Raw genomic sequence first — 41,111 nt, 5'->3', positions numbered from 1 at the left:
GTCCCGGTCGAGGCCACCGTGCCGCTGTTGGTGACGTTCACCGACCACGACGCGGTCGAACCCGGCGAAAAGACGGCACTGTTCGCCTGAATAGTTGGAACGAGAGCGACTGGGTTGCACAGTCCGGTAGCCAGAGTCGCCGCGTTCGGGGTTCCAAGACCTGTGGCCATATCGTAACCAGCGCGGGCCTTGAATAGGCCGCCGTGACTCGAGGTCTCGTCATTGTTGCCGGTCGTTACGTCGTGGAAGTATTTGCCCTGGCTACTTCCTGCAAGAGTGTATAGAGCCGGATTAGCGAACCCCAGAGTATTCTGACTGCAACCCGGGGTCGTGTCCGCTATCGAAACAAGCGCGGCCCACAGCGGGGCGCTCGCGCTCGTTCCTCCGTTCTTGATCCATTTGCCCTTATAGTATTCGGCATAGCCGTTTACGGGATCGGCGTCTGCCGCTACGTCCGGCACCTCGCGGCAGTCATTGTTGCCCGAGCCGTTCGCGCATCCAGAGGCTGCGTCTGAACCGATCACGTGCAGCCCATTCGGCGCGGCAGATTGATAGCTGGGCATCCGCCAATAACTAGAATTCCCGCCACCCGAGGCGTCGTGTCCCGTCCCTCCGGTATTCCAGACTTTCTCAGTGGGCGGGCTCGCGACCTTGGTCAATGTCGTCCCGCCTACTCCGGTCACGAACGGTTGGCTGGCCGGGTCTCCTGGGCTGAGAGCGGTGCTATTGTCATGAGACAAACATCCTTCGGATCCGTTGTCGTCAGACGCAGCAATAACCGTGATTCCAAGCATTGCGGCCTCTGAGAACAAATTCATCTCACTCTTGAGGAACCCGGGGTCTGCGGCCCGCAAGTCTTTCTCGCAGCTTCCCCAGCTGCTGCTGATCACGTTGATCTGACCAAAGTCGCCTCCGATCATCTCCCCGTAGTCGTCGAGCTCTCCGGTCAGACTGTTAGGTGCTTCGGCGACGACGATTGGCGCTTTCGGCGCGAGACCTTCGACAACCTCGATGTCGAGTGCTGCTTCACCGGAGCCGGGACCAGTGCCGGCTCCGCCGTCTACCTGTTCTGGGTCAGCGTTGTGGCCGACTTTATAGCAGTCGGCGTAGGCGTCAGCGTCACTCTGGTTGTAGCTTTCGAGTTCTAACAAGCCTATTGGGCTTCCTTGCCCGAAGCTCCCTGCCTTATAAAGGCTATTGAATTGATACGAGTTCGCCATCTGGTCGGCAGTCAAAGTGTGATTGCTCGCGGACCAGGTCGAGAGCGAGGAGCATGATTGTGGACCGCCAGTAGCAACATGCGGAACAGTGGCATGCGCCTTAGCGGCACCTTGTCGAGCAGTACCAGTGCGCGACACGGCGACTAAATTGTTTAGTCCGACGATCGCAGTTACGGCACCGCGCAGTGATGCCGGAAGAGTTATCGATTTCGTATTGGAATAGACCCGTCTTCCGGATGGCAGGCGGTAGTTGTCTAGACGCGTGGCGAGCGAACGTTCGATCTGAGCCACAGGAGCAGTGACGTGCAGGATAAGCCGGTCGGTGGACAGTCGAATGTCGGTGATGCCGTTGCTTCTTAGCCAGGCCTCAGTCGAGGCCACGGCCCGCGGTGCCGCGCCATAGGTCTTGGAGAATTCCGCTTCATTAATATGTCTGCGGTACGCAGGGCTGGTCGGATCAGAAACTGCCCGTGCCGAGGTTGCGAGCTGAACGCCATTTTGGGGCGTCAGAATTACGTCGAAGTTGATCCTCTGGGTGACCGGCTTCCCGCCAAGGTCGAAAGCTCCCGGCGGCACGACTGGTGCGGCGTCGAGCGTCACCGACTGAGGTGTATTGCTGGCGCGAGCGGGGGATTCGGGTGCCGCCAAGCCGCCCAACATCACCGCAACGGAAAGTGTGACCAACGTGCGATGGCGAGCCATTTCTCTCTCCCCCCAAGAGTGGCGTTCGGCGAGAGCATAGCCAACGTTTACCGATCGGTGGGCGGCCCCGGCGAGCATGGCGCCATACCGAAGAACGCCGCCATCACTCGTGCCTGTCTGGAAATCGCGTCAGCGCATCCCGGTAGATCATCTTTATGCTGATTGACGTGATTTGACCGACGTGCGTCGAGTAGAGGGCCGGTCGAGGTGTTGTTGCCGCGCAACCTTTGCGCGTCGTGGCCCTCCGTGGGGTGATCACCGGATGTTGGTGAACGGGGTGCGGACACGGGGTTGGCACTCCGTAACGTGATGTGCCACCGGCCTCACCGGGGCGGCATCGAAATGCACGAATCGGCGAGCGTAGGTCACAGATCCACCCGGACCGGACACGGCACCGGGCGGGGCGTGACGGAGGACACCGCGCCAGCGATAACACTCTGACGCGGCAGCGGATCCCGGCGCGGGCTGGACTTGTGGACCGGCAGTTTTGTGGATCGAGAGTCGCTGGCTCGCTCTCGCTGCCGGTTCAGCACCGAGATCAAATCGCAAGTACGCGATAGGCCCGCGGTGCGATTGGCGTGCTCACGGCTTGCTGCGCCACTCGCCCATGCCGAGCACGATCAGCCGAAGCTGGCGTTGGGCGCGGTCGAGTACGAACTCGGCGTCCTCGGGATGCCGGTCGTCCACCTCGAGCAGCTCCATCACCGTGCCGAGCATCGCCGCGACCATCAGCCCGGCGGCCATCTCCAGATCGTCCGACGTCCAGTCCAGCCCGACGGTCAGCCGGGACAGGTCGACGGTGAGGTCGCTGGTGAAGAGCCGGAGCTCGGTGGCGATGCCGCGTCGCACCCCGGCCACTCCGCCGTACCGCTCGCGGGTGAGGAAGCGGAACTGGTTCGGGTGCGCGCGGACCTGCCGGGCCAGGATCGCGACGGTGTCGACGATGATGTCGCCGTGCGCGGCCTGCCCGCGCCGCGCCTCGCGGATCATCTGCCGCAGCGGCCGCATCGCCTCGTCCACCAGCTCGACGCCGAGCTCGTCGATCGAGGCGAAGTGCCGGTAGAACGCGGTCGGGACGATGCCGGCTTCGCGGGCGACCTCGCGCAGGCTCAGGCTCGCAAGGCTGCGTTGCTCGATCAGCTTCAACGTCACGGCCAGCAGGCGGCGACGCGTCTGCTCCTTGCGTTCGGCGCGCGACCCGGCCTCGGACACCGAGCCGGCGTCGTCGGCGTCGTGCACAGACGTGCGCTCAGCCCGCCCTCGCCCGGTGGCCATCGGCTCAGATTACGCCCGAGCGCGTTCCTAACCAGATTGCGACGTGGGTGGCATCACGGTGGCCCTGCGTTGACATGGCTACGGGTCCGTAACAAGACTGGTCAGTGAACAAGCGTGCACTGAAGTAGCCGAGGCGCGCGCCGACCGGTCAGGAGGAACGCCATGGTTTCGTTGACACCGCTGCGACACACACCGTTGCGGCACGCGCCGCTGGCGAGCATCCGCCGCCGCGCGCGGTCGCCGCTCGCCGTCCTGGAGGCGCTGGCCACGCCGCACGGCCTCGATCGGTACCTCGAACTCGTCAACCCCATGCTCACCGTGCGCGAGCTGCGCGCTGAGGTCACCGGCGTGCGCCGGACGGCGGGCCCCTCCGTCACCCTCACCCTGCGTCCGACCCGCCAGTGGCGCGGCTTCGCGGCAGGCCAGTTCGTGACGATCGCCGTCGACATCGACGGCGTGCGCCGCAGCCGCTGCTACTCGCCGGCCTGCTCAGAGCACCGCGCCGACGGCCAGCTCGAGCTGACGGTCAAGGCGCACCCGGACGGCGTCGTCTCGAACTGGCTCTACGCCAACGCGACACCCGGCCTGGTCGTCGGGCTGTCGCAGGCCGACGGCGTGTTCGCGCTGCCGACCCCGCGCCCGGAGCGCGTGCTGCTGATCAGCGGCGGCAGCGGCGTCACCCCGGTGATGTCGATGCTGCGCACGCTCGTCGACGAAGGCCACGCCGGCGAGATCGTGTTCCTGCACTACGGCAACACCGAGGCCGACGTCGCTTATCTGCCCGAGCTGCGGGCGATCGCCGCGGCCCACGCCAACGTGCGGCTGGTGCTCGGCTACACCGCGCAGGCCGCCGGCGGCGACCTGCACGGGCTGTTCGACGAGACGCACCTCGCCGACGCGGCGCCGTGGTACGCCGAGGCGCCCGCCTATCTGTGCGGGCCGCCGCCCCTGATGGCCGCCGTGCGCGACCAGTACGCCGCCAAAGGCATCGAGGACCTCCTGCACACCGAGGAGTTCCTCGCCGCGCCGCTCGCCGTCCCGGACGCCGACGCCACCGGCGCGGTGCGGTTCGGCGACACCCTTGTGGAGAACAACGGCGCGACGCTGCTCGAGCAGGCCGAGGACGCGGGCCTGTCGCCCGCCTACGGCTGCCGCATGGGCATCTGCTTTTCCTGCACCCAGGTCAAGAAGAGCGGATGCACCAAGAACGTGCTCACCGGAGACGTCCACACCGACCCCGACACCGAGATCCAACTGTGCATCTCCGTCCCGGTCGGCGACGTCGACATCGACCTGTAAGAGAGGACATCAGACATGAGCAAGACCGTCACCCTGACCGACCAGCAGGTCGACCAGCTCGGCCGCGAGCTGGACGCGATCAAGCAGCGCGTCGTCGACGACCTGGGCGCGACCGACCGCGACTACATCTACGACGTCGTCAAGTGGCAGCGCGGCTTCGAGGTCGCCGGCCGGGCGTCGCTGTTCCTCGGCTTCCTGCCGCCGTTCTGGCTCGGCGGCGTGGCCGCCCTCTCGCTGTCGAAGATCCTCGACAATATGGAGATCGGCCACAACGTCATGCACGGCCAGTACGACTGGATGCGCGACCCGGCGATGAACTCGAAGATGTTCGAGTGGGACACCGTGTGCCCCGCCGAGCAGTGGAAGCACTCGCACAACTACATGCACCACACGTACACGAACATCCTCGGCAAGGACCGGGACATCGGGTACGGCATCCTGCGCATGGAAGAGGCGCAGAAGTGGAACCCCTACTACCTCGGCAACCCGGTCTGGGCGTTCCTGCTGATGACGCTGTTCCAGTGGGGTGTGATGGCGCACGACCTCGAGATCGAGCGGATCGTCACCGGCGAGAAGGACATCCGCGAGCTCAAGCCCCTGGTGCTGCAGCAGTGGCGCAAGGCCGGCCGCCAGGTGCTGAAGGACTATGTGCTGTTCCCGGCGCTGTCCGGCCCGCTGTTCCTGCCGACGCTGGCGGCCAACGCGACGGCGAACCTCGTCCGCAACATCTGGTCGTTCTCGATCATCTTCTGCGGCCACTTCCCGACCGGCGTGGCGACGTTCACCGAGGAGGAGACGGCGAACGAGACGCGCGGCCAGTGGTACCTGCGCCAGATGATGGGCTCGGCGAACATCACCGGCGGCCCGCTGTTTCACATCATGTCCGGCAACCTGTCGCACCAGATCGAGCACCACCTGTTCCCGGACATCCCGGCCCGGCGCTACCCACAGATCGCGCCCGAGGTGCAGGCGCTGTGCGAGAAGTACGGCCTGCCCTACAACAGCGGCGGTTTGACGAAGCAGCTGGGCTCCGTCTGGGGAAAGATTTTCCGGCTCGCGGTGCCGTTCGGCTCGCGCGGCGTCTCCGCGCCGGCCGCTAAAGTCGCGCAGATCAAGGTCCCCGTCGCGGCGTGAGTCCCCGACCCGAGTCGTGGTCTGAGCCGGCGGGCGCGAGCCGAGGAGAGACGATGGTGAGCAGGGTCGAAATCGGCAAGGACACCGTCCAGGTGCTCGCCGAGTCGGCGGCGACGCACGTCGGCCGGATCGCCACGATCGTCACCGGCGCGGTGCGCGGCGTGACCCACGAGCTGGGGGAGTGGGCCGCGGACGTGTTCGAGATGCGCGAGGCGGCCGGCAAGGCCCGGGCCGACGGCTCGGACTGACCGTTTCGCTGTCGCCGTCAGAACAACGTCAGAACAGCGTCAGAACAGCCGGCGCAGGATCGTCTCCTTGACCCGGTTGTACGGCGGGTAGGCGATCGGCATGTCCAGCCAGGTCGGCTTGCGCAGCACGGCCTTGCGGTGGCTGAACGCGTCGAAGCCCCACTTGCCGTGGTACGCGCCGGTGCCGCTCGTGCCGACCCCGCCGAACGGCAGCTCGGGCACCAACAGGTGGAACACGCTGTGGTTGATCACCGTGCCACCGTTGCTGATCTCGGCGAGCACGCGTTCCTCGTTGGAGCGGCCCTCGCTGAACAGGTAGACGGCGAGCGGCTTGGTGCCCTGCTGCACGTGCGCGATCGCGTCGTCGAGTGAGACGACGCTGACCACCGGCAGCACGGGACCGAAGATCTCCTCGCGCATGAGTGCGGAGTCCGCGTCTGGGTCGACGATCACAGTGAACTCGGCGCGCTTCGCCTCGGCCCGCACCGTGCCGCCGCGGGCGATCGCGCCACCGGACTTCTCGACGAGCCCGGCGAGCCGGCCCGCCTGCCGGGAGTTGACGATCGGCATGTCGCGCTCGTCGGTGAACGCGTCCAACGCCTTCGTCAGCTCCGCGACGAACCGGTCGCGGACCGTGCGGTCGACGAGGATGTAGTCCGGGGCGACGCAGGTCTGGCCGGAGTTCAGCAGCTTGCCGAGCGCGATGCGCTTGGCGGCGACCTTGAGGTTCGCGTCGTCGGTGACGATCGCCGGGCTCTTGCCGCCTAGTTCGAGGGTGACCGGCGTCAGGTGCTTGGCCGCCGCTGCCATGACGGCCTTCCCGATCTCCGGTCCGCCGGTGAAGAAGCAATGGTCGAGCGCCTGGTCGATGAGCTCCTGTGTGGCGTCGGCGGCGCCCTCGATGACGGCGACCGCCTCCGGGTCGAGGTACTGCGGCACCAGCTCGGCGAGCAGCGCCGAGCATGCCGGGGTGTGCTCGGACGGCTTGAGCACGGCGCAGTTGCCGGCGGCGAGCGCGGCGACCAGCGGGGCGAGCACGAGGTGGATCGGGTAATTCCACGGGCCGATGATCAGCACGACGCCGAGCGGCTCGGGCTGGTGCCACGCCTTGCCCGGCTGCAACGCCAACGGCACCGGGACCCGGGTGGGCCGCACCCAGGAGCGCAACTTCTTGCGCGCGTGCCTGGCCTCGCCGGTCACCGGCGCGAGGTCGGCCATCCACGCGTCCACCCGTGGGCGGCCCAGATCCTTCTCCAGCGCCGCGGCGAAGTCGGCCTCCCGCTCGGTGAGCAGTCGCTCGATGCCGGCGAGCTGCTCGAGCCGCCATTCGACCGGCCGGGTGTGGCCGGAGCGGAACGTCGCGCGCAGCTGGGCGACGGTGTCCGGGATGCTGCGGGCCCCGGCGGCGTTCCGGCTGGCTGAGACGGTCATCGAGCGGCTCCCTTGCTGCGGCGGACGCTCCTCACGTTACCCGCGACGGGGTGTCGCAGGCCCATCGGCGCAGGTAGCCGCGGTGCAGCCAGCCGTCCACCCACGAGCGGTCCGGCTGGTCCGGCACCCCCGCCGCGCCCACTTGCGCGCCGAGTAGATGATCACGTCGAAGTCCCCGGGGCCAGACCGGTTCGCGAGGCCGCCTGGGCGATCCCACGCGGTGTGCCGCTCGTACTGGTCGAACGGGATCGTCGCGGCTGTCACGCCAGTGCCGCGCGGCACCCGGGCCAGTCCGGTGACGAACTCGGGCGGCTCGAAGCAGATGCCCATCTCGTCGCGGTCGTCCTGTCCGTCGACGGAGGTGCCGTGGACGCCGGAACCGACCTGGACGCGCAGCGCCATGCCGTCCTCGGCGATGCGACGGGCTTCCTCGGAGGCGTGCGGGTGACTAAAGCCCGGCGGTAGCCGGCGTCCATCGCTCGTGCTCAAGTGCTGGCCGGCCGCGCGCTAACCCGCCCGGAACTCGTCTTCCAGCCGATCGCGGATGTCGCACAGCGCGATCAGTCCCGCGCGCAGGCCGGCCAGTTCGCTGGGCGAGATCAACGTCGCCAGCTCGTCGTCGACCGCCGTCACCGACTCGCGCACGACGGCGGCGGCCGCGCGGCCGCGGTCGGTGGGGTGCACGGTGATCCGACGCCGGTCGTCGGCGTTGACTGCTCGCTCGAGGTAGCCGCGCAGCACGAGCGTGTCGATGAGCTGGCTGGCCGCCTGCTTGCTCACGCCGAGCTGTCGCACGAGGTCGGCCGCTTGGCCGCCGTGATTGACCATTCCGCCAAGCACGTAGGGGCCGTTGCGCGGCACGTCGTCGAATCCGGCCGCCGCGAGACGCGTCGAGATCGCCCGCCCGTACGCCCCGCGCGACGCGCGCAGCAGCGCCGGCAGAACGATCTCGTCAGCAGCGGTCGTCATGACGCCAAGCTATGCCGGGACGATGGGATTGGTCAATGAGATTGACTAGTTGGTGTGCGGACCACGCTGGTCGGTCTGTTGTGCTGCGCCGCGTCAGCGACCAGGTCGGCACGCCGCCCGTCATGCGCCGGACGACGTGCCGACTTACGCTATTCGGCGAATCTCGGCGCTCCGGTTTGGTCTGGCGTGCGTCGTTGGCGCCACCGCTCGCGGAGGGATCGCAATCTCATACAAAGCCGCGCAGAAGTCGACTTCGGGAGGGGGACAGCTGAGCCTCAGCCGGGGCCTGACGGCTCGAGCGGCTTCGCGAGCTGCGCTGGTCGCAATTTCGGTCTCGTTGGTCGCCACAGGATGCGTGTCGGGCACTATCGACGACGCGTCGATTTCGACGCCGAGGCAATCGTCGCGATCACTGTCAACGGACCTGATCACTCCACCCGCCCCCACAGTCGCCGCTACCAGCTCGACGGACCACAGCGCGAAGGCCGAGCAGACCTCCGCCGGGGACGGTTCGTTTCGGATGCCGAACGAGGTCGGCAAGGTCCTGCAGACCGCTCAGGATGACATCCAGCGCGTCTCTGGCGATCCGCTCTTCTCCCATTCCCACGACGAGATCGCCACCCGCTTTCAGGTCGTCGACGACGACTGGCGGGTGTGCGACCAGAACGTGCGGCCGGGCGCTCGAGTCGGCGCGGTCGGACACATCGACTTCGGTGTCGTGAAGCTGGACGAGCAGTGCCCCTGAGCTCGGCGATACGTGCTCGACCGCTTGGCGCCCGCCCTAGACCAGACACCCCTCCGCAACACACTCCACGACCGACCCTGAACCGTTCCGCACGCCGCCCGTCAGCGCCCCCGGCAGGGCTCGAACCTGCGACCATCCGCTTAGAAGGCGGGCGCTCTATCCACTGAGCTACGGGGGCCAATCCGCGTTCGCAGATTACCGGCTGTGCTAGCGCTGGTCGGCGGAAACGTCGCGGTCAGCGTTCTGCGGCGCTCCGCAGGTCGCGCGGGCTCGCGGCTGCGGCGTCTTCGGTCGATTTCGCTCGCTCGCGCCAGACCGAGCGGGCGGGCGGGCGGGGACCATAGCAGCTGGCTCTGACGAACTGCGGCCCGTCTGTCCACAAGCTCGCCCGCAGTCCACAGATCTACGGAGTTCATCGCGGTGTCGACGCCGCAAGGGTTGTCTGATCCCACGCCCGCAGCGGGCGCCGGAACGAACCGGATCGAGACAAGGGAGCAGGACATGAATGACACGATCATGACCATCGTGGGGAACGTGGTCGACCAGCCGCGCACGCGCAAGACGAAGAGCGGCCACGCGGTGAGCAATTTCCGCGTGGCGTCGACGTCGCGGCGCTTCGACCGCGAGCAGCAGCGCTACGTCGACAACGCGACGTTGTTCGTCAACGTCACGTGCTGGCGGGCAATGGGCGAGAACGTCGACCAGTCCGTGCGCAAGGGCCACCCAGTGGTCGTCTACGGCCGGTTCTACACGCGTGACTACGTGGTCAACGAGCAGGTGCGCACCAGCTACGAGCTGGAGGCGATGGCCGTCGGCCACGACTTGTCCCGCGGGGTAAGCAAGTTCGATCGGGTATACCGGCCCGCGCCGACAGTCACGGTGACGAGAGACGAAGACGGCATCCCAGTCGACGACAGCGATCACTGGCTCGACCTCGCCGACCCGTCAGCCGACGATGCGGCGCCCAGTGTCGGTGACGACGACATCCAGTCGGCGCACGACGAGCCGCAACGGCCTGACCGCGTGCTCGCGTCCGCGTCCTGATCCGCGACGCCGCTTCCGGTCGGCTCGCTCGATCGGGAGCGGCGCCGCCGGGCTGCGATCAGGCTGGTTCCCAGACAGCGGCGTCGTGCGCGAAGACGACGCGACGAGGATCGAAGGCCAACAGCCGCGTCATCCATGCCGGCGCCACCGGCAACGGCGGCGTATGGCCGAGCGATGGCGCGGCCGCCGCGAGCGCGTCGGCACTCCACGCAGAAGCGGTGTCGTGGGACTGCCCGGCCAGCACGACAGAGCCGTCGTCGCATTCGACGACCAGCGACTGATGCCCGGCTACGTGGCCTGGCGTCGGAACGACGTGCACGCCGGGACGGATGTCGGCCTCGCCGTCGAGCAGCTCGTAAGCGCTGCCCGCGAAGTCGATCAGATGGTCCATGGTGTAGTCCCCGCCGAGCGCAGCATCCAGCTCGGTTCGCTGGCAGACGATCGGCCGGCCGGCGAACCGCGGATTCTCGCCACAGTGGTCGAAGTGGAGATGGCAGTTCACCACGATCGTGATCTCGTCGAGGCGCGCGCCGACCGTCGCCAGCGCGTCTGCCAGCTGGACGCGCCGCGGTCGGTACCAGGCCTCGGTGTCCTCCGCGCCGATGCCGAGCCCGGTGTCGAGCAGGATCGGGCCGTCGGGGTGTCGGACGAGGTAGCCGTAGACGGCTTCAACCCTCGGCCAGCCGTCGGCGGTCTCTTCCGGAGGCCGCACGAACGTGCCGAGCGTCAGCCGCGAGATGTCGTCGACGCGCATACCAAGACGCTAACGAAAAGCGCCTGCGCGCCGACCGCCGTCCGCTCAGAGCGGACCCGCAAGACCGATCATGCCGTCGAGACACCTTGTGCGGCCCGGCCGTCCTCGGCCGGCCCGCACATGGCTCGGATTCTCGTTCAGGGGAGGGTCAGGTGCTGGCCGACGCGAAGCACGTTTGGGCTGGACAGGTGTTTGCGATTTGCCCGGTACAGAGCGTGCCACCCGCCGTGCACGTGATGACTTCGGGCGATCGCCGAAAGCGTGTCGCCCGACCTCACCAGGTAGGTGCCGTGGTTGGCGTGCCGCGTCTTGTGGTGCTTGGTCTTGTGGTGGTGCTTCTTCTTGTGGTGCTTCTTCGCGCTGTGATGCGCCGGCTTGTCCGGCGAGCCGGCCTTGGCGGGCAAGCGCGTGGACGTCGCCTTGCCGTTCGACCGCGTCAACCCGGCCTGTGGGCCGCAGACGGGCCATGCGCCGGAACCCTGCGACTTCAGCACGCGGCGGGCGACCTCGATCTGCTCCGGCCGCGTGGCCCTGCTCGCCTGGTGGGCGTATTTGTGACCGCCGTAGGCGCGCCATGTGCCCGCCGAGAATTGCAGGCCGCCGTAGAAGCCGTTGCCGGTGTTGATGTGCCAGTTGTTGCCGCTTTCGCACTTGGCGACGCGGTCCCACACAGTGTGGTGCGCGGCCGCGTTGGCGGGCGATGCAAGGGCCGTGCTGACGGCCGCGGCGGTGCCGACGGTGGTGGCCAGCACGGCCGCGGTCCGCCCGGCGGGACGGCGTTTCTCGGGCGAGGCAGCGTGTTTGGGCGTGTGGGAGCGCGAAGCCATGTGGTGCCTTTCTCGGCGACGTCGTGGCCGCCTCGGTTCGGTCCCCGGTGCGCGACGAAGGCGGCACTGCGCGGGCTCGAGGGGTCGAGCGAAGCCGCTTTGGGGATCTCGGGTGGCCCGGTCCGCGCCGCCGTTCTGCGGCGGCGTGGCGTAGCGCACCTTCCCTGCCCGGTGCGGCGCTCGAGTGGTGGGTTCGGCGAGCGCGGCCGCGGACACGGTAAACACGCGACCCGGCGACCATCCAAATTCGATGTGCGATTCAGTGCCGAAGGACACAGCCCGCAGACTGCGCGCGGTCGCCGGGTTCCGGTCCGTTTTCGCGCTTGACGCGCGGGCTGGAAGACTGGTCCACGGCCCGGTCGCCCCGGCCCGCGCCGCCCTGGTTGCCCGCGTCCGCCAGACGTGCGCCGACGACGCCCATGTGCATCAAGCGAGCAAGGACGAGACAGTGGCTCAGTTCATCTACACCATGCAGCGGGTGCGCAAGGCGCACGGCGACAAGGTGATCCTCGACGACGTCACGCTCTCCTTCCTGCCCGGCGCGAAGATCGGCGTCGTCGGCCCCAACGGCGCCGGCAAATCGAGCGTGCTGAAGATCATGGCCGGCCTGGACCAGGCCTCGAACGGCGACGCCCGGCTGTCGCCTGGCGCGTCGGTCGGCCTGCTCCAGCAGGAGCCTTCGCTGGATGAGACCAAGACAGTGCGCGGCAACGTCGAAGACGCCGTCGCGGACCTGCGCGCCACCTTGGCCCGCTTCGAGGCCGTGTCCGCCGCCATGGGCGAGCCGGACGCCGACTTCGACAAGCTGCTCGCCGAGCAAGGCGACCTGATGACCGTCATCGAAGACAACGAGGGCTGGGAGCTTGACAGCCGCATCGAGCAGGCGATGGACGCCCTGCGCTGCCCGCCCGGCGACGAGCCGGTCACGCATCTGTCCGGCGGCGAGCGACGGCGTGTCGCGCTGTGCAAGCTGCTGCTCGAACAGCCTGACCTGCTGCTCCTCGACGAGCCGACGAACCACCTCGACGCCGAGAGCGTGCAATGGCTCGAGCAGCACCTCGCGAAGTACCCCGGCACCATCCTGGCCGTCACGCACGACCGGTACTTCCTCGACAATGTCGCCGAGTGGATCCTCGAGCTCGACCGCGGCCGCGCCTATCCCTACGAGGGCAACTACTCGACCTACCTGGAGAAGAAGGCCGAGCGACTCGCGGTCACCGGCCGCAAGGACCAGAAACTCGAGCGGCGGCTGCGCGAAGAGCTCGACTGGGTCCGGCAAAACGCCAAGGGGCGCCAAGCCAAGAGCAAGGCCCGGCTGCAGCGCTACGAGGAGATGGCCGCCGAGGCCGAGAAGACCCGCAAGCTCGACTTCGAGGAGATCCAGATCCCGCCGGGCCCCCGCCTCGGCAACATCGTCGTCGAGGCGACGAGCCTGACGAAGGCCTTTGGCGACAACCTGCTGTGGGAGGGCATGTCGTTCTCGCTTCCCCGGGGCGGCATCGTCGGCGTCATCGGCCCGAACGGCGTCGGCAAGACCACGCTGTTCAAGATGATCATCGGCGAGGAGAAGCCCGATTCCGGCGACCTCGTCGTCGGCGAGACGGTCAAGCTCGGCTACGTCGACCAGAACCGCGCGGGCATCGACCCGACGAAAAACGTCTGGCAGGTCGTGTCGGACGAGCTGGACTACATCCACGTCGGCCAGGTCGAGATGCCCTCACGCGCCTATGTGTCCGCGTTCGGCTTCAAGGGCCCGGACCAGCAAAAACCGTCCGGTGTCTTGTCCGGCGGCGAGCGCAATCGCCTCAACCTGGCCCTGACCTTGAAAGCCGGCGGCAACGTCCTGCTGCTCGACGAGCCGACGAACGACCTCGACGTCGAGACCCTCGGCTCGCTGGAGAACGCGTTGCTCGACTTCCCGGGCTGCGCGGTGATCACCAGCCACGACCGGTGGTTCCTCGACCGCATCGCCACGCACATCCTGGCCTGGGAGGGAACCGGGGACCGCCCCGGCAACTGGTTCTGGTTCGAGGGCAACTTCGAGTCCTACGAGAAGAACAAGATCGAACGCCTCGGCGCGGACGCGGCGCGGCCGCACGCTGTCACTCACCGCAAGCTGACCCGCGACTGACCCGACGGCGCCCATGTCGCGTTTCACGCACGAGGTCCACATGCGCTGGTCGGACATGGACGCCTACCGGCACATCAACAACTCCGCCTACCTCGCCTACCTTGAGCAGGCGAGGGTGGCGATGTTCTTCTATCGGCACGAGAACTTCTCGAGCGGCACGGTGATCGCCCGGCACGAGATCGACTACCTGCTCCCGGTCGTGTACGACCCGCAACCGCTGCAGGTGCAGATGTGGATCGATGGTGTACGAGGCGCGCGGTTCACGGTGCACTACGAGGTGTTCGACCACGGCCGGCTCGTCGCGCGGGCCGCGACCCAATGCGTCACCTTCGACTTCACCGTCGACCGGCCGCGCCGGCTCAGCGCTGAGGAGGTCGAGGTCTTGCGGGGCTTCGCCGACGACGCCGCATGAGAACCCCGCGAAATCGTTGCGCACAGAACGCTCCACGATTCCGCAGGGACCCCGCATGAGAACCCCGCGAAATCGTTGCGCACAGAACGCTCCACGATTCCGCAGGGACCCCGCATGACGACACGGGCGGGAGCTGCCCTGAGCGCCGCGCACCGCGACGCGGCGCAGGAGCTGCTGCCGCTGCTGCGGCGCGCGGCAGAGCTCGATCCGCGTTGCGTCGCCCGGCTGCAGTTCCGGGCCGGCGCCGCAACGGCGTTCCTCCGCTTGCCGTTCGGGGTGCTTGTGTCGCGCTCGGTGGCGACCAGCGGCCCAACGGGCTCCGTGGACAAGGACGCGGGCGTAGGCGCTGGCGAAACGGCAGGCGGGGCGGTGGGCCAACCGGTTGTCGAGGCGGTCGCCGCGGCGCGTGAGCTCGTCGACTGGTTGGCCGCCGCCGCGAATCTGCCTCAGCCGCGCGACGCCGACTGGCACGCCAGTGTTCCGCCCCGCGTCGGCTGGCGAAGGCTCGAGACGGTGCCCGATGACGTCATCCGCGGCCTCGTCCGCAAGGGCGCGCTCGCGCTCAAGGATGCGGCGGCCCGCGAAGGCGTCCCGGGCGCCCAACTGCGCGCGGAGGTAGCCGCCGCGTTGCTCGACACCGTGGTGCTCACCGTGACTGACGACGCCGTCTCCTCGACCGCGACGACTCCGAAATCCGGCACCGCCGAGGTGACGCTGCGCGCGCTGAGCGCGCTCACCCGGATGGGGTTCTTGCCGCGCGGCGGGGCTGCGCACATCGACGTTGCCGGTCGCTGGATCCGCGTCGCCGCCGGCTACGGCACCGTCTACCTCGAGAAGCCCGGCGCGGGGCTGGCTTTGCTCCGTTGAGCGAAGCCGCGTCCCACCCCGTCGTGGTCGATTTTGAGACTCGACCCCTCGGTATGGGAAGGCGCCGCAGAAGCGGGAGCGAGCAGGTTCAGCGCAGCCAGGCCGCGGTGTCTGGCGGCAGGCCGTCGCCAACCGGCCCGGAGGCGAGCAGGATCTCGCCCGACGGCAACGGCGCCGTCGCCTCGCCGGCGTTCAGCGTCACCGTGATGGCGCCACGGCGATAGGCCAGGCAGCCGGGCGGCGCCTCGACCATCGCGAAGTCTGCCGTCTGCAGCTCGGGCAGCGAGCGCCGCAACCGCAGCGTCTCCCGGTACAGCGCGAGAGTCGAGCCGGGATCGGTCCGCTGGGCGGCGACCGTGCGATCGCGCCATGACGCCGGCATGGGCAGCCACGTCGTCGTCGCGGTGCTGAAGCCGAACGGCGGCTCGTCGCCGGCCCACGGCATCGGCACCCGCTCGCCGTCCCGGCCGCGGACAGTGCGCCCGGACCGCTCCCACGTCGGGTCCTGCAGCGCGTCATCCGGCAGCTCGACATTTTCCAGCCCCAGCTCGTCGCCGTTGTACAGATACGCCGCCCCCGGCAGCGACAGCTGCACCAGTGCCGCGGCCCGCGCCCGAGCCACGCCGCGCGGACCGCCGCCGTAGCGGGACGCCACCCGCGTCACGTCGTGGTTCGACAACACCCAGGTGGACGCCGCGCCGACCCGCGCCATCGCCGCGAGCGAGCGCTCGATGGCCGAACGCAGCTCGTCGGCGCCCCATGTGGCCATGACCAGCTCGAAGTTGAAGGCGAGGTTGAGTTCGTCCGGGCGGACGTATCGCGCCAGCCGGTCCGGGTCGGCCACCCACGCCTCGCCCACCGCCATCCGATCGCCGGGGTAGCTGTCGAGCAGCCGGCGCGTCGCCCGGTGGTGGTCGTGCACCGCGTCGCGGTCCCAGCGGAGGTCGTCGACAGGCGGCATCGTCCCGCCATCGGCGAGCGCCCTCAGCACTGAGAGGTCCATGTCCGGCAGCCCCGGCTCCTTCGCCATCGAATTCGCGACGTCGATCCGGAAGCCGTCCACGCCGCGATCGAGCCAGAACCGCTCGATCCGCTCGAACTCCGCCGGCACATCGGGGTTCGTCCAGTCGAGGTCGGGCTGCTCGGGCGCGAACAGGTGCAGGTACCAGTCGCCGTCGGGCAATCGCGTCCACGCCGGGCCGCCGAACGCGGACGGCCAATTGTTCGGCGGCTCGTCGCCGTCCGGCCCGCGTCCCGGCCGGATGATGAAGCGGGCGCGCTCCGGGGTGTGCCGGCCGCCGGCGAGGACGGCCTGGAACCACGGATGCTCGATGGAGAAGTGATTCGGGACGATGTCGACGGTGACCTTGAGGTCGCGCTCATGGGCGGCGGCCAGCAGCGCGTCGAAATCCGCGAGCGTGCCGAACAGCGGGTCGACGTCGCACGGGTCGGCCACGTCGTAGCCGCCGTCGGCCATCGGAGAGCGGTAGAACGGCGAGAGCCAGACCGCGTCGACGCCGAGTTCGACGAGGTGGTCCAGCCGCTCCAGCACGCCGATGAGGTCGCCGGCGCCGTCGCCGTTGCCGTCGGCGAAGCTGCGCGGGTAGACCTGGTAGACGACCGCGGTCGCCCACCACGGCAGGCCGAAAGCGTTTTGAGTCACGGCCGCCATTGTGCCGGACCGCCAGTAGGGTCGACCTCGTCTCGGCTCGGCACCGGTCGGCTCAGCCCGGGGTGTTGCGCAGCGAGTCCGCCGCGGACACGAGGTAGTCCCAGAGCACCTGCTCGGCGGCGGGCGCGAGGTCGAGGGCGTCGAGCGCGGCGCGCATGTTCGCCAGCCAGGCGTCGCGAGCTGCGCTGTCGATCTGGAACGGCGCATGCCGCAGCCGCAACCGGGGGTGGCCGCGCTGCTCGGAGTACGTGCGCGGGCCGCCCCAGTACTGGATCAGGAACATCCGCAGCCGCTCGGCCGCCGCGGCGAGCTCGTCGTCCGGGTACAGCGGACGCAGCACCGGATCGACCTCGACGCGAGCGTAAAACTCCTGTACCAGCCTGGTGAAGGTCGCGTCGCCGCCCACGGCCGCGTAGAACGTGTCGGCCCGGCCGTCGCCGTCCGGCGCGTCGGCAGCGTTGCCGTCGGGAGAGCCAGTCACCGGGCCATTGTGGCCGACGGCGCTACCGTCGCAGCCATGGACTATGACGTGATCGTGTTGGGGCTCGGGCCGGGCGGCGAAGAGGTGGCCGGCTCGCTCGCGGCGGCCGGCCAGTCCGTGCTCGGCGTGGACGAGCGGCTGGTCGGCGGCGAGTGCCCGTACTTCGGCTGCATCCCGTCCAAGATGGTGCTGCGCGGCGCCGAGGTGCTCGCCGAATCCCGGCGCGTCCCGCTGTTGTCCGGCCAGTCCTCTGACGAACCGGACTTCGGCCAGGTGGCCAAGCGGATCAGCGACGAGGCCACCGACGACTGGAACGACCAGGTCGCCGTCGACCGCATGGTGGGCAAGGGCGTGACGTTCGCCCGCACGAGCGGCCGCCTCGCTGGGCGTGCCGACGACGGCCGGCTGCGGGTCGAGGTCGGCGGCGACACGCACACGGCGGCGCGCGTCGTGGTGGCTACCGGCACCGCGCCGGCGCTGCCGCCCATCGACGGGCTGGCCGATCTGCCGCGCGGCGTCGAAAACCTCGTCTGGACGAACCGGGAGATCCTGCGGGCCAAGGTCGCGCCGGCGTCGGTGGTCGTCATCGGCGGCGGCGCGATCGGCTGCGAACTGGCGCAGGGCATGTCGCGGTTCGGCGTCGCGGTCACCGTGATCGAGTCGGCGCCGCACCTGCTGATGCCGGAGGAGCCGGAGGCCGGCGCGGTCATCGCCGAGGTGTTTGAGCGCGACGGCATCACGGTGCGGCAGGGCGTCGGCGTGCAGCGGGTCGCCGCGGGCGGCGAAGGGGTCATCGTCACGCTCGCCGACGGCAGCACCGCGACGGGGGAGAAGCTGCTCGTCGCGGCCGGCCGCAAGCCGAACCTGGACGCGATCGGCCTGGACACCGTCGGCCTCGACCCGTCGGCGAAGCATCTCGACGTGGACGAGCACATGCGGGTGCTGCGCGACGACGCGCCGGTCAAGGGCGTCTACGCAGTCGGCGACATCACCGGCCGCGGCGCCTTCACCCACGTCGCCGTCTGGCAGGCGCGGGTCCTCGAGGCGCACTTGCAAGGCAAGGCCGAGCCCTACGGCGGCTACCACGGCCTGGCGTGGGCGACGTTCACCGAGCCCGAGGTCGGCCGGGTCGGGCTGACCGAGGCGCAGGCGCGGGACAAGGGCCTGAGCGTGCGGGTCGGCGTCCAGCAGATCTCGTCGAACAGCCGCGGCTGGATTCACGGGCCGGGCAACGACGGGTTCCTCAAGGTCGTCGAGGACGCCGACCGCGGCGTCCTGGTCGGCGCCACGGCCGCCAGCCCGTATGGCGGCGAGCTGCTCGGCATGCTGACGCTGGCGGTGCACGCCGAGGTGCCGGTCGCGACGATGCTGACCATGCACTACGCCTTCCCGACGTTGCACCGCGGCGTGCTCGAGGCGCTCCAAGCGCTCGCCTGAGCGGCCACGCCACCACCCGCGAGTTGTCCTCGCTGTGTCGGCCTCCGCGCCGTTGTAGCGAGGACAACTTCGCGATCCTTTGCAAGTTGTCCTCGCTGTGTCGGCCTCCGCGCCGCTGTAGCGAGGACAAGTCGCGAGGTCAGGCAGGCGGCGGCCCGGTTTGCGGTGCGTCGTTCGACCGCGGCGGGGTCTGCGGCACGTCGTCCGCCGGTGCGGGACCGGCCTGTGCGGGACCGGCCGGTGCGGGATCGGCGTCTGGTTGGTCGGGGGTGTCGATGTCGAGCCGGTCGAGCCGCTCACGGATGCGCCGGCGCAGCTCGCGGGCCGTCCGCCACTGCTCGAGCGGGCGCACCTTCGCCACCAGCCGGATCACCGTCTCCTCGCGGGTCATCGACTCGACGCCCTGCACCTCTGGCGCGCTGAGGAACACCGGCTCCCAATCTTCCTCCGCAGCCATCGCCAGCGCGGTCTCGCGCATCGCCGCGGCCGCCCGGTCGACTTCGGCGGAGGCGTCGATCGGGATGTCGAGCACGACCTGGGCGAACCCCTGGCTCTTGTTGCCGACCCGCACCACTTCGCCGTTGCGCACGTACCAGACCGTGCCGTTGACGTCGCGCAACCGGGTCGAGCGCAACCCGACGGCCTCGACCGTGCCGCTTGCCTTCTCGAAGTCGATGACGTCGCCGACCCCGTACTGGTCCTCGAGCAGCATGAACATGCCGGACAGGAAGTCCTTGACGATGTTCTGGGCGCCGAAGCCGAGCGCGACGCCGACGATCGAGGTGCCGGCGATGAAGGGCGCGAGGTCGATCTGCAGCTCGCTGAGAACGAGCAGGAACGCGACGACGAAGATCGTGATCGACGTGGCGGACTTCAGCACCGAGCCGAGCGTCGCGGCGCGCTGCTTGCGACGTTCGGACAGCAGGCCGGCGGATTCCAGGAACGAGCTGCCCTCGAGGCGCTCCTTGAACGGCCGGAGCAGGCGCGGGGTGTCGTGGTCGCTGGTCGCCGGGCGCACCAGCCGGCCGATCATCCGCCGCAACACGGCACGCAGGATGAGCGCGACAAGAATGATCACCACGATCCGGATCGGGATCTCGATCAGGACCCTGCGGTGGTCGTGCAGGAACTTGGGCAGGACGGTCGGCCGCAGCGCCGCGGGCATTGCCAGCGCTGGGGGCAGTGCGATGTCCATTCGGCCGAGCTTGCCACGGCCGGCGTGAGTCGGACGACGACCGGCCCCGCGAGCTGTGGCGTCGCGCGCGAAGTTGCGTGCGGGAACCGGCCGGGTCCGGTTGACTGTAGCCAGAACGGAGGACGCGATGGGCGCTGCGCTGGTGCTCAACGCGACGTACGAGCCGCTGTGCGTCGTGCCGCTGAGGCGTGCCGTCGTTCTCGTGCTGGCCGAGAAGGCGGTGGTCGTCGAGGCCGCCGACGGGACCCTGCGTTCGGAGCGGATGGTGATCGCCGCGCCCAGCGTGGTGCGTTTGAGCCGATACGTCCGGGTTCCCTACCGGGCCAGGGTGCCGATGTCGCGGCGCGGCGTGCTGAACCGCGACGGCGGCAGATGCGCCTACTGCGAGGGCAGGGCCGACACCATCGACCACGTTGTGCCGCGCAGCCGGGGCGGCCTGCACGCGTGGGACAACGTCGTCGCCGCCTGCGCCCGGTGCAACCACCGCAAAGCCGACCGGATGCTCGCCGAGCTCGGCTGGTCGCTGTCTTTCCGGCCGAGCCAGCCGGTCGTCAGCGGCAGTTTCGCCGCCGGCTACGCCGCCCGGCAGCCCGCGTGGGAGCCGTACCTGAACGCGTGGACGCCGGCGGAAGAAGCGTCCTGAGCGCGCGCAACCCACAGTGGTCAGTTACGAGGCTCAGTGGTCGGCCACGGGCGACCACTGTGCGTGTAAGTGACCACTGTCAGCGGGTTAGCGTGGGAAACAGCGTCCCCCTGCGAGGCTGACGGCATGGCCGAGCTGCACGACCTGTCCGCGCTCGAGGCTGCCGCCGCGGTCCGCCGCCGCGAGGTCAGCCCGAGCGAACTGGTCGAGCACGCCCTCGACCGGATCGCCCGGCTGGACGAGCGGGTCGGGTCGTTCGTCACGGTCACCGCCGACGCCGCCCGCGCGCAGGCCCGGGCGGCCGACCAAGCTGTCCTCGCCGCGCCCGACGCCGCGCAGCTGCCGCCGCTGCTCGGCGTCCCGACGGCGATCAAGGACCTGAACATGGTCGCCGGGGTGCCTACCAAGCTGGGCTCGGCCGCGTTCGCCGACTTCGTGCCCGACTACGACGACGCCGTGGTCGAGTCGTTGCGCGCCGCCGGCACGATCAGCGTCGGCAAGACCGCGACGCCGGAGCTCGGTCTGCCCTGCTACACCGAGACCGACATCGGGCCGCCGGCTCGCACCCCGTGGGATCTCGGCCGGCTGGCCGGCGGATCGAGCGGTGGGGCCGGCGCGGCCGTCGCCAGCGGTTTCGTGCCGATCGCGCAGGGCAGCGACGGCGGCGGCTCGATCCGCATCCCGGCCAGCGTCTGCGGCCTGGTCGGGTTGAAGACGTCGCGCGGGCGGATCTCACGTGGCCCGATCGACCTCGACGCCACTCGGCTCAGCGTGCTCGGCCCGCTCGCCCGGACCGTCCGCGACGCGGCCGCGTTCCTCGACGTCACCGCTGGCCCTCGGCTCGGCGACCCGGACGCGCGCGACGCGCTGCCCCACGGCGAGAGCTATGCGGGCTGGTGCGACCGCGATCCCGGCCCGCTGCGCTTAGGGCGTTGCGCCCAGTCGCCGATCGAGGCCGAACTCGACCCGGAGGTCCGCGCCGCGTGGGAGCACGCGTCGGCGCTGCTCGCGTCGCTCGGCCACGACGTCGAGGACGTCGCCGCGCCGCTGCCGCCGCAGGCCGTGCCGCATTTCGAGATGGTCTGGTCGGTGTCCGCCGCGACCGCTCCGGTGCCCCCGGAGCGCGAGCGCCTGCTGCGCCCGCTGACCCGGCACCTTCGCGAGCGCGGCCGAGATGTCAGCGGCGCGCAGTTCGCGGCGGCGCTCGGCGCGCTCAACGTGCTTGCCCGCCGCGGCATCGCCGCCAGCGCCCACCTGGACGCGGTGCTCACGCCCACGCTCGCGCTGCCGCCGCAGCCCGTCGGCTGGTTCACCTCCGACGACGATCCCGCGGCGGACTTCGAGCGGCAGAAGCGATTCACGCCGTTCACCGCGATGTACAACATGACCGGTCAGCCCGCGATCTCGCTGCCGATGTACGAGACGTCCGGCGGGTTGCCGATCGGCGTCATGCTCGTCGGGCGGCCAGGCGGCGAGGCCTCGCTGCTCGCGCTCGCCGCGCAGCTGGAGGCCGCCCTGCCCTGGGCGGCGCGCCGGCCGCCGATCTGGACGGCCTGAGCGCGGACGCTCAGCCGGCGTTCGCTACCGTTGTCGCGTGACGATCGTGCAGACATTGCTGGTCTTCGTCGGCATCCCCGCGGCGATCATCGCGCTGCTCGCGCTCGCCGTGTACGGCAAGACGATGGTGCGCCAGCCCACCCGGTACCGGCCGGGCAAGCCGTGGAACTTCGAGCCGTCGTGGTACGTGCCGCACCCGGACGCCGTGATCGACTCGCCGGCCGGCCGGCAGCTTGAAGGGGCCGGCTCGTCCACCACCGCCACGGGAGGTGCGAGCGGTGAGTGGTGAGCTGACCATCCGGCCCAGCAACGAGCTGCAGTACGGCCCGAAGGGCGCCGAGGCGACCGACGGGCCCTTCACCGCGCGCCAGCTCGGCCGGCTGGACGAGGCGCTGACGCTCTCCAGCCACGAGACCGGGCTGACGTTCTCCGTCTACGTCGGCGAACTAGTGAAGCCGACCAGGGCGCACGCCGAGGCGCTGTTCGAGAAGCTGACCGACTCCTCGGTGCTGATCGCCGTCTCGCCCGGGCAACGCACCCTGCACATCGTCACGGGGCCGAACTCGGCGAAACGGCTGCCGAACCGGTCGTGTGCGCTTGCCGCGCTCGCGATGCGCGCGTCGTTCACCAACGGCGACCTGACCGGCGGTCTGGTCACCGGACTGCGCATGCTCAGCGACTCCGCCGGCGGTCGTTGACCGACCTCAGCCGCCGCGCTCGGTTGGCCGCGCCGGCAGCGGCGGGGCTCGTCGGCGGGACGGGCCCGGAGTGCGCGAGCCGGGGCAGCGGGCCGCAACTGGCGCCGACCGGCGTGCCGCTCACGCGCACCTATCCGTCGTAGGCAGCCGCCAACGCCAGCACGTGCGCGACGTACTCGTCGGTATGGTCGTACGCGAACAGCGCTTTCTTTTGGTTCGCGCGGATGCGCAGGTTGCCGCCGGCGGCGCAGAGATAGCGCGCCGCGCCCAGCGCCGCGTCGTTGATGTCGAAGACGTTCGCCGTGCCGTCGCCGTCGCCATCAGCGCCGTACAGCGCCCAGGTCGTCGGAATGAACTGCATCGGCCCCAGCGCATGGGCGTAGACGGCGTCGCCGTCCAGCGCGCGGCCATTGGTCGGCGCCTTGACGTAGGCCCAGTGCACGCCGTCCAGGGCAGGGCCGATGATCCGCGGCGTCGACAGGCCGTCGGCGTGCAGCACCGCGCCGTTCAGGCGACCGTGGTCGGACTCGACCCGGCCGATCGCCGCGAGCAGGTACCAGCGCAGCCCGCAGCCCGGTTGGGCGTCGGCCAACCGCCTCGCCGCGACGCGGTAGGCGTTGAGCGCGACCGTCGGGATGCCGCCGGCGGCGGGGCCGCTGAAGACGCCGTGCCCGGCCGGCGCGCTCGTGGCCGCGTGGACCGGCGTCGCGGCGAGCGTCGTGCGAGCCGTGGAGACCGCTGCCGCCGGCGCGATCAGCCGGGTCGGCACGACGACGGAATCCACCCGGGCGGCCGAGTCGGCGCCGGCCAACGAGGCGGTGAGGGCCGTCGCGGCCAGCGTGATCAGGCAGGCGAGGGCGGCGACGACGGTGTGCGTTTCGACGCGCAGCGCGGAGTTCACCCACGCTGTGCCCGCCCGCAGCGGCCCCGGCCCCGGCAGCGGCCCCGGCCCCGGCCGCGGCCCCGGCCCCGGCCGCGGCCCCGGGGCGGCGCGACGCGCCGAGCCGTGCGCCGCAGCGGGGCCAAGACGGGCGCGACCGGCGCCGTGCGCCGGCAGCCGACGGACCGGATCCGGCAGCACCGGCGGCTCGTCGTCCAGCCGAGGGCGAGACCGCGACGGCGCAGCGCCCGGCATCGGAGCAGGCGGCGCCGACGGAGCAGGCGGCGCCGACGGAGCAGGCGGCGCCGACGGAGCAGGCGGCGCCGACGGAGCGGGCCGTGCGAGTGGTGCGCGTGGTGCCGGCCGAGCCCGGGGTTGCGGGCGGCGCGCACTGTCTGTCGGGTGCATCGCCGCTCCGGACACGCGAATCGTTCACGCCCGCGGGGGACGGGCGTCGTACGCACGCTAAACGCTAAACCATGACTTGAGGGTCATATTTTGCGCGTGGCGTGCAAGCGGCGCAAGAACGGGAAGTCCCGACGCGCTGGTCCACAGTGCCCTGCCCGCCGCCTACTCGGCGGCTCCCCGACGGCGCTACCCGGCGGCGCTTACCCGGCGGCGCTGTCGGCGGCGCGGGCGGTCAAGGCGCGCTGCACGTCCGCCCGGCCCTCGACGATCAGCCGGCGCAGCGCGGTCGGCAGTTCCTCGCCTGCGAGAAACGCGTCGGCGGCGTCCAGCGAGGACGGCGCGATCGTCGACGTCCAGGTCGGGAACAGCCCAACCACGACGTTCTGGGCGAGCTCGCTGGTCCGGCGCTCCCACACGCCTCGGATGTCCGCGAAGTACCGCTCGAGGTACGGCGCGATCAACTCGCCCTGCGTCGGGTGGGCGAAGCCGGCGATCACCGCCTCCTGCATCGCGTTCGGCAGCGTCTCGTCGTCGACGGCAAGCCGCCACGCCTCGGCCTTGGCCTCGACCGTCGGCTGCAACGCCCGCGCGGTCGCGGCGTGCCGCTGCCCGGCGGCGGACGGGTCGCGGGCCAACTCCGCCGCGATCTCGTCGAGGCCGATCGCGCCGAGCGCGGACAGCGTGGCGACGATCGACCAGCGCAGGTCCGTGTCGACGGCAAGGCCGGCCGGCGCGGTGCTGCCGTCGAGCAGACCGCGCACGAACTCGACCTGCGCCGGCGTGCGCGCAGCGGCCAGCACGGTGTGGGCCCAGGCCAGCTGGTGGTCCGAACCGGGCGCGGCTGCCTGCAGCGCGGCGCTCGCGGCGTCGGCCAGGGCGGCGTATCCCTGCGGCGCCCAGTCCGGGTCCGCGTAGATCTCCAGCGCCCGCGCCGCCTGCCGGGTGAGCGACTGCATGACGCCGATGTCCGCCTCGTGCGGCGCGCCGGCCACGACGAGCGCCAGATAGTCGCGCGTGGCGAGCTCGCCGTCGCGGGTCATGTCCCACGCGGCCGACCAGCACAGCGCCCGGGCCAGCGGCGACTCCAGCTTGGCGATGCCGCCGGTGCGCAACGTCTCCAGGCTGCCGTCGTCGAGTCGCTGCTTGCAGTACGTCAGGTCGTCGTCGTTGATCAACAACAGCGCGGGCCGGTGGGCGCCGACCAGCTCGGGCACGGCCGTGTGCTCGCCGGTCACGTCGAGTTCCACCCGCCGGATGCGCTCGAGCCGTCCGTCGCGCTCCTCGTACAGCCCGACGGCCAGCCGGTGCGGGCGAGGCGTGTTCGAGGTCGCCACGTCGGTCGGCGTGCTCTGCACGATGCCGAAGGAGGTGAACACGCCGTCCGCGTCGACCTCGAAGCTCGCCCGCAACGTGCTGATGCCGCTGGTCTCCAGCCACAGCTTCGACCAGTCGCCGAGGTCGCGGCCGGACGCGTTCTCCAACGCCCGCAGCAGATCGGCGAGCGTCGTGTTGCCGTAGGCGTGCTCGGCGAAGTACTCCCGCAGCCCGGCGAGAAACGCGTCGACGCCGACGTAGGCGCCGAGCTGCTTGAGCACGCTCGCGCCCTTGGCATAGGTGATGCCGTCGAAGTTCACCTCGGCGGTCTGCACGTCCGGCGCGTCGGTGGCGATCGGGTGCGTGGAAGGCAGCTGGTCCTGCCGGTAGGCCCAGGTCTTCTCGACGTTCGCAAACGTCGACCACGCGTCGCGCCACCGCGTCGCGCTCGTCTGGCAGAGGACGGAGGCGTACGTCGCGAAGGACTCGTTCAGCCACAGGTCGTCCCACCACCGCATGGTGACCAGGTCGCCGAACCACATGTGCGCCATCTCGTGCAGGATCGTCTCGGCCCGCCGTTCGTAGCGGGCGTCGGTGACCTTGCTGCGGAACACGTAGTCCTCACGGAACGTCACCGCGCCGGCGTTCTCCATCGCGCCGGCGTTGAACTCCGGCACGAACAGCTGGTCGTACTTGTCGAAGGCGTACCGGACGCCGAAGTTGGCGTTGTAGTAGTCGAAACCCTGCTTGGTGACCTCGAACAGCGCGTCGGCGTCGAGGTGCTCGGCGAGCGTCTTGCGGCACCAGAGCCCGAGGTCGATGCCGTCGTGGGTCTCGGAGACGACGTGGTAGGGCCCGGCGATCAACGCGGTGATGTACGGGCTGATCCGCGGCGTCGTCGCGAAGCGCAGCAGCTTGCCCGCGGCCAGCGGCTCGACGGTTTCGAGCCGGCCGTTGCTGCACACCTCCCAGTGCTCCGGCGCGATCACCCGCACGGTGAACGCGGCCTTGAGGTCCGGCTGGTCGAAGCAGGCGTACATCCGCTTCGCGTCCGCCGTCTCGAACTGCGAGTAGAGATAGGTTTCGCCGTCGAGCGGGTCGACGAAGCGGTGCAGGCCCTCCCCGGTGTTCGTGTAGAGCAGCTGGGCGTCCACGACCAGCGTGTTCTGCTCGGCGAGCCCGGACAGCGTGATGCCGTCTTCCGGCCGGTAGCCGCTGACGTCGACGTCCGCGCCGTTCAGCGTCACCGCGTGAAAGCTGTCGGCGACGACGTCGATGAACGTCTCAGCCCCTTCGCGGGCGGCGAACTCGACGGTCGTCGTCGAGCGGAACGTCAGCTCCGACGGCTTCCCGCCGCCGTCGGTGAGGTCCAACGCGATGTCATAGCTGTCGACCCGCAGCAGGTCGGCTCGCAATCGGGCATCGTCGCGAGTCAGGTTCGGCACGGCCACGCACCGAGTCTTTCACGCCCTCGGCGACCGGCGCGGCCCGCGGTTACTGTGAACGCATGCGCGAAGGTGACGAGGTTCCCGACTTCCAGCTGCCCGACCAGAACGGCGAAGTCCGGTCGCTGTCCGGTCTGCTCGCCGACGGCCCAGTGGTGCTGTTCTTCTATCCGGCCGCGATGACGAGCGGCTGCACGAAGGAGGCGTGCCACTTTCGCGACGTCGCCGCCGACTACCAGGCGGCGGGCGTCCAGCGGGTCGGGATCAGCCGCGACTCGGTCGACAAGCAGAAGCAGTTCGCCGACCTGCACTCCTTCGACTACCCGCTGCTGGCCGACGAAGACGGCAAGGTCGCCGAGATCTTCGGCGTCGCCCGGGGCAAGATCGGCCAGCGGCTCGGCGCGCCGGTCAAGCGCTGGACGTTCGTGATCGGCGCCGACCGGACGGTCGTGAAGGTGATCCACAGCGAGGTCAACATGGATCTGCACGCCGACGAGGCGTTGAAGGCGCTCGCCTCCTGACAGCGCGGGGGAGTAGTGCGGAGTAGATCGGAGTAGAAAGGTTGACATGACTACTTCTTCGACCTCGCCGGGCAACCCTGTCGTCGACTTCTACTTCGACCCGCTCTGCCCGTTCGCCTGGGTGACCTCGCGGTGGATCCTCGAGGTCGAGCAGCAGCGCGACATCGAGCTGAGCTTCCGCGTCATGTCGCTCGCGCTGCTGAACAAGGACAAAGACCTCCCCGACGAGTACCGCGAGATGATGAAGCGGGCCTGGGGTCCGGTGCGCGTGTGCATCGCGGCCGAGCAGCAGCACGGCAACGCGGTGCTGCGCGATCTGTACACCGCGCTCGGCACCCGCCGGCACAACGACGAGCGCGAGTTCGACCGCGAGCTGATCGTCGAGGCGCTCAAGGAGGCGAACCTGCCGGTCGAGCTCGCCGACGCCGCGGAGTCGACGGAGTACGACGACGCGCTGGAGAAGTCGCACCACGCGGGCATGGACCCCGTTGGCATGGAGGTCGGCACGCCGACCATCCACATCGACGGAGTCGCGTTCTTCGGCCCCGTCCTCACCCGCATCCCGCGCGGCGAGGACGCGGTGAAGCTGTGGGACGGCGCCCGGCTGGTCGCCGAGTACCCCTACTTCTTCGAGCTCAAGCGCACCCGCACCGAGTCGCCGCGCTTCGACTGACGGTCGCGGTCAGCGCCGCCCGCGGGCGACGCTGACCGCGTAGAGCAGCACCGACGCGACGGCGATGACGGCCAGGATGATCAGCAGGTTCGCCGCGAAGTCCTGCTGGAGGATCGCCTTGACCTTCGGCTGGCTGTACGCGCGGTGGATCATCGGCAGCGCGATGGCGGTGACCAGCGCGCCGCTGATGAGCGCACCCTGCACGTAGCGGCGGGCCCGGGGCGGCACGAATTTCGCCACAAGCACGCCGACGCCGACGACGATCGGCGACAGCACGCCGTCGTGTATCGCGACCGCGGCGACGAGCCACAAGCCCAGCACCAGCACGTCGGAGAGCGGCACTTGGGTCAGCAGCCGGAAGACGCCGAACAGCGCCAGCAGGACGCCGGCCGAGCCGAGCGCGAGCCGCAGGCGCATCAGAGGACCTCGACCGTCTTGAGCCACTTGGTGTTCAGCACGCCGGCGCGGTTCGGGGCGATGAGCCGCAGCGGGTAGCCGTGGTCGATGTCGATCCGCGTTCCGTTGAGGTGGGTGGCGAGCAGCGCCTCGCTCAGCTGCGGGCCGAAGATCACCGACTGGTTGAACGACCCGTGCGGCTCCAGCGAGACGAGCCGGATGTGCGAGTCGACGTCGCCGCCGGCGCGCCGGACGATGTCGATGAGCTTCATGCCGCGCCACTCGGCGCCGACGCTCCACCCCTCGACGCAGGTGATCGGGAAGCTCGCCTCGTGCGCGGTGAGCTGCTCGATGTCGGCGAGGGTGAGGGCGAACGGCTGCGGGCCGCGCACCCGCAGCTGCCAGTCCGGCGCGACGGCCAGTTTCCGGACGCCGGCCTGGTCGGCCGTCCGGTTGACCGGCACGTGGGCCGGGCCCTTCTTGGACTGGCGGATCGCGAGCAGCCCGATCGGCTCCAACGGGGTGACGGTCTGGCCGACGCTGGTCAGCACGATGACCCCGACGCCGATGCCGGTCGCCGTGAGGACGCCGCGCCGGGAGATGCCCTCGGGGGTCGGGGGCGGCGGCGGCTTCTCGTCGTTGTTGCTGGAGGAATGCGGGTTGTCCTCCCACGGCACCTCGGTGAGGACGTCGCCGTCGGCGACCTTGGCCTTCAGGCCGTATTTGATGTCCGGCAGCTTCACCGCGATGTGCAGCAGGATCGAGCCGACCACGACGTAGGCCAGGAAGCGGTGCACCGGCACGAAGCTCCACGGCCACGGGTACCAGTTGAGCGCGTTGAAGAAGCCGGTCGTGAGTTCGACCAGCGCCGAGGCGACCAGCACGGCGACGGACAGCCGCTCGATCGCGTGCTTGGCCGATTTCGCGGGCGGCCAGCGGAACAGGTTCGGGTAGACCGACCAGAGCTTGACCAGCAGCAGCGGGATCAAGATCGTGCCGGTCGCCACGTGCAGGCCCTGGGTGATGCGGTAGCCCCAGAGCGGCGCGGACGGCTCTGGCAGCCACGACCACGGGTGGTACTGGTAGTGGCTCAGCATGCCGGTCACGAAGCAGATGCTGAAGCAGATGCCGACCACCCGGCCGAGCCGGGCCGTGAGCGCGGTCGACCTGAGCGGGCTGGAGAAATGCGGCCACACCCGGGGCCGGCCCGCTGGCACGTCGGACACCACTGGCACTTCAGACGGCACTGGGACTTCAGACGGCACTGGGACTTCAGACGGCACTGGCACCTCACTGGCGTCGGACGTCGACGCGTCCGCGAGTCGTTGTGCTGATGTATTCGCGCCGTGCCGGCCTGTTGGTTCCGTGCGGGTTCCGCCGCCAGGCTACGACTATCAGCGCAGAGGTTGTCCAGAGCGGTGCTCTCGGTTTCTCCCCTGAGTGTGCGAGAGTCGTCGCCGTGACCGCACCGACGGCCCGTGCCCAGGCTCGCGAGCAGATGACCGAGCAGATCAAGGCCACGGCACGGGAGCACTTGGCAGGCGACGGGCCGAACCTCTCGCTGCGCGCGGTCGCCCGTGACCTCGGCGTCGTGTCCTCCGCCGTCTACCGATACTTCGCCAGCCGGGACGACCTGCTGACCGCGCTGATTCTCGACGCCTACAACGAGCTGGGCCTCGCGGTGGACGAGGCGCAGGCGGCGCTGCCGCCGCGCGACATCGCCGGCCGCTGGGCGGCGATCTGCCGCGCCACCAGGCAGTGGGCGCTCGAGCACCCGCATGAGTACGCGCTGCTCTACGGCAGCCCGGCGCCCGGTTACGCCGCACCGCAGGACACCGTCGCGCCGGCCCAGCGGCCGGTGCTCGTGGCGCTGGGAGTCCTCGCGGACGCGGTCGACCGCGGCGTCGTCACGCCCCCGTCGGACCGGCTGCCCAGGTTGGTGCGCGCCGATCTGGAGTCGATCCGCCGGCTGTCCGGCGACGACATCCCGGCCACGCTGCTGGCTCGGTTGCTGAGCGTGTGGGCGCAGCTGCACGGGACGATCAGCTTCGAGCTGTTCGGCCGATGGCCTCACGCGATCGACGCCTGCGACGACTTCTTCGAGCTGCAGATCCGAATGATGGCGCGTCACCTGGGCATCGGCTGATGGACCAGCGGCGAAGAGCAGAGGGCTTCTGCGACCCCGCGTTCGCCGGCGTGCGCGAGCTGTTCGATGCCATCCTCGCCCACGACGATGACGACGGCGAGCTGGGCGGCGCGGTCGCCGCGCAGGTGGCCGGTCGGACCGTCGTCGACTTGTGGGGCGGCGTGGCGGACGGCCGCTCCGGCCGCGCGTGGCAGCGAGACACGGCGTGCGTCGCCTTCTCCGCCACCAAGGCCGTGACGGCTGCGGCCGCCCTGCTGCTTGCCGAGCGCGGCGCGGTTTCGCTCGCCAACGCGGTCGCCACGTGGTGGCCGGAGTTCGCGGCCGCAGGCAAGGACGGCGTCACCGGCGTCCACCTGCTGACGCATCAAGCCGGGCTGCCGTTCTTCGAACGGCCGATCGATGCCGCGCAGGCCGCGGATTTCGACGCGCTCGCGGCCGAGCTCGCCAGGCAGGCGCCGCAGTGGCCGCCCGGCTCGGCCCATGGCTATCACGCGACGACCTTCGGCTGGCTGGTCGGCGAGCTGATCCGGCGCGCGTCCGGCGTCAGCGTCCGCGAGTTCGTGCACGCAGAGCTCGGCGCCGACCTGCACATCGGGGTCGCGGCGGATGCGTTGGACGGCTCGGACGGCCCGGCCCGGATCGCCGCCGGGCGACCCAGCGTCGTCGACGAGCTGCCGGCGCCGAAGGCCGACGCCGGCCGGCTCGTCGCGGCCACTCGCGACCCGTCCTCGCCGTTCTCGCGCAGCACCGGCAATCCGGCGGCGTCGTTCAACAGCCCGGCGCTGCTCACCGCGCAGTGGCCGGCAGCCAACCTGGTCGTGACCGCGCGAGCCCTCGCGGACTTCTACGCGCGGCTGACGGCCGGCCGGATCCTCGCGCCCGCCACGATCCGCGACGCCGTGCGCGAGCGGGTCCGCGGGCCGGACCGCACGCTGGTGCTGGAAAGCGCGTTCGGGCTCGGGTTCATGCTGCCGTCGGCGAGCCTCTTCCTGCCCTCGCTCGCCCGGCCGACCGCCTTTGGGCACCCGGGGGCGAGCGGCGCCCTCGGGCTGGGCGACCTCGAGCGGCAGGTGGCGTTCGGCTACCTTCCCAACGTGGCCCGTCCCGCCCTCGGCGATCGTCGCGCGCACCGCCTCGTCCGCGCCCTGTACGAGTCGTTGTGAGAGTCGCCGCGGGAATGACGCGCCGGTGAGCGCGTCCCGCTACGTCGCGATCGGCGACAGCCAGACCGAGGGCCTGCTCGACCCGGACGGGCGCGGCGGATTTCGCGGGTGGGCCGACCGCTTCGCCGTGCACCTCGCCGACGCCGACCCGCACCTGCAGTACGCGAACCTCGCCATCCGCGGCCGGCTGCTCGGCCAGATCCACGACGAGCAGCTGGCGCCCGCGCTGGCGATGCGGCCCGACCTGGTCACCGTGATGGGCGGACTGAACGACGTGCTGCGGCCAGGATTCGATCTCGACACCGTGGTGAGACATCTTGAGGCCATGCTGTCCGCCGTCCAGGCGGCCGGCGCGGTCGCGATGACGAACACGTTCCCGGACATCGCCGCCATCGCACCCGTGTTGCGCCGTCTCGGGCCGCGCGTCGAGGCGTTGAACGCCGGCATCCGCGCGGCGGCCGGGCGACACGGCGCGCTGCTCGTCGACTTCGCCGAACGCGGCGTCGGCGCGGACTTGCGGCTGTGGAGCCCCGACCGGATCCACGCCAACCCGCTCGGCCACCGGCTGATCGCCGCGGCGTTCGCCGACACCCTTGGCCTGCCGGACCGCGGGGGCTGGGACGAGTCGCTGCCGTGGCAGCCGCCGGCCGGCTGGGTCAGGACGGCCGCTGCTGAGGCGCAGTGGGTCGGCACGACGTTGCTGCCATGGGTCGGCCGGCGGCTGCGCGGCAGGTCCTCCGGCGACGGCGTCGCCGCGAAGCGGCCGCGCCTGACGCCGGTGGCGCCGCTGTTCCACATCGTGCGGCCCGGCGAGTGGCCGTCGTCCGGCGACTACCGGCCGCCGTCGCTGCGCGAGCAGGGCTTCACGCACCTGTCCTTCGCCGACCAGGTTCCTGGCCCGGCCAACGCGCTCTACGGCGATGCCGTCGAGCTCGCGGTGGTCGAGCTCGACGGCGCGCGCATCGGCGTCGACATTCGCGTCGAGGACAGCTACGGCGAGGGCGTCGAGTATCCGCACGCGTACGGGCCGATCCCGGTCGACGCCGCCGTCGCCGTGCATCCGCTGCGCCGCGACGCCGGCGGGGCGTGGGTGTTCAGTCCGGACCCCGGCGCAGCCGTTGGCGCATCGCCGGATCGCTGAGCCACCACGGTTCGTCCCGGTCGACCAGCGGCTGCGCTGGCTGCGCTAGCTGTGCCGGCTCGATCGCGCGTCGCGACACGCGTTCGGCCTCGAGCACGGCGTCCACCTGCGCGGCGTCGCGGGCGTCGGCGCGCAACCACCGGCGGAACACCAACACCAGGAATGGCAGGTCGATCACCTCGGCCAGGCACCAGAGGATCGCGCCCGCCGTCTGTTGGTCGTGCAGCGGGCGCGGGCTCCACGCCTGCGGCACGCGGTGGTCGAACCACGACGTGGCCAGGCTGGCGTGCAGGCGCAGGACGACGCCGGGCAGCGCGTCGAGCACCAGCTCGAAGGAGCCGATCGCGAGCGACAGGCCGACCGCCAGCGAGCTGGTCTCCCGGTCGAGTCCCACCAGCGGCAACACCATCAGCGAGCCGATCACCAGCAGCGCGAGCTGCAGCGCCCAGCCGATCGGCGCGGCGCGGATCGCGAAGGCCGGCAGCGGGCCGAAGAACAGCGCCGCGCTCAACACCGGCACGAGCGCCGGGCCGATCAGCGGGCTCGCCGTCACCCGCGCGAACCGCGAGGCGAGGAATTGCTCGAGCACGCCGGGCTTTGGCTGCATGCCGGGCTTTGGCTGCATGCCCGGCTTCGGCCGCGTGCCGGCCGCGCGCGCCAGCTGCACGGGATGACCGGCGAGCACGAGGATCGGCACCGCCAGCCAGATCGCCAGGGTCTGCGTCGTCCACACCCAATACAGCGAGCGCGAATAGACCTGCAGGAAGCCGCAGCTCGCCCAGACCAGCGCCGCGACACCGACGCCGAAGACGATTGTGCGGCGCCTCGGCCACGGCCCGGCCAGCCGCCGCAGGTTGCGCGTATACGCGAACACCAGCGCGGCGGCGACGACGAGCGCGACCGGCTGCACCGTCCATTGGGTCAGCAGGGCGCCCGCCCCGGGACGCTCGAGCGCGGTCACGCCTCTATCGTCCATCACCGCGTCCTGCCGCGCCGACCGCACTGCCGCGCCGACCGCACTGCCGCGCCGGCCGCACTGCCGCGCCGGCCGCAACTGCAATGATCGGAGGATGCGCGTCTACCTGGGCAGCGACCACGCCGGCTTCGAGTTGAAGGCGCGGCTCGTGGAGCAGGTGCGCCACCTCGGCCACGAGCCGATCGATTGCGGCGCCCACACCTTCGACCCGCAAGACGACTATCCGCCGCCGTGCATCACCGCGGCCGCGCGGGCGATCGCCGATCCCGGCAGCCTCTGCGTTGTCATCGGCGGGTCCGGCAACGGCGAGCAGATCGCCGCGAACAAGGTGCGCGGCGTGCGGGCCGCGCTCGTCTGGAACGACGAGACCGCTCGGCTCGCCCGTCAGCACAACGACGCCAACGTCATCAGCATCGGCGCGCGCAACCACCCCGAGGACGACGCGGCGCGGTTCGTCGAGATCTTCCTGGCCACGCCGTTCTCGCAGGAGCCACGGCACGCCCGGCGCATCGACATGCTCGACGAGTACGAGCGGACCGGCGAGATCGCGGGTCACGAGACGAGCTGACGCCCCGCCCGCCGCAGTTTCGCTTCTCCTGGTTCCGTGTGGTTCCTTTTCGGCGCGAAATTGGACGGCACGAAACCAGGACAAGCGAGAGGTGCGGGCGCGGACGGGGCGTTTAGCTGCCTGCGGTGGGCTTCCAGTTGCGGTGCACGACGTGCACCGTGCGCTCGGCCTCCGCGAGATCGTCGTCGGTCGGGCGGTTGACGTCGCGGGCCCGCAGCGCGCCGCTCACGCCGAGTTGCGACGGCCCGGCGCCGACCAGATCGCGCATGCCTCGTTCGCCGCCGTCCCGCGGACCGCGCCGCTTGCGTGGTTGCTCCGCCGAGACGGGGGTCGCCGGTGCCGGTGCCGGTGCAGGTGCCGGTGCCGGTGCAGGTGCCGGTGCCGGGTCCCGGTCCGGGTCCGGCAGCGCCGCCGCCGCCGCGGCCGGCGCCCCCTGCCCGCGCTGGGCCCGACGCCGCCGACGAGGCGAGGGCTGCTCGGTCATGAGCGGCGGCTCGCCGCGAGCATCGCCGGGCCGCCCACGGCCCGAGGCGCGCAGCGGAGGGCGGCGACGGTTAACCCGGTCATGCCGCCATCCTGCCCGGCGCCCGCCTGCCCACGCGGGATGGCTGAAGTCGATCTTCAATTTCGACCACGGCAGGTGGGAAGGCGCCCCGCGTCCGCGCACAATGGAGGTATGCGAGAACGGTCATGACCGCGGCGCCGGGCCGGGTCGAGTGGGCCCCGGACGTCGTCGCCGCCAAGGCGGCTCAGCAGGCGGAGCTGCGCGCCTACGGCCAGCTGGTCAAGCTGCTCGGCCGGCCGGTGCAGCAACCGGCGCGGGCGCCCGGCAACACGTCGGCGATCTTGGTGCCCGGCTTCATCTCCGGCGACGTGTCGTTGACGGTGCTCGCCCGCGGCCTGCGCAGAAGCGGACATCGCACCTTCCGCAGCGAGATCGGCGCCAACCTCGGCTGCACCGACGACATGGTCGAGCGGCTGCTGCGTCGCGTCGAGGGGGTCGTCGAGGCCGAAGACCGCCGGATCGCCCTGGTTGGGCATAGCCGCGGCGGCATGGTCGTCAAGCTCGCCGCGGCAAGACGACCGGACCTCGTCGCCGGCATCGTCGTGCTGAGCGGGCCGGTCACTGGAACTCTCGGCGTGGCGCCGCACGTCCGCCGCCAGCTCGAGGGGTTGTTCCGGCTGCACGACCGGGGCGGCCGGTTCGCGAGCGTGATCAGCGCGGCTTGCGTCACCGGCGAGTGCGCGGCGCGGACGGTCGCCGAGTTGCTGGCGCCCTGGCCGGCCGACGTCGACTACACCTCCGTCTACTCCACGTCGGACGCGATCATCGACTGGCACACCTGCCTCGACCCGGCGGCCGAGCTGATCGAGGTGCGCTCGAGCCACACCGGCATGGGCACCGACCCGGCAGTGCGGCGGATCGTCGCCGACCGGCTGAAGCGCATCGCGACGACTGCCCGGCCGAAGGCCGGCGGCGCGGCGGTCAGCTGAGCGCGAGCAGCTCGATCAGCGTGCGCGCGGCCTGCCCGCCGTCTTCCAGGGCCATCGCAACCGCGCGCGGCACGTCGAGGTCGTCGAGCAGCGCGCCGGGCACCGCCGCTGCGCCGGGGGCCATGCCAGGACGGGCTGCCGCCGCGTAGAGCTGCTCGAGGGTGGCCTCGGCCTCGTCGAGCGCGCTGGGTTCGTACGCCCAGTCCGCCGCCCAAGGCCGGTTCAGGCACAGCAGCCGGACGGCGCCGGGGGAGTGCTCGCGCAGCAGATCCTCGACGAGCACCAGGTCGCCGCGCGACTTGGACATCTTCACGCCGTCGATGGTCACCACGCCGGCCCGCATCCACGAGCGGGCGAAAGGCGTGACGCCGGTGGCGGCTTCGGCGAGCGCAGCCTCGCTGGCGTGGTGCGGGAACGCGAGGTCGCCGCCGCCGCAGTGGATGTCGACGCTCGGGCCGAACAGCGCCAGCACCATCGCCGCGCACTCCGCGTGCCAGCCCGGTCGGCCGTCGCCCCAGGGGCTCGGCCACGACACCTCGTCGTCGGGACGGCAGGCCTTCCAGACGATCACGTCGAGCGGGTCGTCCTTGTCCGGGTCGTCCGGGTCGTCGTGGTATTCGGCCGCGAGCGTCAGCGCGTCGCCACGGCCGACGCCGAACTGGCCTGCGGCGTGAGCTGTCCGGGCGTACACGGCGCCGTTGCGCTCGTAGGCGGCGTCCTGGTCGAGCAGCGCGGCGGCGAGCTGGATGACGTGCCCGATGTGCTGCGCGGCGCTCGGCGCGAAGTCCGGCGGGCGGACCTGGAGCGTGGCCATCGTGCCCTCGAACGCCGCGCGCTGCAGGGTGGCGAGCATGGTGTGCGACTCGCCGCGGCGGCGCGCCTCGGCAAACAACACGTCGTCGACGTCGGTGACGTTGCGGGCGACCGTGACGGCGTGGCCATGCCAGCGCAACACCCGCTCGGCGGCGTCGGCCCAGATGTAGGTGGCAGCGTGGCCGAGATGGGTGACGTCATAGGGGGTGATGCCGCAGACGTACATCCGCACGTGGCCGACCATGGGCAGCGTCGTGGCGCCGAGCCGCAGGCGCATCGGCGGGCCGGTGAGGCGTGACGGGTTCACGCTCCGCATCCTGCCAGCGGCCCGGTATCGTGTGGCCGGCGGCGCGAGCCGCCGTCCGCGGGCGTAGCTCAATGGCAGAGTCTCAGTCTTCCAAACTGATTGTGCGGGTTCGATTCCCGTCGCCCGCTCTCCTGAAAGGCCCGGAATCACCGGCCTGCGAGTGGCTCCCCGTGTGGCCGCATTTCGAACAAGTTGGTTCTAGTCCGCAAAAAGTCCGCAGAATTTTTCGCGGAGTTCGCGCGGGATTTCGAACGAGCGGCGTCCATCCGGTCCGAAATCTCGTCGAGCCGGTCGGCGTAGAGGTGGCCGTACAGGTCGAGAGTCATCGTGGCGCTCGCGTGCCCGAGCATCGTTTGCACGACTTTCACGTCGGCGCCGGACGCGATGGCCAGCGACGCCGCGGTGTGGCGAAGGCCGTGCGGCGTGAGCCCGTCCAGTCCGGCGGCGGTCACTGCAGGGTCGAAGGCGTTGCGCCGAAACCAGCTCAGCTTGAGCACCGACGCGTCGGGGCGGGCGAACACCTGCTCGCTGGGAGCCTTACCGGCCACCAGTCGCGCGAGCTCGTCGACCAAAAAACGCGGGATCGGCACGCTGCGCGCCTGATGCGTCTTCGGCGTGCTGCGCACGATGCGCCCGGCCACCTCGGCGACTGCCTCGTCGATCGTGGCCCGGCGGCGCAGCAGGTCCAAGCGGCCGACCCGAAGGCCGGCCATTTCGCCGTACCTCACTCCGGTATAGGCCAGGAAGTAGATCGCGGCGCGGTACTCGCCTGCGGCCTCCGCAAGAGCATCGACCTCTTCGAGGGTGAGGTACCGCTTGCTCGCCCGATGCACCCGTGGGAGCACGGCGTACTCCGCAGGGTTGCGAGCCAGACGGCCCGACCGCACGGCGAGCTTCATCATCTGCGACAGGGCGACGTGCGCGGCACGCACGCGGGAGGCGGACAAACCGCGCGCCGACAGATCCGCGAGCCAAGAGACGACGTCCTCATGGCCGACCTCGGCCAGCGCCAGGCTTCCCCATCGTGGCTCGATGTGCGCCTTCAGCAGGCTTTCGTAGTCGCGCCTGGTGGTCGCTTTGAGGTTCGTCTTGGTCTCGAGCCACTTGCTCGACCACTCGCCAACAGTGATCCGCGACAGGGACCGGTCCACATAGCTGCCGTTCGCGATCTCCGTGGTGAGGGAGTTCAACCAATGCTGCGCGTCGATCTTGCGCGCGAAGTGTCGGGACAGCTCTCGGCCGGACGGATCCCGGTGACGAGCTCTCCACCGGCCATCAGGCCGCCTCGCGATGCTAGCCATCATGCCCCCCGAAATGCGGACGCTCCTAGCGCCTCATCACCTCAGGATGGGGTGCCGCCCCAGCCGGCGCAACAACGACGATTGGTCGTCGACGGCAGCTGTTGGCGGTTGGGGCGCAACAACGCTCATGGGGACCATCAGCAAGATCAAACGCGCTCAATTGCCGAGAGCCGGTAGTTCCGGACGATCTCGATTCCCGATCGTCTGAACCCGAGAACCCGTCTGCGAAGATCCTCCGCATGTCTCAGTCACGGGTTGCGGCCGAGGTTGCGAGATGGCGGTCCGACGATGACATCTCAATTGACCACGCCACGCTGATCGAGTCAGACGCCGACTGGCTGATGCCCGTGAAGCGGCTGACGCTCTGGTCGGTGAAGCATCCAACCGACCTCTTGTGGCGACTGCCATGTCTCGAATTCCTGGACATTCGTGGCGGGTCTGGCACCAGCATCAGCCAGGTTGCGCGCTGTCCCGCCCTGCGGGTGCTGGTCGTTAACCAGGTTCGCGGCATGAGCGACCTGGGTGCTGTGGCACAACTTTCGACCCTGGAGCTGCTGAGTCTGTACGGCTTGCCGAGGGTGCAGAACCTCCCCTCAACAGCCGGACTGCCGTTCCTGCACCGCGTCGAACTGGGCTCAATGAAGGGGCTAGCTTCGATTGCGCCGATCCTGGAGGCTCCTGACCTCCACGAACTGCAGTTGTCTCGGATGGTCAACCTTACGAGCGACGATGTGACAGCCATTCGAGAGCACGCCAGCCTGCTCAGATTTGGCTGGTATGCCGAAGATGTACCAGACAAGGTCTGGAAACCCGTCATCGAGGCGGTCTCCAAACCTGCTCCCGTCGCTCTGAGGCCCGAGACGTGGCTCGATCAGCACCCGCACTAGATCACCGCGCGCTCATGCCGCGTTGAGTTCTACCGCGCTTTGCTGCGGCGTTGTGCGCACCGTGCTTTCGGGTAGCACGCCGATCGCCTATGGGCGCCGGGCCCAGGTTGGCTCGCGATCGCCAGTTGGCGGGTCCGTGCCGACGAGTCGCGCTCCCGTCGCAGTCAGGGTGCCGTCTTGTTCCGCGACCAGGGTGCGGGTCCACACGGAGTAGTGGCGGCCTCCCGCCTGTTCTTCTGCCCAGCGAAGTACTTCGTCTGCGTCAGCCTCGTACACAATCTCCCAGGCCTGCGCCCATCCGGTTCCATCTGGCGTCCAGAAGCTGACGACGTAATTCGGGGCCTCGTCGGTGTCGGCATCGAGGTGCGGATTGCCAGTCCCATCGTCGAGCTTCATGGCTGGGGAGCTTAGAGCGCTACCGCGCTCTCATGCCGCACAGTGCGCGATGTCCGTGGTTGTGTGCCATCGTGAGGAGGCAGTGAATACTGGCGGCATGCCTGACGATGAGGGCTCGCCCGAGTCGGTGGCTCGTGCCAATTCTCTACGCGACATGGCTCGTGACATCAAGCCGGGGGTCGCTGGCCTCATGAGCCGCCAGCCCCCGAAGAGGACGGGGGTGTTCGCGAACCGCGACAACCTCGGCCCTAGAGGGCAGCGGCAGTGCGGCACACCAAAGCTCGAAGCCCGATAGAGTGAGGCATCCGCGTTGCGGCTTTACCGGATTTGCCGCCGCGCAGTCCGCCGGACTCTCGAGGCGACTCCGCGTGGAAGGTGGACAGATGGCCGAGAGCTATTGGGCTAGAAGAAGTCCCGCCGGTCGCGTTGCTTTGGGCTTCGGCATGGCCTGGGGCCCAGGCATCGTCATCGGGCTCGTGCTCTACCTCGTTACCTCACACTGGTACTTCGGCATCCTCGGTTTCGCGGTTGTTTGCGCGCTCACGTCGGTGGTTCTCGGCTCAATCGGAGCCACTTTGCGGAAAAGACGCGAACCGGGCGCAGGCGGTGACTGACGGTCAGCCGGTCTTTGTTTTCTATTCAACAGCTCCGATGATAAGCAGCACGATGCCCACGATGCCCGCCGCCAGCAGCGTCCGGCAGGCGACGCGCACGACGGCTACGTATCGAGCGTTGTAGCGATCGAAGAACGCTCGACGTTCGGGCGTGTCCCGCGCGCTTCCGGGAGGTGCCGGGTTTGGAGTGGGTGGTACCCCGTGGGTAGCGAGGTACTGCACGAAGCCGGTTATCGCCGCTCCCGCAAACCCGGCGCCCACCATGCCAGCGCCGAGCGCTTCCAGCGTGTGCATGAGGGCGGTCTACCCATCGCAGCGCGCTCACCGGCTTTGGCTACGAAGCGGCACCGTCCGCTCATGGCACCCCTCTGTGTCAACCAGTCGGCGCGAGCCGGGTTCTAGGCTTGCTGGTGGTGGGTCCGGGAAGAGACTGATCCGAAGTGTCGATGTCGGGGTGTGAGTCGGCCGCGCTGGATTGAAGTGTCGCCCCCGGTTGTCCTCCCGGGCCCGCCCCAGCAGCGCCGGCCAGGCGCCGGGCGTCGTTGTTCATGCGGGCGTAGACGATGTCGGAGAGTCGGCGTTTCAGGCAGCGCATCGCTTCCATGTTGGTCTTGCCGGCGGCCGTTTTGCGGTCGTAGTAACGGCGCCCTCACCGCCCTGACGCAGCTCGGTGAGGGCCATGATGTGCAGCACCCGGTTAATGCGTCGGTTCCCTGCTCGCGAGAGCCGATGCCGGTTCTGATCACCGGAGGAAGCGTCCAGTGGGGCGGTTCCGTTCCAGGAGGCGAAGCGGCCCTTGTCGGCGAAGCGGGAGATGTCACCGACGTCGCCCAACAATCGCGCAGCGCTTGAGGGTCCGATGCCATAGAGCTCGTGGCCTGACCCCGATTGCTCGATCCATGCCGAGTGAGAGTCTGATTGCCCCGA

At 70.1% G+C, this 41,111-nt stretch carries 42 protein-coding genes, 2 tRNA genes and 1 pseudogene; 23 read left to right on the top strand and 22 right to left on the bottom strand.

Going from position 1 to position 41,111, the window contains the following annotated elements:
- Both ACFFBG_RS11685 and ACFFBG_RS11680 read right to left on the bottom strand, forming a co-directional pair.
- Positions 1-1,820 (bottom strand): protease pro-enzyme activation domain-containing protein (locus ACFFBG_RS11685; RefSeq protein ID WP_375478826.1); only part of this gene is annotated, 1,820 nt, incomplete at its 3' end.
- A 684-nt stretch (positions 1,821-2,504) separates the two neighbouring features.
- Positions 2,505-3,197, bottom strand: coding sequence for a TetR family transcriptional regulator (locus ACFFBG_RS11680; RefSeq protein ID WP_375478824.1), 693 nt, complete (start codon positions 3,195-3,197; stop codon positions 2,505-2,507).
- 162 nt (positions 3,198-3,359) lie between these two features.
- Here ACFFBG_RS11680 and ACFFBG_RS11675 point away from each other — a divergent pair, with 162 nt between their 5' ends.
- The 3 genes from ACFFBG_RS11675 to ACFFBG_RS11665 are packed head-to-tail and all read left to right on the top strand — an operon-like array spanning position 3,360 to position 5,878.
- A complete protein-coding gene (locus tag ACFFBG_RS11675) occupies positions 3,360-4,496 on the top strand; it encodes a ferredoxin reductase (protein WP_375478822.1) in 1,137 nt (378 codons plus the stop codon).
- A 15-nt stretch (positions 4,497-4,511) separates the two neighbouring features.
- Complete coding sequence (locus tag ACFFBG_RS11670) at positions 4,512-5,630, top strand: fatty acid desaturase family protein (RefSeq protein ID WP_375478820.1); 1,119 nt, start codon at positions 4,512-4,514, stop codon at positions 5,628-5,630.
- Between the two features lie 53 nt (positions 5,631-5,683).
- Positions 5,684-5,878 carry a hypothetical protein gene (locus ACFFBG_RS11665; RefSeq protein ID WP_375478818.1) on the top strand — a complete coding sequence of 65 codons (195 nt, stop codon included), beginning with the start codon at positions 5,684-5,686 and terminating at the stop codon, positions 5,876-5,878.
- A gap of 39 nt (positions 5,879-5,917) precedes the next feature.
- On the opposite strand, the gene ACFFBG_RS11660 is transcribed toward ACFFBG_RS11665, so the two are convergent.
- The 3 genes and pseudogenes from ACFFBG_RS11660 to ACFFBG_RS11650 all read right to left on the bottom strand — a co-directional run bounded on the left by ACFFBG_RS11660 (position 5,918) and on the right by ACFFBG_RS11650 (position 8,278).
- A complete protein-coding gene (locus ACFFBG_RS11660; RefSeq protein ID WP_375478816.1) occupies positions 5,918-7,309 on the bottom strand; it encodes an aldehyde dehydrogenase family protein in 1,392 nt (463 codons plus the stop codon).
- Positions 7,310-7,441: 132 nt separating this feature from the next.
- Positions 7,442-7,711, bottom strand: a pseudogene (locus ACFFBG_RS11655) (DNA polymerase beta superfamily protein); the annotation flags it as partial.
- Positions 7,712-7,816: 105 nt separating this feature from the next.
- Entirely contained in the window at positions 7,817-8,278 is a 462-nt protein-coding gene (locus ACFFBG_RS11650) for a MarR family winged helix-turn-helix transcriptional regulator (protein WP_375478814.1), read from the bottom strand.
- A 520-nt stretch (positions 8,279-8,798) separates the two neighbouring features.
- Here ACFFBG_RS11650 and ACFFBG_RS11645 point away from each other — a divergent pair.
- The gene (locus tag ACFFBG_RS11645) at positions 8,799-9,023 is read left to right on the top strand and encodes a hypothetical protein (RefSeq protein ID WP_375478812.1); all 225 of its coding nucleotides are present in this window, start codon (positions 8,799-8,801) and stop codon (positions 9,021-9,023) included.
- A 105-nt stretch (positions 9,024-9,128) separates the two neighbouring features.
- On the opposite strand, the gene ACFFBG_RS11640 is transcribed toward ACFFBG_RS11645, so the two are convergent.
- Positions 9,129-9,201 (bottom strand) — tRNA-Arg (locus tag ACFFBG_RS11640).
- Positions 9,202-9,524: 323 nt separating this feature from the next.
- Here ACFFBG_RS11640 and ssb point away from each other — a divergent pair.
- Positions 9,525-10,067: a single-stranded DNA-binding protein gene (gene ssb / locus ACFFBG_RS11635; protein WP_375478810.1), complete on the top strand. Its 543-nt coding sequence runs from the start codon at positions 9,525-9,527 to the stop codon at positions 10,065-10,067.
- A gap of 58 nt (positions 10,068-10,125) precedes the next feature.
- Here ssb and ACFFBG_RS11630 read toward each other — a convergent pair whose 3' ends face one another.
- Entirely contained in the window at positions 10,126-10,821 is a 696-nt protein-coding gene (locus ACFFBG_RS11630) for an MBL fold metallo-hydrolase (RefSeq protein ID WP_375478808.1), read from the bottom strand.
- A 137-nt stretch (positions 10,822-10,958) separates the two neighbouring features.
- Entirely contained in the window at positions 10,959-11,648 is a 690-nt protein-coding gene (locus ACFFBG_RS11625; protein WP_375478806.1) for a transglycosylase family protein, read from the bottom strand.
- A gap of 448 nt (positions 11,649-12,096) precedes the next feature.
- Here ACFFBG_RS11625 and ettA point away from each other — a divergent pair, with 448 nt between their 5' ends.
- From ettA to ACFFBG_RS11610, 3 genes are all read left to right on the top strand, one after another.
- Positions 12,097-13,779, top strand: a complete 1,683-nt coding sequence (gene ettA / locus ACFFBG_RS11620; protein WP_375478804.1) for an energy-dependent translational throttle protein EttA — start codon at positions 12,097-12,099, stop codon at positions 13,777-13,779.
- Positions 13,780-13,792: 13 nt separating this feature from the next.
- Positions 13,793-14,191, top strand: a complete 399-nt coding sequence (locus ACFFBG_RS11615; protein WP_375478802.1) for an acyl-CoA thioesterase — start codon at positions 13,793-13,795, stop codon at positions 14,189-14,191.
- A 114-nt stretch (positions 14,192-14,305) separates the two neighbouring features.
- Complete coding sequence (locus ACFFBG_RS11610; RefSeq protein ID WP_375478800.1) at positions 14,306-15,058, top strand: hypothetical protein; 753 nt, start codon at positions 14,306-14,308, stop codon at positions 15,056-15,058.
- 88 nt (positions 15,059-15,146) lie between these two features.
- Here ACFFBG_RS11610 and ACFFBG_RS11605 read toward each other — a convergent pair whose 3' ends face one another.
- Complete coding sequence (locus ACFFBG_RS11605; protein WP_375478798.1) at positions 15,147-16,730, bottom strand: glycoside hydrolase family 13 protein; 1,584 nt, start codon at positions 16,728-16,730, stop codon at positions 15,147-15,149.
- Between the two features lie 52 nt (positions 16,731-16,782).
- Positions 16,783-17,211 carry a globin gene (locus ACFFBG_RS11600; RefSeq protein ID WP_375478797.1) on the bottom strand — a complete coding sequence of 143 codons (429 nt, stop codon included), beginning with the start codon at positions 17,209-17,211 and terminating at the stop codon, positions 16,783-16,785.
- A gap of 36 nt (positions 17,212-17,247) precedes the next feature.
- On the opposite strand from ACFFBG_RS11600, the gene ACFFBG_RS11595 reads away from it, so the two are divergent.
- Positions 17,248-18,648, top strand: a complete 1,401-nt coding sequence (locus ACFFBG_RS11595) for a dihydrolipoyl dehydrogenase family protein (protein WP_375478795.1) — start codon at positions 17,248-17,250, stop codon at positions 18,646-18,648.
- A gap of 139 nt (positions 18,649-18,787) precedes the next feature.
- Here ACFFBG_RS11595 and ACFFBG_RS11590 read toward each other — a convergent pair whose 3' ends face one another.
- Positions 18,788-19,843, bottom strand: coding sequence for a mechanosensitive ion channel family protein (locus ACFFBG_RS11590; RefSeq protein WP_375478793.1), 1,056 nt, complete (start codon positions 19,841-19,843; stop codon positions 18,788-18,790).
- Positions 19,844-19,970: 127 nt separating this feature from the next.
- Here ACFFBG_RS11590 and ACFFBG_RS11585 point away from each other — a divergent pair, with 127 nt between their 5' ends.
- The 4 genes from ACFFBG_RS11585 to ACFFBG_RS11570 all read left to right on the top strand — a co-directional run bounded on the left by ACFFBG_RS11585 (position 19,971) and on the right by ACFFBG_RS11570 (position 22,741).
- Positions 19,971-20,486 carry an HNH endonuclease gene (locus tag ACFFBG_RS11585; RefSeq protein ID WP_375478791.1) on the top strand — a complete coding sequence of 172 codons (516 nt, stop codon included), beginning with the start codon at positions 19,971-19,973 and terminating at the stop codon, positions 20,484-20,486.
- Positions 20,487-20,612: 126 nt separating this feature from the next.
- Positions 20,613-22,043: an amidase gene (locus ACFFBG_RS11580; protein ID WP_375478789.1), complete on the top strand. Its 1,431-nt coding sequence runs from the start codon at positions 20,613-20,615 to the stop codon at positions 22,041-22,043.
- A 37-nt stretch (positions 22,044-22,080) separates the two neighbouring features.
- Positions 22,081-22,332, top strand: coding sequence for a hypothetical protein (locus ACFFBG_RS11575; protein WP_375478787.1), 252 nt, complete (start codon positions 22,081-22,083; stop codon positions 22,330-22,332).
- Entirely contained in the window at positions 22,322-22,741 is a 420-nt protein-coding gene (locus ACFFBG_RS11570) for a DUF5130 family protein (protein ID WP_375478785.1), read from the top strand. The genes ACFFBG_RS11575 and ACFFBG_RS11570 overlap by 11 nt, the downstream gene beginning before the upstream one ends.
- Before the next feature lie 130 nt (positions 22,742-22,871).
- On the opposite strand, the gene ACFFBG_RS11565 is transcribed toward ACFFBG_RS11570, so the two are convergent.
- Positions 22,872-23,822: a lytic transglycosylase domain-containing protein gene (locus ACFFBG_RS11565; RefSeq protein ID WP_375478783.1), complete on the bottom strand. Its 951-nt coding sequence runs from the start codon at positions 23,820-23,822 to the stop codon at positions 22,872-22,874.
- A 407-nt stretch (positions 23,823-24,229) separates the two neighbouring features.
- A complete protein-coding gene (gene pepN / locus ACFFBG_RS11560; RefSeq protein ID WP_375478781.1) occupies positions 24,230-26,794 on the bottom strand; it encodes an aminopeptidase N in 2,565 nt (854 codons plus the stop codon).
- A gap of 56 nt (positions 26,795-26,850) precedes the next feature.
- On the opposite strand from pepN, the gene ACFFBG_RS11555 reads away from it, so the two are divergent.
- Both ACFFBG_RS11555 and ACFFBG_RS11550 read left to right on the top strand, forming a co-directional pair.
- Positions 26,851-27,309 carry a peroxiredoxin gene (locus ACFFBG_RS11555; protein ID WP_375478779.1) on the top strand — a complete coding sequence of 153 codons (459 nt, stop codon included), beginning with the start codon at positions 26,851-26,853 and terminating at the stop codon, positions 27,307-27,309.
- A gap of 46 nt (positions 27,310-27,355) precedes the next feature.
- Entirely contained in the window at positions 27,356-27,982 is a 627-nt protein-coding gene (locus ACFFBG_RS11550) for a DsbA family protein (protein WP_375478777.1), read from the top strand.
- Between the two features lie 9 nt (positions 27,983-27,991).
- Here the strand turns inward: ACFFBG_RS11550 and ACFFBG_RS11545 are convergent, their stop codons facing one another.
- The gene (locus tag ACFFBG_RS11545) at positions 27,992-28,399 is read right to left on the bottom strand and encodes a hypothetical protein (protein WP_375478775.1); all 408 of its coding nucleotides are present in this window, start codon (positions 28,397-28,399) and stop codon (positions 27,992-27,994) included.
- A complete protein-coding gene (locus ACFFBG_RS11540) occupies positions 28,399-29,604 on the bottom strand; it encodes a molybdopterin-dependent oxidoreductase (protein ID WP_375478773.1) in 1,206 nt (401 codons plus the stop codon). Before ACFFBG_RS11540 ends, ACFFBG_RS11545 begins: the two co-directional genes overlap by 1 nt.
- A gap of 233 nt (positions 29,605-29,837) precedes the next feature.
- Between ACFFBG_RS11540 and ACFFBG_RS11535 the strand changes: the two genes are divergently transcribed.
- From ACFFBG_RS11535 to ACFFBG_RS11525, 3 genes are read left to right on the top strand one after another with little or no spacing between them, the layout of a single operon-like run.
- Entirely contained in the window at positions 29,838-30,524 is a 687-nt protein-coding gene (locus ACFFBG_RS11535) for a TetR/AcrR family transcriptional regulator (RefSeq protein WP_375478771.1), read from the top strand.
- Positions 30,524-31,687, top strand: a complete 1,164-nt coding sequence (locus ACFFBG_RS11530; RefSeq protein WP_375478769.1) for a serine hydrolase domain-containing protein — start codon at positions 30,524-30,526, stop codon at positions 31,685-31,687. Before ACFFBG_RS11535 ends, ACFFBG_RS11530 begins: the two co-directional genes overlap by 1 nt.
- Positions 31,688-31,712: 25 nt before the next feature.
- On the top strand, positions 31,713-32,828 hold the full coding sequence (locus ACFFBG_RS11525) for a DUF952 domain-containing protein (protein WP_375478767.1): 1,116 nt from the start codon (positions 31,713-31,715) through the stop codon (positions 32,826-32,828).
- Here ACFFBG_RS11525 and ACFFBG_RS11520 read toward each other — a convergent pair.
- The gene (locus tag ACFFBG_RS11520) at positions 32,782-33,789 is read right to left on the bottom strand and encodes a cytochrome c oxidase assembly protein (RefSeq protein WP_375478765.1); all 1,008 of its coding nucleotides are present in this window, start codon (positions 33,787-33,789) and stop codon (positions 32,782-32,784) included. The genes ACFFBG_RS11525 and ACFFBG_RS11520 overlap by 47 nt on opposite strands.
- Positions 33,790-33,898: 109 nt before the next feature.
- Between ACFFBG_RS11520 and ACFFBG_RS11515 the strand changes: the two genes are divergently transcribed.
- Positions 33,899-34,372, top strand: a complete 474-nt coding sequence (locus ACFFBG_RS11515; protein ID WP_375478763.1) for a ribose-5-phosphate isomerase — start codon at positions 33,899-33,901, stop codon at positions 34,370-34,372.
- Positions 34,373-34,484: 112 nt separating this feature from the next.
- Here the strand turns inward: ACFFBG_RS11515 and ACFFBG_RS11510 are convergent, their stop codons facing one another.
- A complete protein-coding gene (locus ACFFBG_RS11510) occupies positions 34,485-34,640 on the bottom strand; it encodes a hypothetical protein (RefSeq protein ID WP_375478761.1) in 156 nt (51 codons plus the stop codon).
- Between the two features lie 422 nt (positions 34,641-35,062).
- Between ACFFBG_RS11510 and ACFFBG_RS11505 the strand changes: the two genes are divergently transcribed.
- Positions 35,063-35,866, top strand: a complete 804-nt coding sequence (locus ACFFBG_RS11505; protein ID WP_375478759.1) for an esterase/lipase family protein — start codon at positions 35,063-35,065, stop codon at positions 35,864-35,866.
- Here ACFFBG_RS11505 and ACFFBG_RS11500 read toward each other — a convergent pair.
- Positions 35,859-36,995 (bottom strand): cysteine--tRNA ligase, encoded by a 1,137-nt coding sequence (locus ACFFBG_RS11500; protein WP_375478757.1) that lies wholly within the window; start codon positions 36,993-36,995, stop codon positions 35,859-35,861. The genes ACFFBG_RS11505 and ACFFBG_RS11500 overlap by 8 nt on opposite strands.
- A gap of 48 nt (positions 36,996-37,043) precedes the next feature.
- Here ACFFBG_RS11500 and ACFFBG_RS11495 point away from each other — a divergent pair.
- A tRNA-Gly gene (locus tag ACFFBG_RS11495) sits at positions 37,044-37,114 on the top strand.
- Positions 37,115-37,132: 18 nt separating this feature from the next.
- Here the strand turns inward: ACFFBG_RS11495 and ACFFBG_RS11490 are convergent.
- The gene (locus ACFFBG_RS11490) at positions 37,133-38,176 is read right to left on the bottom strand and encodes a tyrosine-type recombinase/integrase (RefSeq protein ID WP_375478756.1); all 1,044 of its coding nucleotides are present in this window, start codon (positions 38,174-38,176) and stop codon (positions 37,133-37,135) included.
- A gap of 350 nt (positions 38,177-38,526) precedes the next feature.
- Between ACFFBG_RS11490 and ACFFBG_RS11485 the strand changes: the two genes are divergently transcribed.
- Positions 38,527-39,174, top strand: a complete 648-nt coding sequence (locus ACFFBG_RS11485) for a hypothetical protein (RefSeq protein WP_375478754.1) — start codon at positions 38,527-38,529, stop codon at positions 39,172-39,174.
- 87 nt (positions 39,175-39,261) lie between these two features.
- On the opposite strand, the gene ACFFBG_RS11480 is transcribed toward ACFFBG_RS11485, so the two are convergent.
- A complete protein-coding gene (locus ACFFBG_RS11480) occupies positions 39,262-39,570 on the bottom strand; it encodes a hypothetical protein (RefSeq protein WP_375478752.1) in 309 nt (102 codons plus the stop codon).
- Between the two features lie 383 nt (positions 39,571-39,953).
- On the opposite strand from ACFFBG_RS11480, the gene ACFFBG_RS11475 reads away from it, so the two are divergent.
- On the top strand, positions 39,954-40,184 hold the full coding sequence (locus tag ACFFBG_RS11475; protein ID WP_375478751.1) for a hypothetical protein: 231 nt from the start codon (positions 39,954-39,956) through the stop codon (positions 40,182-40,184).
- Between the two features lie 21 nt (positions 40,185-40,205).
- Here the strand turns inward: ACFFBG_RS11475 and ACFFBG_RS11470 are convergent, their stop codons facing one another.
- Both ACFFBG_RS11470 and ACFFBG_RS11465 read right to left on the bottom strand, forming a co-directional pair.
- Positions 40,206-40,478 carry a hypothetical protein gene (locus tag ACFFBG_RS11470; protein WP_375478749.1) on the bottom strand — a complete coding sequence of 91 codons (273 nt, stop codon included), beginning with the start codon at positions 40,476-40,478 and terminating at the stop codon, positions 40,206-40,208.
- 288 nt (positions 40,479-40,766) lie between these two features.
- Positions 40,767-41,018, bottom strand: a complete 252-nt coding sequence (locus ACFFBG_RS11465; protein WP_375479225.1) for a transposase — start codon at positions 41,016-41,018, stop codon at positions 40,767-40,769.
- Positions 41,019-41,111: the final 93 nt, after the last annotated feature.

Source organism: uncultured Jatrophihabitans sp. (genome assembly GCF_964251945.1).
GTDB lineage: Bacteria > Actinomycetota > Actinomycetes > Mycobacteriales > Jatrophihabitantaceae > Jatrophihabitans.
Note: the sequence above shows the minus strand (reverse complement) of the source record. Positions and strands in the feature narration are given on the sequence as shown.

Coding starts and splice junctions, on each gene's coding strand:
- ACFFBG_RS11555 (WP_375478779.1), top strand. CDS start 26,851: ATGCGCGAAGGTGACGAGGTTCCCGACTTCCAGCTGCCCGACCAGAAC.
- ACFFBG_RS11545 (WP_375478775.1), bottom strand. CDS start 28,399: ATGCGCCTGCGGCTCGCGCTCGGCTCGGCCGGCGTCCTGCTGGCGCTG.
- ACFFBG_RS11580 (WP_375478789.1), top strand. CDS start 20,613: ATGGCCGAGCTGCACGACCTGTCCGCGCTCGAGGCTGCCGCCGCGGTC.
- ACFFBG_RS11550 (WP_375478777.1), top strand. CDS start 27,356: ATGACTACTTCTTCGACCTCGCCGGGCAACCCTGTCGTCGACTTCTAC.
- ACFFBG_RS11625 (WP_375478806.1), bottom strand. CDS start 11,648: ATGGCTTCGCGCTCCCACACGCCCAAACACGCTGCCTCGCCCGAGAAA.
- ACFFBG_RS11530 (WP_375478769.1), top strand. CDS start 30,524: ATGGACCAGCGGCGAAGAGCAGAGGGCTTCTGCGACCCCGCGTTCGCC.
- ACFFBG_RS11475 (WP_375478751.1), top strand. CDS start 39,954: ATGGCCGAGAGCTATTGGGCTAGAAGAAGTCCCGCCGGTCGCGTTGCT.
- ACFFBG_RS11665 (WP_375478818.1), top strand. CDS start 5,684: ATGGTGAGCAGGGTCGAAATCGGCAAGGACACCGTCCAGGTGCTCGCC.
- ACFFBG_RS11485 (WP_375478754.1), top strand. CDS start 38,527: ATGTCTCAGTCACGGGTTGCGGCCGAGGTTGCGAGATGGCGGTCCGAC.
- ACFFBG_RS11480 (WP_375478752.1), bottom strand. CDS start 39,570: ATGAAGCTCGACGATGGGACTGGCAATCCGCACCTCGATGCCGACACC.
- ACFFBG_RS11645 (WP_375478812.1), top strand. CDS start 8,799: ATGCCGAACGAGGTCGGCAAGGTCCTGCAGACCGCTCAGGATGACATC.
- ACFFBG_RS11590 (WP_375478793.1), bottom strand. CDS start 19,843: ATGGACATCGCACTGCCCCCAGCGCTGGCAATGCCCGCGGCGCTGCGG.
- ACFFBG_RS11505 (WP_375478759.1), top strand. CDS start 35,063: ATGACCGCGGCGCCGGGCCGGGTCGAGTGGGCCCCGGACGTCGTCGCC.
- ACFFBG_RS11515 (WP_375478763.1), top strand. CDS start 33,899: ATGCGCGTCTACCTGGGCAGCGACCACGCCGGCTTCGAGTTGAAGGCG.
- ACFFBG_RS11680 (WP_375478824.1), bottom strand. CDS start 3,197: ATGGCCACCGGGCGAGGGCGGGCTGAGCGCACGTCTGTGCACGACGCC.
- ACFFBG_RS11610 (WP_375478800.1), top strand. CDS start 14,306: ATGACGACACGGGCGGGAGCTGCCCTGAGCGCCGCGCACCGCGACGCG.
- ACFFBG_RS11615 (WP_375478802.1), top strand. CDS start 13,793: ATGTCGCGTTTCACGCACGAGGTCCACATGCGCTGGTCGGACATGGAC.
- ACFFBG_RS11510 (WP_375478761.1), bottom strand. CDS start 34,640: ATGCGCGATCTGGTCGGCGCCGGGCCGTCGCAACTCGGCGTGAGCGGC.
- ACFFBG_RS11650 (WP_375478814.1), bottom strand. CDS start 8,278: ATGACGACCGCTGCTGACGAGATCGTTCTGCCGGCGCTGCTGCGCGCG.
- ACFFBG_RS11605 (WP_375478798.1), bottom strand. CDS start 16,730: ATGGCGGCCGTGACTCAAAACGCTTTCGGCCTGCCGTGGTGGGCGACC.
- ACFFBG_RS11585 (WP_375478791.1), top strand. CDS start 19,971: ATGGGCGCTGCGCTGGTGCTCAACGCGACGTACGAGCCGCTGTGCGTC.
- ssb (WP_375478810.1), top strand. CDS start 9,525: ATGAATGACACGATCATGACCATCGTGGGGAACGTGGTCGACCAGCCG.
- ACFFBG_RS11470 (WP_375478749.1), bottom strand. CDS start 40,478: ATGCACACGCTGGAAGCGCTCGGCGCTGGCATGGTGGGCGCCGGGTTT.
- ACFFBG_RS11675 (WP_375478822.1), top strand. CDS start 3,360: ATGGTTTCGTTGACACCGCTGCGACACACACCGTTGCGGCACGCGCCG.
- ACFFBG_RS11660 (WP_375478816.1), bottom strand. CDS start 7,309: ATGACCGTCTCAGCCAGCCGGAACGCCGCCGGGGCCCGCAGCATCCCG.
- ACFFBG_RS11500 (WP_375478757.1), bottom strand. CDS start 36,995: ATGCGGAGCGTGAACCCGTCACGCCTCACCGGCCCGCCGATGCGCCTG.
- ACFFBG_RS11630 (WP_375478808.1), bottom strand. CDS start 10,821: ATGCGCGTCGACGACATCTCGCGGCTGACGCTCGGCACGTTCGTGCGG.
- ACFFBG_RS11670 (WP_375478820.1), top strand. CDS start 4,512: ATGAGCAAGACCGTCACCCTGACCGACCAGCAGGTCGACCAGCTCGGC.
- ACFFBG_RS11595 (WP_375478795.1), top strand. CDS start 17,248: ATGGACTATGACGTGATCGTGTTGGGGCTCGGGCCGGGCGGCGAAGAG.